The 57,671-nt window shown below is 28.6% G+C and carries 42 protein-coding genes, 2 tRNA genes, 2 rRNA genes and 1 riboswitch (1 of these 47 cut by a window edge); of the genes, 35 read left to right on the plus strand and 11 right to left on the minus strand.

Going from position 1 to position 57,671, the window contains the following annotated elements; all coding sequences use genetic code 11:
• Positions 1-138: 138 nt before the first annotated feature.
• The 4 genes from AC2A4K_RS01345 to AC2A4K_RS01360 all read left to right on the plus strand — a co-directional run bounded on the left by AC2A4K_RS01345 (position 139) and on the right by AC2A4K_RS01360 (position 4,353).
• Positions 139-3,043: ribosomal RNA gene (locus tag AC2A4K_RS01345) — 23S ribosomal RNA — on the plus strand.
• Positions 3,044-3,097: 54 nt separating this feature from the next.
• Positions 3,098-3,215, plus strand: a 5S ribosomal RNA gene (gene rrf / locus AC2A4K_RS01350).
• An 11-nt stretch (positions 3,216-3,226) separates the two neighbouring features.
• A tRNA-Phe gene (locus AC2A4K_RS01355) sits at positions 3,227-3,302 on the plus strand.
• A 421-nt stretch (positions 3,303-3,723) separates the two neighbouring features.
• A complete protein-coding gene (locus tag AC2A4K_RS01360) occupies positions 3,724-4,353 on the plus strand; it encodes an LbetaH domain-containing protein (protein ID WP_322505345.1) in 630 nt (209 codons plus the stop codon).
• 133 nt (positions 4,354-4,486) lie between these two features.
• Here the strand turns inward: AC2A4K_RS01360 and AC2A4K_RS01365 are convergent, their stop codons facing one another.
• Positions 4,487-5,065 (minus strand): hypothetical protein, encoded by a 579-nt coding sequence (locus AC2A4K_RS01365; RefSeq protein ID WP_322505344.1) that lies wholly within the window; start codon positions 5,063-5,065, stop codon positions 4,487-4,489.
• Positions 5,066-5,269: 204 nt separating this feature from the next.
• Between AC2A4K_RS01365 and AC2A4K_RS01370 the strand changes: the two genes are divergently transcribed.
• The 6 genes from AC2A4K_RS01370 (at position 5,270) to AC2A4K_RS01395 (ending at position 11,612) form a co-directional block, all read left to right on the plus strand.
• Positions 5,270-5,539 (plus strand): metal-sensing transcriptional repressor, encoded by a 270-nt coding sequence (locus tag AC2A4K_RS01370; protein ID WP_322505343.1) that lies wholly within the window; start codon positions 5,270-5,272, stop codon positions 5,537-5,539.
• An 803-nt stretch (positions 5,540-6,342) separates the two neighbouring features.
• Positions 6,343-9,000 (plus strand): heavy metal translocating P-type ATPase, encoded by a 2,658-nt coding sequence (locus AC2A4K_RS01375; protein ID WP_322505342.1) that lies wholly within the window; start codon positions 6,343-6,345, stop codon positions 8,998-9,000.
• 72 nt (positions 9,001-9,072) lie between these two features.
• Entirely contained in the window at positions 9,073-9,270 is a 198-nt protein-coding gene (locus AC2A4K_RS01380) for a heavy-metal-associated domain-containing protein (RefSeq protein WP_322505341.1), read from the plus strand.
• An 82-nt stretch (positions 9,271-9,352) separates the two neighbouring features.
• On the plus strand, positions 9,353-10,129 hold the full coding sequence (locus tag AC2A4K_RS01385; protein WP_322505340.1) for a sulfite exporter TauE/SafE family protein: 777 nt from the start codon (positions 9,353-9,355) through the stop codon (positions 10,127-10,129).
• 96 nt (positions 10,130-10,225) lie between these two features.
• Positions 10,226-10,786 carry a hypothetical protein gene (locus AC2A4K_RS01390; RefSeq protein ID WP_322505339.1) on the plus strand — a complete coding sequence of 187 codons (561 nt, stop codon included), beginning with the start codon at positions 10,226-10,228 and terminating at the stop codon, positions 10,784-10,786.
• Positions 10,787-11,030: 244 nt separating this feature from the next.
• Positions 11,031-11,612 carry a hypothetical protein gene (locus AC2A4K_RS01395; RefSeq protein WP_322505338.1) on the plus strand — a complete coding sequence of 194 codons (582 nt, stop codon included), beginning with the start codon at positions 11,031-11,033 and terminating at the stop codon, positions 11,610-11,612.
• A 111-nt stretch (positions 11,613-11,723) separates the two neighbouring features.
• On the opposite strand, the gene AC2A4K_RS01400 is transcribed toward AC2A4K_RS01395, so the two are convergent.
• Entirely contained in the window at positions 11,724-14,099 is a 2,376-nt protein-coding gene (locus AC2A4K_RS01400; protein ID WP_322505337.1) for a sensor histidine kinase, read from the minus strand.
• A 419-nt stretch (positions 14,100-14,518) separates the two neighbouring features.
• Positions 14,519-14,601, plus strand: a riboswitch (cyclic di-GMP riboswitch).
• A gap of 69 nt (positions 14,602-14,670) precedes the next feature.
• Between AC2A4K_RS01400 and AC2A4K_RS01405 the strand changes: the two genes are divergently transcribed.
• From AC2A4K_RS01405 to AC2A4K_RS01435, 7 genes are all read left to right on the plus strand, one after another.
• Entirely contained in the window at positions 14,671-20,187 is a 5,517-nt protein-coding gene (locus AC2A4K_RS01405; protein WP_322505336.1) for a SpaA isopeptide-forming pilin-related protein, read from the plus strand.
• A 270-nt stretch (positions 20,188-20,457) separates the two neighbouring features.
• Positions 20,458-21,513: an acyltransferase family protein gene (locus tag AC2A4K_RS01410; protein WP_322505335.1), complete on the plus strand. Its 1,056-nt coding sequence runs from the start codon at positions 20,458-20,460 to the stop codon at positions 21,511-21,513.
• 107 nt (positions 21,514-21,620) lie between these two features.
• Positions 21,621-21,848 carry a hypothetical protein gene (locus AC2A4K_RS01415; RefSeq protein ID WP_322505334.1) on the plus strand — a complete coding sequence of 76 codons (228 nt, stop codon included), beginning with the start codon at positions 21,621-21,623 and terminating at the stop codon, positions 21,846-21,848.
• A 139-nt stretch (positions 21,849-21,987) separates the two neighbouring features.
• Positions 21,988-22,869, plus strand: a complete 882-nt coding sequence (locus tag AC2A4K_RS01420) for a hypothetical protein (RefSeq protein ID WP_322505333.1) — start codon at positions 21,988-21,990, stop codon at positions 22,867-22,869.
• A gap of 31 nt (positions 22,870-22,900) precedes the next feature.
• Complete coding sequence (locus AC2A4K_RS01425; protein WP_322505332.1) at positions 22,901-25,108, plus strand: hypothetical protein; 2,208 nt, start codon at positions 22,901-22,903, stop codon at positions 25,106-25,108.
• 368 nt (positions 25,109-25,476) lie between these two features.
• Positions 25,477-26,286 (plus strand): YARHG domain-containing protein, encoded by an 810-nt coding sequence (locus AC2A4K_RS01430; protein WP_322505331.1) that lies wholly within the window; start codon positions 25,477-25,479, stop codon positions 26,284-26,286.
• Positions 26,287-26,319: 33 nt separating this feature from the next.
• Positions 26,320-27,096: a hypothetical protein gene (locus AC2A4K_RS01435; RefSeq protein ID WP_322505330.1), complete on the plus strand. Its 777-nt coding sequence runs from the start codon at positions 26,320-26,322 to the stop codon at positions 27,094-27,096.
• A 174-nt stretch (positions 27,097-27,270) separates the two neighbouring features.
• Here AC2A4K_RS01435 and AC2A4K_RS01440 read toward each other — a convergent pair whose 3' ends face one another.
• Both AC2A4K_RS01440 and AC2A4K_RS01445 read right to left on the minus strand, forming a co-directional pair.
• Positions 27,271-28,086: a mechanosensitive ion channel family protein gene (locus AC2A4K_RS01440; protein ID WP_322505348.1), complete on the minus strand. Its 816-nt coding sequence runs from the start codon at positions 28,084-28,086 to the stop codon at positions 27,271-27,273.
• A 414-nt stretch (positions 28,087-28,500) separates the two neighbouring features.
• Positions 28,501-29,154 (minus strand): biliverdin-producing heme oxygenase, encoded by a 654-nt coding sequence (locus AC2A4K_RS01445; RefSeq protein WP_322505329.1) that lies wholly within the window; start codon positions 29,152-29,154, stop codon positions 28,501-28,503.
• Between the two features lie 465 nt (positions 29,155-29,619).
• Here AC2A4K_RS01445 and AC2A4K_RS01450 point away from each other — a divergent pair, with 465 nt between their 5' ends.
• The 3 genes from AC2A4K_RS01450 (at position 29,620) to AC2A4K_RS01460 (ending at position 35,867) form a co-directional block, all read left to right on the plus strand.
• On the plus strand, positions 29,620-30,843 hold the full coding sequence (locus AC2A4K_RS01450; RefSeq protein ID WP_322505328.1) for an exonuclease SbcCD subunit D: 1,224 nt from the start codon (positions 29,620-29,622) through the stop codon (positions 30,841-30,843).
• The gene (locus AC2A4K_RS01455) at positions 30,830-34,348 is read left to right on the plus strand and encodes an AAA family ATPase (protein WP_322505327.1); all 3,519 of its coding nucleotides are present in this window, start codon (positions 30,830-30,832) and stop codon (positions 34,346-34,348) included. Before AC2A4K_RS01450 ends, AC2A4K_RS01455 begins: the two co-directional genes overlap by 14 nt.
• Positions 34,349-34,670: 322 nt before the next feature.
• Complete coding sequence (locus AC2A4K_RS01460) at positions 34,671-35,867, plus strand: acetate kinase (protein ID WP_322505326.1); 1,197 nt, start codon at positions 34,671-34,673, stop codon at positions 35,865-35,867.
• Between the two features lie 139 nt (positions 35,868-36,006).
• Here AC2A4K_RS01460 and AC2A4K_RS01465 read toward each other — a convergent pair whose 3' ends face one another.
• Entirely contained in the window at positions 36,007-36,765 is a 759-nt protein-coding gene (locus AC2A4K_RS01465; protein ID WP_322505325.1) for a helix-turn-helix domain-containing protein, read from the minus strand.
• Between the two features lie 146 nt (positions 36,766-36,911).
• On the opposite strand from AC2A4K_RS01465, the gene AC2A4K_RS01470 reads away from it, so the two are divergent.
• From AC2A4K_RS01470 to AC2A4K_RS01530, 13 genes are all read left to right on the plus strand, one after another.
• Complete coding sequence (locus AC2A4K_RS01470; protein WP_322505324.1) at positions 36,912-39,134, plus strand: NEAT domain-containing protein; 2,223 nt, start codon at positions 36,912-36,914, stop codon at positions 39,132-39,134.
• A 63-nt stretch (positions 39,135-39,197) separates the two neighbouring features.
• Positions 39,198-39,845 carry an NEAT domain-containing protein gene (locus AC2A4K_RS01475; RefSeq protein WP_322505323.1) on the plus strand — a complete coding sequence of 216 codons (648 nt, stop codon included), beginning with the start codon at positions 39,198-39,200 and terminating at the stop codon, positions 39,843-39,845.
• A gap of 1 nt (position 39,846) precedes the next feature.
• Positions 39,847-40,410, plus strand: coding sequence for a class D sortase (locus tag AC2A4K_RS01480; RefSeq protein ID WP_322505322.1), 564 nt, complete (start codon positions 39,847-39,849; stop codon positions 40,408-40,410).
• Positions 40,411-40,423: 13 nt separating this feature from the next.
• On the plus strand, positions 40,424-41,311 hold the full coding sequence (isdE, locus tag AC2A4K_RS01485) for a heme ABC transporter substrate-binding protein IsdE (RefSeq protein WP_322505321.1): 888 nt from the start codon (positions 40,424-40,426) through the stop codon (positions 41,309-41,311).
• A complete protein-coding gene (locus tag AC2A4K_RS01490) occupies positions 41,298-42,284 on the plus strand; it encodes a FecCD family ABC transporter permease (RefSeq protein ID WP_322505320.1) in 987 nt (328 codons plus the stop codon). Before isdE ends, AC2A4K_RS01490 begins: the two co-directional genes overlap by 14 nt.
• The gene (locus AC2A4K_RS01495) at positions 42,285-43,064 is read left to right on the plus strand and encodes an ABC transporter ATP-binding protein (protein WP_322505319.1); all 780 of its coding nucleotides are present in this window, start codon (positions 42,285-42,287) and stop codon (positions 43,062-43,064) included.
• Between the two features lie 40 nt (positions 43,065-43,104).
• Positions 43,105-44,832, plus strand: coding sequence for an ABC transporter ATP-binding protein/permease (locus AC2A4K_RS01500; RefSeq protein ID WP_322505347.1), 1,728 nt, complete (start codon positions 43,105-43,107; stop codon positions 44,830-44,832).
• Positions 44,833-46,521 carry an ABC transporter ATP-binding protein gene (locus AC2A4K_RS01505; protein WP_322505318.1) on the plus strand — a complete coding sequence of 563 codons (1,689 nt, stop codon included), beginning with the start codon at positions 44,833-44,835 and terminating at the stop codon, positions 46,519-46,521.
• Positions 46,508-46,903 (plus strand): YbaN family protein, encoded by a 396-nt coding sequence (locus AC2A4K_RS01510; protein ID WP_322505317.1) that lies wholly within the window; start codon positions 46,508-46,510, stop codon positions 46,901-46,903. The genes AC2A4K_RS01505 and AC2A4K_RS01510 overlap by 14 nt, the downstream gene beginning before the upstream one ends.
• Positions 46,887-47,183: a nitrous oxide-stimulated promoter family protein gene (locus AC2A4K_RS01515; RefSeq protein ID WP_322505316.1), complete on the plus strand. Its 297-nt coding sequence runs from the start codon at positions 46,887-46,889 to the stop codon at positions 47,181-47,183. Before AC2A4K_RS01510 ends, AC2A4K_RS01515 begins: the two co-directional genes overlap by 17 nt.
• A 215-nt stretch (positions 47,184-47,398) precedes the next feature.
• A complete protein-coding gene (locus AC2A4K_RS01520) occupies positions 47,399-47,584 on the plus strand; it encodes a (2Fe-2S)-binding protein (protein WP_322505315.1) in 186 nt (61 codons plus the stop codon).
• Positions 47,585-47,824: 240 nt separating this feature from the next.
• Positions 47,825-49,285 carry an arylsulfatase gene (locus AC2A4K_RS01525; protein ID WP_322505314.1) on the plus strand — a complete coding sequence of 487 codons (1,461 nt, stop codon included), beginning with the start codon at positions 47,825-47,827 and terminating at the stop codon, positions 49,283-49,285.
• Positions 49,286-49,351: 66 nt separating this feature from the next.
• Positions 49,352-49,765, plus strand: coding sequence for a hypothetical protein (locus AC2A4K_RS01530; RefSeq protein WP_322505313.1), 414 nt, complete (start codon positions 49,352-49,354; stop codon positions 49,763-49,765).
• Positions 49,766-49,857: 92 nt separating this feature from the next.
• On the opposite strand, the gene pgtP is transcribed toward AC2A4K_RS01530, so the two are convergent.
• From pgtP to AC2A4K_RS01555, 5 genes are all read right to left on the minus strand, one after another.
• Positions 49,858-51,195, minus strand: a complete 1,338-nt coding sequence (gene pgtP / locus AC2A4K_RS01535; RefSeq protein ID WP_322505312.1) for an MFS transporter — start codon at positions 51,193-51,195, stop codon at positions 49,858-49,860.
• 125 nt (positions 51,196-51,320) lie between these two features.
• Positions 51,321-52,340: an ABC transporter substrate-binding protein gene (locus AC2A4K_RS01540; protein WP_322505311.1), complete on the minus strand. Its 1,020-nt coding sequence runs from the start codon at positions 52,338-52,340 to the stop codon at positions 51,321-51,323.
• On the minus strand, positions 52,321-53,109 hold the full coding sequence (locus AC2A4K_RS01545) for a DUF3919 family protein (protein WP_322505310.1): 789 nt from the start codon (positions 53,107-53,109) through the stop codon (positions 52,321-52,323). The genes AC2A4K_RS01540 and AC2A4K_RS01545 overlap by 20 nt, the downstream gene beginning before the upstream one ends.
• Positions 53,102-54,535: a sensor histidine kinase gene (locus AC2A4K_RS01550; protein WP_322505309.1), complete on the minus strand. Its 1,434-nt coding sequence runs from the start codon at positions 54,533-54,535 to the stop codon at positions 53,102-53,104. The genes AC2A4K_RS01545 and AC2A4K_RS01550 overlap by 8 nt, the downstream gene beginning before the upstream one ends.
• Positions 54,522-55,196 (minus strand): response regulator transcription factor, encoded by a 675-nt coding sequence (locus AC2A4K_RS01555; RefSeq protein WP_322505308.1) that lies wholly within the window; start codon positions 55,194-55,196, stop codon positions 54,522-54,524. Before AC2A4K_RS01555 ends, AC2A4K_RS01550 begins: the two co-directional genes overlap by 14 nt.
• A 389-nt stretch (positions 55,197-55,585) precedes the next feature.
• Here AC2A4K_RS01555 and AC2A4K_RS01560 point away from each other — a divergent pair, with 389 nt between their 5' ends.
• Positions 55,586-56,773, plus strand: a complete 1,188-nt coding sequence (locus AC2A4K_RS01560) for a cation:proton antiporter (protein WP_322505307.1) — start codon at positions 55,586-55,588, stop codon at positions 56,771-56,773.
• 250 nt (positions 56,774-57,023) lie between these two features.
• Positions 57,024-57,551: a hypothetical protein gene (locus tag AC2A4K_RS01565; RefSeq protein ID WP_322505306.1), complete on the plus strand. Its 528-nt coding sequence runs from the start codon at positions 57,024-57,026 to the stop codon at positions 57,549-57,551.
• 108 nt (positions 57,552-57,659) lie between these two features.
• On the opposite strand, the gene AC2A4K_RS01570 is transcribed toward AC2A4K_RS01565, so the two are convergent.
• Positions 57,660-57,671 (minus strand) — tRNA-Met (locus AC2A4K_RS01570); it runs 64 nt beyond the window's last position.

Below are 57,671 nucleotides of genomic sequence, written 5' to 3' on the forward strand. Positions count from 1 at the left end.
TATCTCTGTTTAATTTTGAGAGACTATCTCTCAAAATTGTTCTTTGAAAATTGCACATAATTTAATTTATAGAAAACAACAAGCCAAATTGGCAAACCAATTTCTATTCTTTGTAAAATGAGAACTATAACTAATATAGGTCAAGCTACAAAGGGCGTATGGTGAATGCCTTGGCATCAGGAGCCGATGAAGGACGTGATAAGCTGCGATAAGCTTCGGGTAGGCGCACATAGCCTGAGATCCGAAGATCTCCGAATGAGGAAACTCACATGGGAAACCCCATGTATCGTTAAGTGAATACATAGCTTAATGAAGGTAACCCAGGGAACTGAAACATCTAAGTACCTGGAGGAAGAGAAAGAAAAATCGATTTTCTTAGTAGCGGCGAGCGAAAGGGAAAGAGCCCAAACCGGAAACTTGTTTCCGGGGTTGTGGACATAACATAAAAGTGGAGGCTATTGTAACTGAAGAGAGCTGGAAAGCTCCACCGTAGAAGGTAATAGTCCTGTAAGTGAAACGAGAAGACCACGAGTTATGATCCAGAGTACCACGAGACACGTGAAACCTTGTGGGAAGCAGGGAGGACCACCTCCCAAGGCTAAATACTACCTGATGACCGATAGTGAAGCAGTACCGTGAGGGAAAGGTGAAAAGAACCCCGGGAGGGGAGTGAAATAGAACCTGAAACCGTATGCCTACAACCGCTCAGAGCCCCTTATGAGGGTGATGAGGTGCTTTTTGTAGAACGAGCCAACGAGTTACGGTATGTAGCAAGGTTAAGTACTTAAGGTACGGAGCCGAAGGGAAACCGAGTCTGAATAGGGCGACTAGTTGCATGCCGTAGACCCGAAACCGGGTGACCTATCCATGGCCAGGTTGAAGCGAGGGTAAAACCTCGTGGAGGACCGAACCACGTTGCTGTTGAAAAAGCATGGGATGAGCTGTGGATAGCGGAGAAATTCCAATCGAACCCGGAGATAGCTGGTTCTCTCCGAAATAGCTTTAGGGCTAGCGTCGAGTATGAGTAGTGGAGGTAGAGCACTGAATGGGCTAGGGGGCATAGCGCTTACCGAACCTTATCAAACTCCGAATGCCACATACTTTGAGCTCGGCAGTCAGACTACGAATGATAAGATCCGTGGTCAAAAGGGAAACAGCCCAGATCGTCAGCTAAGGTCCCAAAGTGTAAGTTAAGTGGGAAAGGATGTGAGATTTCTAAGACAACTAGGATGTTGGCTTAGAAGCAGCCACTCATTAAAAGAGTGCGTAATAGCTCACTAGTCGAGAGATCTTGCGCCGAAAATGTAACGGGGCTAAACTTACCACCGAAGCTACGGGCTTGAACTTAGTTCAAGCGGTAGGAGAGCGTCGTAACCGGGCTGAAGTCGTACCGTAAGGAGCGGTGGACTGGTTACGAGTGAGAATGTTGGCATCAGTAGCGAGATGTGGGTGAGAATCCCACAGGCCGAAAACCTAAGGTTTCCTCAGGAAGGTTCGTCCGCTGAGGGTTAGTCGGGACCTAAGCCGAGGCCGAAAGGCGTAGGTGATGGACAACTGGTTGATATTCCAGTACCACTACCATCGTTATTATCGATGGCGTGACGCAGGAGGATAGTGTGTGCTAGCTATTGGATGCTAGTCTAAGCATTTAGGCAGTGAAAGTAGGCAAATCCGCTTTCATAATGCTGAGGTGTGATGGGGAAGGTTCTACGGAACCGAAGTACATGATTCCACGCTGCCAAGAAAAGCGTCTAGAGAGAGAAGTAGTGCCCGTACCGCAAACCGACACAGGTAGGTGAGGAGAGAATCCTAAGGCCGGCGGAAGAATTACAGTTAAGGAACTCGGCAAATTGACCCCGTAAGTTCGCGAGAAGGGGTGCCTACGAGAGTAGGCCGCAGAGAATAGGCCCAAGCAACTGTTTAGCAAAAACACAGGTCTCTGCTAAAGCGTAAGCTGATGTATAGGGGCTGACGCCTGCCCGGTGCTGGAAGGTTAAGGGGAACACTTAGCGCAAGCGAAGGTGTGAACTTAAGCCCCAGTAAACGGCGGCCGTAACTATAACGGTCCTAAGGTAGCGAAATTCCTTGTCAGGTAAGTTCTGACCCGCACGAATGGCGTAATGACTTGGGCACTGTCTCAACTGTAAATCCGGCGAAGTTGTAGTGCGAGTGAAGATGCTCGCTACCCGCGATTGGACGGAAAGACCCCGTAGAGCTTTACTGTAGCTTAGCATTGAGTTTTGGTATTGTCTGTACAGGATAGGTGGGAGACTAGGAAACCAGGGCGTCAGCCTTGGTGGAGTCATCCTTGGGATACCACCCTGACAGTACTGAAATTCTAACTGGCGGCCATGAATCTGGTCACAGGACATTGTTAGGTGGGCAGTTTGACTGGGGCGGTCGCCTCCTAAAAAGTAACGGAGGCGCCCAAAGGTTCCCTCAGAACGGTCGGAAATCGTTCGTAGAGTGCAAAGGCAGAAGGGAGCCTGACTGCGACACCCACAAGTGGAGCAGGGACGAAAGTCGGGCTTAGTGATCCGGTGGTACCTCGTGGGAGGGCCATCGCTCAACGGATAAAAGCTACCTCGGGGATAACAGGCTGATCTCCCCCAAGAGTCCACATCGACGGGGAGGTTTGGCACCTCGATGTCGGCTCGTCGCATCCTGGGGCTGAAGTAGGTCCCAAGGGTTGGGCTGTTCGCCCATTAAAGCGGCACGCGAGCTGGGTTCAGAACGTCGTGAGACAGTTCGGTCCCTATCCGTCGCGGGCGTAGGAAATTTGAGAGGAGCTGTCCTTAGTACGAGAGGACCGGGATGGACTGACCTCTGGTGTACCAGTTGTTCTGCCAAGAGCACAGCTGGGTAGCTAAGTCGGGAATGGATAAACGCTGAAAGCATCTAAGCGTGAAGCCAACCTCAAGATGAGATTTCCCATAGCGTAAGCTAGTAAGATCCCTTGAAGAACACAAGGTTGATAGGTCGGGGGTGTAAGCATGGTAACATGTTCAGCTGACCGATACTAATAGATCGAGGGCTTGACCAAATATAGTAAATTAAATATGTGCAATTTTGAAAGAACAAAAATCTTTCTAAAACATCTGGTGATGATGTTCTTTAGGGTAACACCCGTTCCCATTCCGAACACGACGGTTAAGCCTTTAGAAGCCAATGGTACTGCACGGGAGACTGTGTGGGAGAGTAGGTGGTCGCCAGGTTTTTATTTTATGGCTCGATAGCTCAGTCGGTAGAGCAGAGGACTGAAAATCCTCGTGTCGCTGGTTCGATTCCTGCTCGAGCCACCAAAAGCTTAGTGAATTTTCACTAAGCTTTTTTTATTTTGAAAATTATATATTATTGAACTATAAAAGGACTATTTAGAAAGTTTATTATGTAAATAAATCTTCTAAATAGTCCTTATTAATTAGAAAATCCACAATAAGTAGATTCTTAGTTTGTACAAACAAAAGGGGAAGTGATTAAAGATATTATGGGGGAAGTATCATTAATTACTACAAAACTAAGAAATTTTCTACTTATTAATCGTGGATATTTTAATTATGGACAAATATATAATTAATATACATAAATTGTAAAATAATTTTAGTTATGAATAAATAAATATTACTTTTAATACTCTTTAATAAATAAATTAATATTAAAAGTTGTTCAATAAAATAGTTTTAATATGATAGAAATATTCTAAATGATTGATGGGGTGTTTAAATGAAGGATATCGTTATAATTGGGACTGAAAATATAGGGACAGAAATTGTTAAAATAATTGAATGCATAAATTTAAATAGGGATACATGGAATATATTAGGCTTTATAAGTCTTAAAAATGATGAGGAAAAAGAAATTATTGATGGTTATAATGTTTTAGGTTCTTTAGATTCGATGTGTGATTATTTTGAAAATAGAAAAAGAGATAAATTTTATTTTTTAAAAAGATTAGAGAGTAAGAATGAGTTATTCACAATTATAGCAGTAGATAACTGTGAACTAAAAAAAGAGATTGAAAAGAAATTAAATAATAAGATAAAGTTTGCTACTATTATTCACCCTGATACTAAATATATTAATGAAAGCAATATAGGGGAAGGATCTGTTATATATCCAGGTTTGATTAGTATTGGAAATTTGAATATTGGAAAACATGTTATTTTAAAACAAAAGTGTTCTTTAGGAAATAATGTGAAAATAGGAGATTATTCTTTTATAGCTTTGAACAGTAATATTGATAGTAATGTTAATATTAATGAGTGTGCTTATATTGAAGCTAATACAACAGTTTTAGCAAATAACAATATAGAAAAGAACAGATATATAAAAACAGGAAGCTTAGTCTATTAATAATATTTAAAGAGTATAAAAATAGATGTTTTTTTGATTACGCATGTTTTTTAGATAGGAATGTAATAATATCTTAGTGATTATTTAAAAATCAATATTCAACTAGAATATAGCTTAAAAAAAGAAGATTCAATTAAAATGAATCTTCTTTTATTTTTATATTTTCTTGTTCTTTATTAAAATTATCTATACTTAAGGAATATTTTATTTTTAAATTATTAGTAAAGAAAACTTCTATTCTGTTTATACTAACAAAGCTTTTTAGATTACTACTCAAAGTCTTTATAAAATTAATACATTGCTCTTTATTATAATTAGTATCATCAAATAAAAGAGAAATAGTGTAGGAATTTGTACCATTTTCAATTAAATCTTTTGTATATTTAAAATTTTCTCCGAATTCTTTTTTTACGGTATCAGAAATTATTATTCTAATTTTATCGTTATCTCCAATATTTTTATTATTAAGGGAGTTATCTAAATTTCCCTTATTATCTAAAGGTAGATCTGAGTTTAAATTATTACTTGATTCTTCTCTTTTTAAAATGTTTGATTGAGAAAATGGGTGTTTTATAAGCACTATTGAGAGAGAAAAAATAATGATTATTCCAAATAAAAGTAGAAGATTTTTATATTTATAATTTTTATTAAAAGCAAATATTAATAAGAATAATATAATTAAAGTGAATGGAATTATTAACAATTTAGTCATAAGTTTAAATTATCTCCTTATTAGGTTATAAGACAATTTTAACATACTTTAGAGGTTATAATAGAAGTATGCATATTAATTAAATGTTAATATAGTTAACAAAATGTTCAAAAATATATTGACAGAAGAAAATGGGAGGAGTATTATATAATTACAGTCACCCAGAGGGGGTGTCATATGTGAAATATATAGGGAGTGATGCAAATGAATACAGAAAAGAAGAAAGCATTACAATGTTTAAAAACTGCAAAGGGACAGGTAGAAGGAATAATTAAAATGATTGAGGATGAGAGGTACTGTATTGATATTTCTAATCAAATAATGGCTTCTCAAGCATTATTAAAAAAAGCCAATAAACTAATATTACAGCAACATATGCATAACTGTGTTAAAGGTGCTTTTGAAAATAATGAATCTAAAGAAGAAAAGATAGAAGAAATATTAAGTGTATTAAATAAGCTAATAGATAAATAAATTTAATAATATTCTAATGATGTATTTAATTTTATATAAAATATAAAATTATTTGGATCTGTTGTTTTTGGAGGTTCAAAACATATGGTTTGAGCAGCTTAAAGCGAATTTGGAATAAACAGTAAATTGAAATAATTAATAAAGTAAGTACATAAATTCTAATGATTTATTTAATTCTATATAAAATATAAAATTATTTAAATCTGTTGTTTTTGGAGGTTCAAAATTTGTATTTTGAGCAGCTTAAAGTGAATCTAGAATAAATAATAAATTTAAATAGGTGATTTATTATTTAAGTAATAAAGTAATTGTATAAATTCTAATGATTTAAATAATTCTATAGAAATATAAAATTATTTAAATCTGTTGTTTTTGGAGGTTCAAAATTTGTATTTTGAGTAGCTTAAAGCGAATTTAGAATAAATTTAAATAGTTAATCTATTATTTAAGTAATAAATTAAGTACATAAATTCTAATGGTTTAAACAAGTTTATAGAAAATATAAAGTTATTTAAATCTATTGTTTTTGGAGGTTCAAAATATTATATTTTGAGCAGCTTAAAGCAAATTTAGAATAAGTTATGGATTAAACCTGTTATGTTAATAGAAAAATAAAATATAAACGGAATTCTAATGATGCATTTAATTTTATAGAAAATATAAAGTTATTTGGATCTGTTGTTTTGAGAGGTTCAAAATATTGTGTTTTGAGTAGCTTAAAGCAAACTTAGGATGGGATGAAGATTAACCTGCTATTTTATTAATTTTACAAAAAAATTAATAGTAACCAAGGAGGCAGAAGTATGGAACGAATACTCAAGGTAAAAGGAATGACCTGTGCATCCTGTGCAGCAGCTATTGAAAAAGCTGTAGGTAAAATGGATGGAGTCGAAAGTTCTAATGTTAATTATGCCACAGAGGAATTAAAAGTAATCTATGATAATAATAAGGTTAACTTAGAACAAATAAGACAAAAAGTCGAAAAATTAGGTTATTCTGTAGAAGATAATACTAAGAAAGAAATATTTAAAGTTGAAGGAATGACATGTGCATCCTGTGCAGCGGCCATCGAAAAAGGTGTAAGTAGACTTGATGGGGTTGAAAATGCAAATGTAAATTTTGCTACAGAAACTTTAAATGTTGAGTTTGACAAAGACAAGGTTTCTTTTGAGGATATCAATAATAAAGTTAATAAGCTGGGATATAAGCTTAAAGACGATGAAAAACAATTGACTTATAAAGTTGAAGGAATGACATGTGCATCCTGTGCAGCAGCCATTGAAAAGGCACTAAATAGAATGGATGGTGTAGAGAATGTAAGTGTAAATTTTGCAGCCGAAACAGTTACTTTTAATTATGATTCCGACAAGGTTGGAACAAGAGAAATTAAAGCAAAGGTTGAAAAGTTAGGATATAAACTTGTAGATCCAGAAACAAATGTTAATGACGAACATGAAAATGCAAAAAATACTGAATTAAGTTCTATGAAGCGTAAATTAATATGGTCAGCTATCTTTACAATACCAGTATTTATAATTGCAATGGGAAGTATGATGGGAATGAAGTTACCTTCATGGATGGATCCTAATATTAGCCCAATGAGCTATGCTCTTATTTTATTAGTTTTAACAACAGCAGTATTTATTTGTGGAAAGCAATTCTTTATTGTTGGATTTAGAAGTCTTTTTATAGGAAGTCCTAATATGGATACATTAATAGCCATTGGAGCTAGTGCGGCTTATTTATATGGAATATTTGCTATTTATAAGATAGAAATAGGACAAGTTCATTATGTCCATGAATTATATTTTGAGTCAGCAGCTACAATAATAACTTTGGTTATGCTTGGGAAATACTTGGAGGCTATAACTAAAGGAAAAACATCAGATGCAATAAAAAAACTTATGGGTTTAGCTCCTAAAACTGCAACAATAATAGTTAATGGAGAAGAAAAAGTTGTATCTATAGATGATGTTAGGGTTGGAGATTTAATAGTTGTAAAACCAGGTGAAAAACTTCCGGTTGATGGAGAGGTTGTAGAAGGATATACCTCAGTTGATGAAAGTATGTTAACTGGTGAAAGTATTCCAGTTGAGAAAAAAGCAGGGGATACAGTATATGGAGCTAGTATAAATAAGAACGGTAGAATAATTTATAAAGCTACTAAAGTTGGAAAAGACACAGTAATTTCTCAAATAGTTAAACTTGTTAAAGATGCTCAAGGATCAAAGGCGCCTATTGCGAGAACTGCCGATGTAATAGCAGGATACTTTGTTCCAGTAGTAATAGTTTTAGCAATTTTATCAGCTTTATCATGGCACTTTTTAGGTGGAGAAGGATTAGAATTTTCATTAACAATATTTATTTCTGTATTAGTAATAGCTTGTCCTTGTGCATTAGGACTAGCAACTCCAACTGCTATTATGGTTGGTACTGGAAAAGGTGCAGAAAATGGAGTATTAATAAAAAGTGGTGAAGCGTTAGAAGGCACTGCTAGTATAAATACAGTAATTTTTGATAAGACAGGGACTTTAACAGAGGGAAAACCTATAGTTACAGATGTTTTATCTAATCATTATTCAAAGGATGAAATTTTGGCTTTAGCTGCGTCAGCTGAAAAAGCCTCTGAACATCCTTTAGGTGAGGCAATAGTAAAAGCTGCAGAAGAAAAATGGTTAGAACTTTTCGAAGTTAAAGATTTCTTAGCTATTCCTGGTAAAGGAATTGAAGTTAAAGTAGGAGAAAAAGATATTTTATTAGGAAATAAAGCTCTTTTAGAAGATAAGAAAATAGCATTTGGAAATTTAGTAGAAAAAGCACAATCATTAGCAGAACAAGGTAAAACACCAATGTTTATAGTTATAGATGGAATTTTAGAGGGAATAGTAGCTGTTGCAGACACTGTAAAACCAACAAGCAAGAAGGCTATTAAAGAGCTTCATAAAATGGAAATAGAAGTTGTTATGGTTACTGGTGATAATGAAAAAACAGCAAAGGCTATAGCAAAAGATATTGGAATAGATAGAATTGTGGCAGATGTATTACCACATCAGAAAGCTGAAAAAGTAAAAGAACTTCAAAATGAAGGTAAAAAAGTATTAATGGTCGGAGATGGAATAAATGATGCTCCAGCTCTTGCTTGTGCTGATATAGGAATGGCAATAGGATCAGGTACTGATATAGCTATGGAATCAGCAGATATAGTACTTATGAGAAGTGATATATTAGATGTTGTTGGAGCTATTCAATTAAGTAAAAAAACAATGATTAATATTAAAGAAAATTTATTCTGGGCTTTAATTTATAATGGTATTGGTATTCCAATAGCAATGGGAGGATTACATTTATTTGGTGGTCCACTACTAAACCCAATGCTTGCAGCATTAGCAATGAGCTTTAGTTCTGTATCAGTATTATTAAATGCCCTAAGATTAAAAACTTTTAAACCTAAATATAATTAACTTAGAAATATTATCACACTATTAATTATTTATAGTGTGATAAAAATATATATTTTTAGGAGTGTGACGGTAATGAGTAAAATAATAACAATTGAAGGAATGTCATGTCAAAACTGTGTTAATCACGTTAAATCAGCACTTGAAGATGTAAAAGGGTTAACTAAAATTGATGTAGAGGTAGGTAAAGCGACTGTTGAAGGTGATGCTTCTGACCAAGAGATAAAAGATGCAATAGAAGATATGGGATACGATGTAACATCTATAAAATAATTGTAGTGGGGATTATATAAGACTCTAATTAAGTTAAGTTTTATATAATTCCCATAGTTTTTGTGAAGAGGAGAGGGTATTAATGGTCAATATAATAGTATTTATAATTGCAGGGATATTGGCAGGTATAGGTATCGGACTCGTTGGGCTATCAGCAGCATCTATAGTAACTCCTATTTTAGTAGTAATTTTAGGTGTTAACGCTTATAAAGCTATAGGAATTGCTTTAGCCGCTGATGTTATATCAGCTAGTGTTTCTGCTTATACTTATTATAAAAATAAAAATATAGATATAAAAAATGGTATAATAATGATGGCATCAACAATGTTATTCACCTATATTGCCAGCTATTTTGGTAAGTATATACCTAATGATATTTTAGGAGGTATATCAGTATATGCAACAATTTTATTAGGATTAAAATTGATATTTAAACCTATTAAGGCTAAGGATGATTCAAAGATTGAGCATAGAAGTAAGAAGAAGCAAATAGTTTTATCAATACTATGGGGAGGCCTTGTAGGTATAATATGTGGAGCCATAGGAGCAGGTGGAGGAGTAATGTTACTTCTTGTTCTAACAAGTATTTTGGGTTATGATTTAAAAACAGCAGTTGGTACAAGCGTCTTTATAATGGCATTTACTGCATTGACAGGAGCTGTCACACATATAGTTCATGGAGGAACTGATGTATCAGGACTTATTATTTGTGGAATATTTGCTCTGATATCTTCAAGATTAGCAGCTAAATTTGCTAATAAGGTTAATGATGCTAAATTAAATAAAGTATCAGGGGTTTTCTTAATATTCTTTGGAATAATTTTAATATTAATAAAACGTTTTGGTCATGTAATGTAGCTTTCACTTAATAATTAATGTAATATATATATTTATTTGTTTTAATAATTAAATAGATAAATAAGATAAAATATAAATCTGAAAGAAGGAGTTCTTATGAAAAATTTAGAATTATTTTTAAGTTATTTATGTGGTGAATTTAATAATGCTGAGCAAATAAACAAAGAATTAGAAGAGGGAAAGGTTACTCATCCTAAGGCAAAGCATATAACAGGAATTTGTAACGGTAAAATAAAGAATCTTCCAAAGGGATTCCATGGTTTCTTTGTTATTGAAGAAAGCTATTATGAGCAAGGTAATTTTAAAAATATATTGCCACACTTATTTTTATTTACAGAGGATAAAGAGGGAAATGTTGTTTTAACTTCTTATGATTTACCAAAAGGAATATCTAAAGAAGATTTTAGAAATGATAATGAGTCTTTAGTGATGGATTATAATGAACTACAGATTTCAGAGAAATTTACTCCTATGACATATACATTTAAAGATAATGGTTTTGAAGGTGAAAGCATAAGTCATTTCACACCTGAAACAACATTTAAATTAAAAGAAAGAACTGAAGATGGAACTCTTTATGTGAGTGAAATTTTCGAGAAAAATGGAAAAGTTACATTTGGATGTGTTAATCCAATAATATATAAAAAGATTAAATAAATAAAGGAGTTGCTAGTCTAGTAGGATTAGCAACTTTTTTGTTTGTTTTAATTGTAAAATATTTACAATTAAATTCAAAATTAAAGAAAATAAGATTTAAATCTTTCTAATTTGAATAAATGGGCTAAAATGCGATTTTCTTTTTATAAGGAAAACATATATACTAATTATATGGTAAATATTTACAAAAGTAATTAAAAATCTACATAGATATAGTTATGTTATTGAATTGGGGGAAGTTAAAATGGAGAAATTATTAGAAAATTATTCTAACGAAGAAATCTTTAAAGCACTTAAGATTATAACTGAACTAAAGCTAGAAAGAGAACGTGGTAATTTGCCTGAATTTATTAGAGGTAGAATTTCAGAAGTTTCTGAAGAAGATTTTGATTTAATACAAGCATACAACTATTACATGAGAGAGTTGAGAAGGGGATCAATTCTTTTAAGTGAAGAAGAAACAAAAAAATGTGGATTTGATAGTAGATTAGCTATAGATGTAGAATTAAAAGACTTAATAATATTCCTAAATACTCAGCCGAATATAAAAACTTTATACTCTTGTTCAGGTCATCAATTTGTTAGGGGACAAATAACTTTTAAAGGACTTTTAAAATTTCCTCAAGTAGAAGATTTTAAAGTAGAATATGCAGCGGAAAAAGAAGAAACAAAGATTAGTTTTGATATTCCAGAAAGAAGTTATGAATATTTAAATAAACTTAGAAAACTGTACAATTATTTTTATCTTATTAATTATAATAACCTAAAAACCTTAACTAGAGATGAGGTAAGTTCAATTAAAATAAAAGAGAGTTGTAATGCATAAAAGAGTTTGTATCATAACTCAATAATAAAACTTATAAATAGCATGAAGAGAATATCTAGTAATTCTCGAAATCTATTTATAAGTTTTTTGAGGTATTTTCATATACTTTCCTTAATGTACTTCATAAATATCAGAAAGTTCTAATTCGATATTTTTATCATCTGTTATATAATCAATTAGATTATTGCTTTCTTCAGTATAATCTAATTTTTTATTTGGAAGCCATACTATAATCTCTGTTCCAGATACTCCGTCACTGATAAGTTCAATCTTACCATCATGGAGTTCAGAAATTGATTTTACAATACTAAGACCTATTCCACTACCTTCATTTCTTCGTTTTAAAGATTTATCTGCTTGAACAAACCGATCAAATATAGATGCTTGCATTTCCTTTGGAATTCCCATTCCATTATCTTTAACACTTATTTTAACCCAATCTTCTGATACATTTAAATCCACGAATATTTCACCATTACTAGAAGTGAATTTTATTGAGTTTGAAAGTAGATTAAGAATCAATCTTTCTATTTTTACAGAATCACATTTAATTATATTTTCTTCAACATTAGTATCGAAAGTTATGTTTATATTTTTATTATCTGCATGAGGAATAACTGATGAAACTATATTTTCAACTAATAAAACAATATCTCTGTTAGTAAAGTCAGCTTTTAAAAAGCCAACTTCAATTTTGCTAACGTCAATAAGATTATTTATTAATCTAAGCATTCTATAGCAGTTCATCTTTAATCCTCTCTTATATTTTTCATAGAAATTATTAAAGCCATCAGGTTCTTTTTCGTGCTTTGAGTTTAATAATTGTACTGTAGAATAGATGATATTAAGTGGAGTTCTAAGTTCATGAGATATATTCGCGAAAAACTCATTTTTTACCTGCTCATAAGCTTTTGCTTCTTTAAATTTAACAGCTAAGTTTTCAAGTCTTCTTTTAGAAGTTAAGTTTTTTGCTACAATAACTTTTCCATAAGGAACACCGTCATTATCAATTAAATTACGAATTGTAGATTCAACGTAAACAAAGGAATGTTTACCTACAAGTTTACATTTAATACTATCGTCTTCTCCTAATTTTAATTGATTTAGTATTTCATCATTTTTGCCTAAAAGATTTCTAATTGAAACTCCAGAAATCTCTTCATATGTATAGTTTAATGTATTTAAAACTGAGTCATTGACATATGTAATTATTCCATTATTATCTATGCTTATTATTAAGTCTTGAATATTATTGTTTATGCAGCTTAATAACTGTTCATTTCTCTGAATATCTTGAGTTAATGTATATTCGTCAGTTATATCTTTTAGGTTAATGGCATAGTAATTTTTATTTTCAACATTAAGTATTTGTATATAAAGACTTACTATTTTGTTGTTTTTTAAAATAAGTTTGCCTTCCCAATCACCTTTATTAAAAAGAGAATCAATAGCTGTTTTTTCATTATCATTTCCTACAAATACAGCATCATCAAATAGTCTTTCTATTTCTTTAAGTTGAGATTTTAAGTTAGTTGATTTACAATATCGCTCACGTAATGCTTTATTAGTGTATATAACTTTTTTTGTATCATCATACAAAATTATTGAACTACTAGTATTAAACTCTACAAGGTGATAAAAAACTTGTAGTTCTTTTTGAAGTAAAGAACTTCTCCTATTTTTTGTGGTTATTTCATTAAATACTCCACTTATAGCTAATAAGAAAGATAAAATAGTCAATAGAAGAACTATATTATTTGACTTTGATGAAGCTATATTTGGAAATACAACCTCACAGATCCAATATATGCCTCTAAGAGAAATCAAAAGCATACTAGCAACTATAAATGAGTAAATCAATTCACCATCTTTTAAGCTTTTTATTGATATAAATATACATGCTATAAAATATAAAATAACTATTATTGTCATGAAAATAATATAGAAATATACATCTTTGATAAATGGATTGTTAGAAAAAATTTTATAGTTAACCATTGGTATTATAGTTGAAAATATAAACACAGAGATAGAAGTAATAATTTTATGTTTGGTAATAATCTTTGGAATACCATGTTTATTAAAAGCAACATAAAATAATATAAAAATTCTAAACAATGAATGTATAAAGATGAATTTATCAAATATTATTAAATTGTGTCCTTTAGTAATTAAAAGTTCTACAGATAAATTCATATATATTAGAGAAATTATAAAAAAATCATCTTTTTTCGTACTTGAATAATATATAAGTGAACTTATGTAAGCCATAGCACCTAAAATTAGAGTTAAATGCAAAGAAAAAGTTGGCATAGTAGCAGTAGGAGTTACTGTAGTAATAGGTTCATTAAAAATTTTATATATTAAATCAAGTAAAAATATAAAGAACATAGAAAAAACTATAAGAATAGAAAATTTTATTGTTTTTCTTGTTTCAAACTTGTTTTTATCATCATTAAAAATATGAAAAAATATTTTGTTATCCATGTTTTGCTCTCCTTAATATAAGAGTTTCGAACTTATATTTTATCGTATATTTTAGATTTTATCATACCTAGATACAAATTTTTACACTAAGTTAAAAAAGTATTATATTTAACCAATACAATTTTTTTTCTGGAGCACTCTTTTTTTATTTGAAATTATTGATAATTTTATGAAATAAAACATTAAAATTAATAAAAAATCTTTTTTTATTAATAGCATAGAAATTGATAGGTTATACTATATAATACCTATTATTTGTTACTGTTGAAAATTAATAATTTAAAATAAATGTTAAAATTTAAATTGACAAAACAAAATGCATGATATATTATACAATAGGTTTATAGATAAGTTTTAATTTGAAACTTAATTTTAATAAGTTCTAAAAGTTAAAGGGAATTAAAAATAACTGAATTAACGTATAGATAGTAATGATGACATATATCCTGTATTTGGGCATCTGGGATATATTGAGTTAGTGATGCAACCGACTATTCTTTATAAATTTTTTTATAAAGTTAGTCGGTTTTTTTATTTTAATCTAAAAAAATTACAAAGGAGTCGATTTAGGGTGAGAGAAAGGAAAAGGAAAATATTTATAACGGCTATGACTGTGTTCATAACAATGTTTATGAATATTTTATCTCCTGCCATGGCTGCATTAGCTGCCACGCCAGGGGTAGATATGAATATTACATCCAACAAAAGCACTGTAAAGGATGGAGAACAGGTGGAATTCAAGTTAGAGTATAAGGTGGTTAATGGAGGGAAAATTAACCCTGGTGACAAAATTATATTTACTTTGCCAGAGTGTTTTACCAATATAATACCTGAATATCCACCAGAGCATTTTTCAAGTGTAGAAACAAAAAAAGTAAATGGACAAACTCAGGTTATATTAACATTTAGTGAAGGGTCAAGTACTGGTATAGGTGGTTATTTAGATATTCTTGCAACTCCTAAAAATATAGAAAAACCTACAAATGAAAGAGTTACAGTTGAATTTAATGGAACTACTAAGTATGTAGATGTAGAAGTTACTCCAGGAGATAATCCATCAAAACCGGATCCAGCTGGGCAAGAGGATTTATTAAAGCGTGTAACTAATGCTAGTGGCTATGATGGTTATGAGAATGGTATTTTAGTTAATAATATAAATAAGCCAGTAGTCAATAAAATAGTAAACTATAGTATTTATTTTAATGGGAAATATAAAGTAATGAATAATGCTGTATTAAGAGATAATATGCCTGATGGAATGGTATTGAAAACTGATTCAGTAAAAATATATGAAACACCATATGGCCAAGCTGAAAGAGAGGTAACAAGCAAATTTCAAGGTAAAATATGGGCTTATCAAAATTCGCTTGTAATAGATTTTGGAAATACATATTCAGCATATAGAGTTGAGTATTCTACGCAAATAACTAAAGATATGCCTTCTTACAAGAATACAGTAACAGTTGGTTCTTTAGAAAGTAGTACAATAGTTAAACCAAAAGAAGATTCAACAATGTTAACAAAACGTAGTCTTGATCCTACTACACAAACAGATATAGAGTATACTAGCATGGGTAGAGAAGTTAGATATGCTTTAGATATTAACCCTAATAACAAACAACTTAATAATGCAGTGTTTATAGATAAATTTCCAGAAGGTATGACACTAGTTGACGGTAGTATATCTGTAGGTGAAAAGTCTGCTGATGGAACTTTTAAATGGTTAAACCAAGAGGGATTAGTATCAGTAAAAGACAATACTATGACAATAAATTTTGGGAATACAGATAAGTATTATTATTTGTATTATACATTAAAGGTTGTTGAGCCTAATAAAACTTATGATAATAGTGCTAAATTAACTTACAATAATACATCAGCTTCAATAGACAAGACTGTTCAATATAAAACAAATGCAGGTGCAATAAATGCACAAAAGACAGTAGATAAAGAAACCATTAAAAAGGGAGATAACAACATAGTTAACTATACTATTAACTTTGATTGTTATGGTTTCTTTGATAAGGGATATTTAAATGTAGTAGATAGTTTAGATCCAAGGGTTAAAATTATAGGAGTAGAGGCACCAGAACATTTTAGTTATAAGATAGAAAATAACAAAGTAACTGTTACTAATGATATAAAAGATGTAGAGTACGGAGAAAATCTTAAAGTAAACATAAAAGCAGACTTTAGTAATGTTCCTGATGGAAATACAGTGAAAAATGTGGCAACTATAAATGGAACTCCTAGTAATGAAGTAGAAACTAAAAAAGGATTTGCTTTTGAAGCTAAAAAAATAGATGAGAATACTGGAAAAGCATTAGAAGGTGCTAAATTTAAACTTTTAGATAGCAATAAAAAGGAATTAACTAATGAAGATGGAAGTCCTATTATTTTAACAAGTGATTCAGAGGGGAAAATTACTCATGATATTGATGATGTTGGTACATATTATTTAAAAGAGATTGTTGCTCCAAAGGGATATAACTTAAATCCAAATGAAATAAAATTTGAAGTTTTAGATACTGATATAGGAACTATTTTAGATTTAGGTAATATAAATAACTCTATGATTAAAGGTGGAATTAAAATAACAAAGGTTGATTCACAAAACAACAATCCACTAGAAGGAGCAGAATTTACTGTTAAGAATTCAGAGGAAAAAGTAGTTTCAACAGGAACAACAAATAAAGATGGTATAGTAGAGTTTAATGATTTACCATATGGAAGCTACACTTATAAAGAAACAAAAGCTCCAGAAGGATATATATTAGATTCAACACCAGTGAAGTTTGATATAGTTGAGAATAATAAAATATTAGAATTTACTGCTAAGAATAATATGATACACGGTGGAGTTAAAATAACAAAAGTTGATTCTCAAAATAATAATCTATTAGAGGGAGCAGAGTTTATTGTTAAGAACTCAGATGGAAAAGTAGTTCAAACTGAGTCAACTAATAAAGATGGAATAGTAGAGTTTAATAACTTACCATATGGAAGTTATACTTACGAAGAACTTAAAGCACCAGAAGGATATGTGTTAGATTCAACATCGGTGAAATTTGATATAAATGAAAATAATAAAATATTAGAGTTTATGGCTAAAAATGATCCGATACAAGGAAACTTACAAATAACAAAAGTAGATTCAGAGACAGGAAATACTTTACCAGGAGCTAAGTTTGAAATAAAAGATTCGAATGGCAAAGTAGTACAAACTGTAGTTACTGATGAGCAAGGGGTTGCGACAATTTCAGGATTAGGATATGGACAATATACGTTCCAAGAAATTGAGGCTCCAAAGGGATATATACTTAATTCAAATCCAGTGCAATTTAATGTAACAGAGCATGGAAAAACTTTAGAGTTTACAGCTAAGAATAACATTATAAAAGGTGGAGTTAAGATAACAAAGGTTGACTCACAAAATAATAAACTACTAGAGGGCGCAGAGTTTACTGTTAAGGACTCAGATGGAAAAGTGGTTCAAACAGGAACAACAAATAAAGATGGTATAGTAGAATTTAATAAATTACCATATGGAAGTTATACTTATGAAGAAACAAAAGCGCCAGAAGGATACGTATTAGATTCAACAGCAGTAAAGTTTAATATAAATGAAAATAACAAGGTATTAGAATTCACAGCTAATAACAAAATAGTACAAGGTGGAATTAAGATAACAAAGATTGATTCACAAAATAACAATCTATTAGAAGGAGCAGAGTTTGTTGTTAAAAACTCAGATGGAGAAGTAGTTCAAACTGGGACAACAAATAAGGATGGTATAGTAGAGTTTAATAACCTACCATATGGAAGTTATACTTACGAGGAAACAAAAGCACCAGAAGGATATGTGTTAGATTCAACAGCTGTGAAATTTGATATAAATGAAAATAATAAAGTATTAGAATTTACAGCTAAGAATAATATAATTAAAACTCATGTTGCTATAAAAAAGTCTGACTTAGATGATAAGCTTAAGTTACTAAAAGGAGCAACTTTCAATATAGTTGATTTAAGTAACAATAAGATAGTTGATACGGTTACTACAGATGATAGTGGAAGAGCATGGCTTGATCTTGCACCAGGAAAATATAAAGCAGTTGAGATAAAAGCACCAACAGGATATTTACTTTCTGGGGAAGAACAAGAATTTGAAATTAAACTAGGACAGACTACCCAAATAGATTTAACTTTCTATAATAAAAAAGATCAATGTGAAGTTAATATAACAAAGATTGATTTAGCTAATATTAATATAAAGTTAAGTGGAGCTAAATTTAAAATAGTAAATATTTTAAATAACAATGTTGAAGGTATTTTAGTCACAAATGAAAATGGAGTGGCTTCATTAAAATTACCACCAGGAACATATAAATTAATAGAAATAGAGGCTCCAACAGGATATGTAAACTCTAATATTGAAAAAGAGTTTACGGTTAAGTCAGGTTATAGTACTCCAATAAATATACAAGTAACAAACAAAAAAATAAGTGGTGGAATTAAGATAACAAAGATTGACTCACAAAATAATAATCCACTAGAGGGAGCAGAGTTTGTTGTTAAAAACTCAGATGGAGAAGTAGTTCAAACTGGGACAACAAATAAAGATGGTATAGTAGAGTTTAATAATTTACAATACGGAATTTATACTTACGAAGAAGTAAAAGCTCCAGAAGGACATGTGTTAGATTCAACATCAGTGAAATTTGATATAAGTGAAAATAACAAAGTATTAGAATTCTCAGCTAAAAATGACCCAATAGAAGGAAACTTACAAATAACAAAAGTAGATTCAGAGACAGGAAACACTTTACCAGGAGCTAAGTTTGAAATAAAAGATTCAAATGGCAAAGTAGTACAAACTGTAGTTACTGATGAACAAGGTGTTGCGACAGTTTTAGGATTAGGATATGGACAATATACATTCCAAGAAGTTGAAGCACCAAAGGGATATGTACTTAATTCAGAGCCAGTACAATTTAATGTAGAAGAGCATGGTAAGACTCTAGAGTTTATAGCTAAGAACGACATGATACAAGGCGGAGTTAAGATAACTAAGATCGACTCACAAAATAACAATCCATTAGAAGGAGCGGAGTTCGTTGTTAAGAGCTCAGATGGAAAAGTAGTTCAAACAGGAACAACAAATAAAGATGGTATAGTAGAGTTCAATAACTTACCATATGGAAATTATACTTACGAAGAAACAAAAGCACCAGAAGGATATGTATTAGATTCAACAGCAATGAAATTTGATATAAGTGAAAATAACAAAGTATTAGAATTCACAGCTAAGAACAACATGATACACGGTGGAGTTAAGATAACAAAGGTTGATTCACAAAATAACAATCCACTAGAGGGAGCAGAGTTTGTTGTTAAGAACTCTGATGGAAAAGTAGTTCAAACAGGAACAACAAATAAAGAGGGTATAGTAGAGTTTAATAACTTACCATACGGAAGTTATACTTACGAAGAAGTAAAGGCTCCAGAAGGATATGTATTAGATTCAACATCAGTGAAATTTGATATAAGTGAAAATAACAAAGTATTAGAATTCACAGCTAAGAACAATCTGATACAAGGTGGAGTTAAGATAACAAAGATTGATTCACAAAATAATAATCCACTAGAAGGAGCAGAGTTTGTTGTTAAGAATTTAGATGGAAAAGTAGTTCAGACAGGAACAACAAACAAAGAAGGTATAGTAGAGTTTAATAACTTACCATATGGAAATTATACTTACGAAGAAGTAAAAGCTCCAGAAGGATATGTATTAGATTCAACACCAGTTAAATTTGATATAGCTGAGAATAATAAGTTATTAGAGTTTGTTGCTAAAAATACTAAGGAAAATAAATCAGAAGATAAAACAGAAATTAGTAATGGCAATAACAATAATAGTAATAACAATAACAATCCAAAAGGTAATAATGATAATAAACAAGAAAATATAAAAGAGATTCCTAAGACAGGTTCATTCCTATCTGAAAGAAGTATATTTATATTAGGACTTGGGTTAATAATAATTAGTTTAGTAGCAGCTGTGTTAGTAAATAGAAAGAAAGTAAGATAGTATAAAGCAAATTCTGTTATAAATGAATTTTAAACTCATTTTAATAGAATTTGCTTTTTTTAACGTTAAAATTTATATATATTTAATTTCGAATTCATATAAAGTTCAAACTAAAGTTTCATTATAAAAGTATCATATTAGGAGTAACTAGATTTGAAAAATCTAACTAATTAAAAATAAGTTATTGATATATATTCATATTTAGATAATTTATGGGGAAAATAAATAGGGAGTAATATCAATATTATATTAATGAGTAGGAGAAATGATATGAATACTGTATTACCAAAGAAAAGATTAGATTACTTAGATATTGCCAAGGGGATTTTAATAATAAGTGTTGTACTATGTCATGCTCCCTTTGAAAAAGCTCCGTATCTTTATTGGTTCCATATGCCTGCATTCTTTATAATAAGTGGAATGCTTTATAAAAAAGGAATATCTATAAAGGAACAGGCGATAAAATTTTTTATTCCATATGCAATGTTCTCATTAGTTGATATAAGTTTCAATTATATGATGTATTATCATGGAAATTTTGGTTTTGGTGATTTACTACATGAAATACTTAAATATGTATATGGTGGGAAGGCAACATGGGGTGTGTTTTGGTTTATTCCTGTAATGTTTGTTACTAAAGTAATATTTGATCAGCTAAATAAATTATTAAAACCTAGAAGATTATTTATAGTGTGTGCTTTAAGTTATGTTTTAGCTCATATATATTCAATGAGTTTTATACCATCAAGTATAACAGAAATAACTAGTAAGCAGTTTGTTTTCTGGAACTTAGATACTGTTTTAATAACATTACCATATTACGCTCTAGGATACTATATAAGCAAAAAAAACATTCAAAAAATATTTGAATCAGTAAATACATTAATAGCATCTGGAATAGCTATTGTTATACTATTCAGAATGAATACTAGTATGGGGATTTATTATTATTTAAATATAAAATACTCATTCTACCAAAGTCCAATATTTGATTTGATAATGCCAGTAACTATAACAGTATTTATTTTATCTTTAAGTTATCAAATCAGTAAGTTAAAATATAAAAAGTTATTTACTATAATGGGAGTAAATTCTCTTGTAATAATGTATCTACATAAGCAAGTTGCTACTTTATTTATGGATATATTCCATTTTGACTATATAATGTTCACTATAATTGGAGTAAGTGTGCCATTGCTTATAACGGTTTTAATAGATAAGAGCTTAGTTAGTAGGTTCTTATTTAAAGGAGATCTAACTTTATATAGACGTTTTAGGGAAAGTCATGTGATAAAACCTAAGGATATAATAGTTGAAAATAGATAAGATAATTCAAGCATCTAGTTTTTTAAAACTAGATGCTTTTTATGTAATATTTAATATTTATTAATAATATAATCTTAAAACAAGAAATATATAATGGAGGGGTATATATGCTAAGGAGACAAGAAACATGCATTAAAGAGTTTTATCTAAACAATAGAAGAGGTTTAGTAGGTACTGATGGATGTATATATTTAGACGGAAGATATGCAGGAATATTAAAACCCGGTGGAATTATATATATAGAAGGTAAGAGAGGATTTATTAAAAGAAATGGAGAAATTTATTTAGATGGTATATTAATTGGAACTTTAAGGAATTATAATATAGCATATTAGTATTTTAAAAGTTATGAAGTATGTAATTATTTCATAACTTTTTTGTGTTTAAGATATTTTAACATAAAAATTAAAGGTATATAATAAAAGATAGAGTTTACAGAATGTTTATAAAATAGATATGGATGGAGGTGTTGCTATGATAGATGAAAGAAAAAACTTTAATAACTATAAAGAAGTATCTATATTAATAATGTTAATACCTATGTTATTTATTTTAATAGATACCTTAGGAAGAATGAATTCAAAGATAAATAATAAAAATTTATTTGAATTTATATTTAATAAAGTCTTTGTATATAGAGAATTAATTGTTAAATTTATATTAGTAATAGCGGTAATATTTATTGTATCTAAGATAAAAGTAATAAAAGAGAAATTTATCTTAGGAGATTTTAAAGTTATAATAGGTTATACAATTTTAGGAATAATAAGCTATAAATTTTTTGGCAGTGAATATGGACTTAATAAATCATTAGATGTATATATTATGTGTATAATTGCTATGGTTTTAATTTTATCAGGAATAAGTGATATTATATCATCAGTAGATAATATTAATATTAATGTTGAGGAAAAAAGTAACCTTGAAAAGTTAGCATATACAAGAGTTAAATATTTAGGAATAACATATTTTATAATTTTTGTAATATTAATAGCTATAGAAAATATAAATAGTATAATGTCCAGTAGTGTAGTTGTTGATATGGTTAATAATTATAATCAACATTATAATATTATAGCTAGAATAATTTCAGTATTAGGTGTATTTATAGCAATAACATTGATATTTATGATAAGAAAATCATTTTATAATTTAAACTTATGTTATGAAGAATATATTTACATAATAAAACATAAAACTTTTATTGAAGATGTTAAAAAAGATATAGATTTTGTTAATCTTAAAGTTGAATCTAACAAAAAATACTTTAATAATAAGTTTAAAAAGCTTGAGGATAAAAAAACTCAAGTATTCTTAAAAGGTGTTTACGAACTATTCAAAGGTAACAAGCATTAACATAAAAAATATATGCTTTAGAGGGGAAAGTATGGAGAGTAAAAGAAGTACAAATTTTGATTTTATATTGAAAACAAGCATTGAAGGATATTACGATTTATTAAAAAATGCTGAAAAGGCATGGGAAACTCATGCAGTTTTAACGTATATAGCTTCAAGAATGGTTGTTGAAGACCTGTTAGTTAAGCTTGAAGAAAAATATGGGGTAAGAAGTGAAGAAAATAAAGAAGTTAATTTTAGAAAGACTTTAAATAATCTAAAAGAATATATTCCTAGCTGGGTTATAGAATCAGGAGAATACCTAAGAATTAAGGGAGATAAAAGTGCAAATAAAGAAATAGATAGTAATCTGGAAGATGAAAGCAGTACATTATTAGCACTAAAAAAAGTACATGAGATTTTAATATGGTACTTAAAAAACATAACAAAAGAGATTAGTATAGATGAAGACTATAATTTTATTACTCCAGAAAGCTTAAAAGAGAGTGAATGTGATTTAGCTATAGATAAAAAAGTACTTGAGAATAAGAAAAAATTTATTATAAGTCTGGAAAAACAAATAAAAACAAACAGTGATGATGAACAAAAACAAGAGGAACTTGAGGCTTTGTTGAAAAGTGTGAAGGAAGAGAAGAAAGATCTTACAGAAAAATTAGAAAAAAAAGAGGTAGAATTACAAGAGGTACTAAATAACTTTAAAGAGCTTCAAGTTAAGCTTATGAATTATGTTGAAAAAGATGAATCTATTGAAGGAAGTAATAGTAAATATCCTGATTTTTATAAAGGGTTCTTATCTTTACAAGGATATGAACTTAGAGTTGTTTATGCCTTTTTAAAGAGTTTAAGCTTAGGAAGTATTTTTCTAAACAAATCTAGAGGTATATTTTTAAAATCTCAAAGAAAAGAATTTATAAAGTTTATTGAGAAAGAAGTTGAAGAACTAAAAAAATATCCTGATAATATTTTAAAATTAAAGTTATATTATATTTTATTAAAGCTTACTAACACACCTTCAGCTTCAGTGGCAGATAAACCTACTTTTGATAAATCTTTAGATAGTATAGTTGAAAAAGCTTATTTTATAATTGAAAAGCGTGATGCTTTTAATGGAAAAGTAGATAAGTTAGAAGCTATAGTTAATTATTATTTAATTGTTATAATAAATAGCCTTTCAGCGGAGATAAACAAGGATGAACAGAATAAGGATAAGATTTCAGACATAATCTACGAAGTCTTAAGAACTATACCTTTAGATGAGAGAAAGATAATCTTAAACAAGATGAATTTCACTGATATATCTGAGAATACAATTAAAGAAAACATAAGATTAAATCAGGTTAAATTCTTAAATGCTGCTTTAGATTGTGGAATAAGTGAGAGCTCTGAATTCGTTATAAGATCAATATTTTCAATTTATGTAGCTTTTCAAAAAGATTTTGATTTTTATGAATTTAGAACTAGGCATGACATGTTAAGAGCATATATAGGACCTTTATTATTAGTAATTTTGTTAAAGGAATTTAAAATTTCTAGAGAAATTCTAGTTCCTATATTTGTAATGGAAATAAGCATATCAAATAAGATATTAAGAAAAGAAAGAAGAGAAAAAATATATTATAACCAATTAGTTGAGGCTTGGTTAGAAGAAAAAGAAAAGTATGATAAAATACTTTCTGAAAAAAATAACTTAGAAAAAAACCTTAAAGAAGTCCAAGATGAGAGAGAGTTATTAATTACGAACGAAAGAAAGTTTGTAGCAGAAAAAGATAATACTGAAAATGCTATAAAGGCTCAATGGAATATGTTTAGAGAAAAAGTTTTTGAATCTGAAGAAATAAAAAACTTTGATTCTTATGAAGAATACAGTAGAGCTGTTAACCAAAAAAATCTTATAGAGCTATCAGAAGAACATAGCCTTAAAGATAGAGGATTTGTTAAGAATTTATTTTCCCTTGATACATGGAAATATAAATTGAATAAGCTTGAGATAAATAAAAATATAAGATTGTTAGAAGATAAACTTATTGAGCAAGCCAAAGAATCTGGAGTCTTTGAAAATGAACTTCTAACTATTAGAGAGCTTGAGGAAATATTAGCTGACAAAGAAAGTGGATTGGAAGACATACGAATCGATCTTAAAGAAAATACTTTAAAGAGTGAGAAATTAGATAAATTAATAAAGAATAATTATAAACTTATGGAGAGCTTTAAAGAAGATAATTTCGATTTTGCTAAATAAAAAAGCTGGTATATTCATACCAGCTTTAAATTTATAAATAATGCTAACTTATATATGTATTTATTATTTCAGACAAATAAATTTTTTGTTTTTGTTACAATTCTCATAAGGGTGAAAAAGAACAAATTATATTAATAATGTTGTAGTAATTAGCATTATCTATAAATTTTACTTAATTATAACATAAAATTAGTTATAAAAAATATAACTTTTTTACATATAACAAAAATTATTAATATAAGCTTTGTTTTAGGTGAATATTGATTTTTAGTTAGTCCTTAAGACTTATTTAAAAATAAATTCTGCTTTAAAACATAGCCTTAAAATAAAGTATTTGTAGCTAATGATAAAGTAAATGGAGGAAAACTATGAATAACAAGAAAACTCTTAAGAGAAAAAGAAGGAGATTAATTATAGTATTAATTATAATAATATTAATTGCCACTTCTTTAGCTTTCTGGAAGGATATAATGTATAGTTATTATGTAATGAGAGCAAATAATTCTAACATTGAAAGTGAACAATTAGAGTATTATAATAAAGCCTTAAGTTTTAAATATACAAATGCTGTATTAGATGACATATATGATAGTTTAGAAGGTAATGATAAAGTAAGTGATGAAATTTCAAAAGTAAGTAACCTTAAAGAGAAAGATAAAAATAATATAATAATCAAGGTATATCAGGATAAAGCCGAAGAGGCCTTTTCAATGGAAAAATACAATGAATGTGCTTATTATTTGAGACAAGCAGAGAATAATGGGTATAATATAAAAGAGTACAAAAATTATAATGAGTTAAAACAAGCTTTAGAAGAAAGTGGACAAGACACTTTAGCTAGTGAATATAGAAGCGGAAATTCTAAAGATGCTTGTTTTAAAGATGATTCAAAATATAATCAATTAGTTGGTTATATAATCCCAGATAGTTATAGTAGAAAACTTACTAAAGATGAATTAGAAAAATATGATTATGATACATTGGGATTAATTAAAGCGGAAATTCTAGCAAGACATGGTTTTGTTTTTACTGATGATAAGTATAAAAATTATTTTGAGAATAAGGATTGGTATTCAAAGGATGTAACATTTAAGGGGACAAATGCTGAAATCAATGAATATGAGAGATATAACATAGGATTAATAAAAGAAATACAGGATGAAAAATCAAAAAACTAAAAGATATACAATTTAGATAAGCGAGGGATAAAGATGAAAAGATTCCTTATATTGGGGATGATAGGTGTTTTAGTTACAGGTGTAGCTATAGTAGGGATAGAAGAGTTTGAACATAAGAAAGTAAAAAAATTAGAATCTAAAGTTTTTGAAGCTAAAACATATATTAATCGTGATGATTTAGGTAATGCTGAAATTATGGTTAATATAATAAAAGAAGAGAATGATAAGTTAAAAAATAAAAATATTGAAGCAGAAGTAATAAATATAGAAAATAGTATTGAAATGAGTAAGGGATTTAACACTTATAGTTCTAAACCTAAGAAAAACTTAGAAAATTTAAGTGAAGAAGAAAAAAATGTAGAACTGCTTAATCTTTATTTAGAGAATAATGAAGTTGATCCAGATGTGCGTAGTATTGGGAGTGCAGGAAAAGAGTATTATATACAATTTAAAAAGGCCAAAAATCTTCCATATGATAAAGAGAGAGAATTCAATAATCAAAAAGGATATATTTTAAAACCAATAAAGTTAACAAAAAGATTTTTCGAAGATACATGTTTAATATTTGATGCTGAAAGACCTTATTATATAAATAATAATATTTATTATAAGTTTACTGAAATACCTGTAAGTAGTTATTTTGGCGATGGAAATGAATCAACGTGGTATTTTGCAGACTTAAACTTTAATATAATAAGTAAAGAAAATCTAAAGTTCTATATGGATAATAGAGAGGTTTTAGATAGCAATAAGCTGATCTTAGAAGATTATGATTTGACTAACTATATAGAAGATGAGTTTTTATATTAATAAAAATAGGTTAAATATACCAATTGTCAATATTTTGAAAAAAGATATTGACAAAATTCTTTGAAAACGTTATTATATAGATAAGATAATCATTTAAGATTTAGTGTGGTAGGATTGATAAAAGCCTAAATTAAATGCATGGCTCGATGCATTTAGTTTAGGCTTTTTGTTATTTTATTTATTTAAGTGTACATCCATTTGAGGATATGGAATGCTTATCTTTTCTTCATCAAATCTTAACTTAACTTGTTCTAATAAATCAAAATAGATTGTCCAATAATCTTCTTGCTTGGCCCAAACTCTAACTGTGAAATTAATAGAGCTTGCAGCATGTTGACTTATACCGACAAAGGCTTCAGGTGTTTTTAGTATTAAATCATTTTTATTTATAATATCCCAAAGAACATTTTTCACTTTAATGATATCATCATCATAGCCGACGCCAAATACTAAATCAACTCTTCTAGTATCCTTAGCTGAATAGTTAATAAGACTTCCATTAGCCAGTGTACCATTAGGAATTAATATTTCTTTATTATCTGGGGTTGCTAAATGTGTATAGAAAACAGTTATTTTTTCAACTGTTCCTGAGTAACCAACAGCTTCTATAAAATCACCAACCCTAAATGGTCTTAATAAAAGGATTATTACTCCACCAGCAAAGTTAGATAAACTTCCTTGTAGGGCAAGTCCAACTGCTAAACCAGCAGAAGCTATAAGAGCTGCTAAACCAGCTATATCAAATCCAACATAACTCATTAAAGTTATAACTAAAAGAATTTTTAGAGATATATCAGTAAAAGCCTCCATAAATGATGTTAATGTAGCATCTACATTTCTTTGTCTAAGTATGTTAGCTAAAATTTTAATTACCTTATTAATAAGTTTCCAACCAGTGTAAAGTAAGATTAAACTAATTAATAATTTAAATCCATTAGTTGTAATCCAAGTCAAAAGTTTTTCATACATTTGAGTAGCATTAAAACTCATCATTAAACCTCCTATTTATCATTACTTTTTATCAAAGCAAATATATTATAAATATTCTTTGAATAAATAGCAACTAAAAACAATAATTGTTCATAAAAAGTGAATAGCATTTATGGAAAAATCTGAATAGAAATTTTAATATTGATATATATATGAATTAGGTAGAGAGTAAATGATAAACTTATAAAATATAAAGAAAATATGATTATAAATTTAAAAAATAGGGAAGTATACAAAGTGAAAAGACCTCATAAAGACCGATATTTTACGGGCAAAATTATCGGTGAAATGGCATTACTAGGGGAAGAGCTATGGTTTAACCATAGCTCTTATTGTTTATAAAAAAATAAGCTAGATAAATCTAGCTTATTTTAAAGGATTTGTTTTGTTGAATATAATTGATTATATAAATGTTTAGTTTTTTAAATTACCAAATTTTATAAAATCTATTTCGTTAGAAATTGCTATGTTATATATATAAGAATTAGCAACTTCATTTATGAATTTTTCTTTCATTTGATCATCTAATTCAATATTGTTAAGTGTATTATGATAATTCATAACAAAATTTTTCATTTCTGGGCCATCATTAAGCTTATCATATTTATAATAATTTAATCTTGCTTCATCTACGTTATATAGAGTTTTCATGATTCCATACATTGTTCTTCCACCAAATAAATCAGCAAGATATCTAGTGTAAGCATGAGCAACTAAAAGTTCAGGAGAAGTTTCACCTAATTCATTTATTTTATCTACATAAGCTTTTGTAGAAGCTATAGGTTTAATAGTATTTAATCTTTCTCCTAAGAAGTATGATATGTCTTTATGTATTGCGCTAGCACGATAAATTTCAGGAATTACAAAGTTTTTAACAACTTTATTTTCTTTGTTTTTTTCTAAATTAGCTTCAAGTGCTTTATATACCTCGTAAAGATTATAAAGATATTCACCATAGCTTTCTGTAGAAGCCTTACCTTCTAATAATCTTTTTAAGAAACCTGTTTTTTCAGCTACAGTATGTAAATCGTTACTATTAGTTTTTATATCCATCATGAATGAATTCATAAATATCACCTCGTAAATTTTATTAAAGGCTCCTATAAGATATTAGGTAAAACTTAATAGGTTATAGCAACCTTCTTTATGCTTTTAATATACTCTTTAGGGGTAGTGGTATCAAATATATTGTTTTGCGAATTATGTTCATAAGATAATAATTTTTATAAAATTTAATAATAAAATATATATTTCTTTGAAATTTATACTAACAATTATTTAAAAATAATTGTTATTAACAAAAATGATATGATTTTAATAAAAAATATAAAGATTAAAATGATAATACTAAATTATTAAAGTATAAGTTTTTATAAAAAGTTTATTAAATGTAAATTAGGTTTAGTATAATATTTATAATAAATAAAATAGTAACAAATTTTTAAGTTTAGACTTTGTTTTAGGTAAATACTGATTTAAAACATAGTCAAGATTAAATAATATAAAAATTAAGAGTGTTAGGAGAGAGTCGGTATGAGAATACTTCACACTGCTGATTGGCATTTAGGAAAGAACTTAGAAGGATTAAGTCGTATGGATGAACAAGAACAATTTCTAGAGGACTTTGTCCATATAGTAAAAGATAATAATATAGATTTAGTTATTATAGCGGGAGATGTATATGATTCTAGTAATCCACCTGCTAGAGCAGAAAAAATGTTTTATGATACTTTAAAGAAAATTTCAGCTAATGGAGAAAGAATGACCTTAGTTATATCAGGAAATCATGATAATCCAGAGAGATTAGTTGCTGCAGGACCATTAGCTAGAGAACATGGAATTATAATGGTTGGTACTCCTAAAAGTGTAGTTGAAGTTGGTGAATACGGAAATAATAAAATTTTAAGTTCTGGGGAAGGTTTTATTGAATTTGATATAGCTGGAGAGAAAGCTGTAGTATTAACTGTTCCATATCCAAGCGAAAAAAGATTAAATGAAGTTTTATATGGAGCAATGGATGAAACTGAGGAAAGAGTAAAGAGCTATAGTGATAGAATAAGAACTTTATTTGACTCTCTTAAGGGAAATTTTAAGGAGGATACAATAAATTTAGTAGTATCCCACCTTTTTGCAACAGGAGCGGAAAATACTGGTTCAGAGAGGAATATAGAGCTTGGTGGAAGTTTCATAGTTGATAAGGAATGTTTTCCAAAGGAAGCTCAGTATGTGGCTTTAGGACATATACACAAGCCTATGGTTTTACCAGGAACTGATAAAAAAATAAGATATGCAGGCTCTCCACTTCAGTATAACAAGAAAGAAATAAGCTTTGAAAAAAAGTGTTTTGTTGTGGATGTTAAAGCTGGCGAAGATGCTAAAATAGATGAAATAAAGTTTAAAGTGTATAAGCCTATAGAGGTTTGGAAATGTAATAGTATTGATGAAGCTATTGAAAAATGTGAGGAGAATAAAGAGAGAGAATGTTGGGTTTACTTAGAAATAAAGACAGATAGATATATACGAGAAGACGAAATAAAAATTATGAAGAAGCTTAAGTCTGACATTATTGAGATAATTCCTAAAATAACATTAGATGAAGAGGAAGTAGATGAAATAAACTTCTCAGAAAAGTCTTTTGAGGAACTATTTACTGATTTTTATGAAAAAGAAAGAGGGGTCAAGCCTCAGAATGATTTATTAGAACTATTACTTAATATAGTTAAAGAGGAAGGGGATGAAGAGAGTGAAACCAATTAAGCTTCAGGTTAAGGGATTAAACAGTTTTATAGATAAGCAGGTTGTTGATTTTCAAAAGCTAACAGAGAGAGGGCTTTTTGGTATTTTTGGACCAACTGGAAGTGGTAAATCTACTATTTTAGATGGTATAACCCTTGCTTTATATGGCGATATTTCTAGAAAAAGTTCAAATTATATAAACACTAACTGTGATAGTGTTTATGTAAGTTATGAATTTCAAATAACAGGTAAAGAAATAAAAAGATATAGGGTAGATAGAGAGTTTAAAAGAGATAATAAAAGTGGAGGAATAAGAAATAAAAGTTCCAAAATAATAGATATAACAGGTGAAGAGGAAGAAGTCTTAGAGGACAAGGCAAAAGCTGTTACTTCTAAATGTGAGGAAATCATAGGATTAAAGCTAGATGACTTTATGAGAACTGTAGTTTTACCTCAAGGAAAGTTTAGTGAATTCCTTAAATTAGAGGGAAAAGAAAGAAGAAATATGCTTGAGAGATTATTTAATCTTAGAAAATATGGAGATGATCTTTCTAGCAAGCTTAGTTTAGAAATAAGAAAAGAAAAGGATAAGATGAATGTCTTAGAAGGACAACTAAAAGGATATGAAGGAATTAGTGAAGAAGCTTTAAAGGAAAAAGAAGAAGAAATAAATGAGATTAACTTAAGTATTAAAAGTAAAGAAGAATTACTAAATAAGATAAAAAAAGAATTTGAGGAGTTAGAAAAAGTTTGGAATACTCAAAAAGAACTTTATGATAAGAAAATTGAGGAAGAAAATTTAGTAAGTAGAAGTGATGAAATAAAAATTTCCAAAGAAAAAGTTGAGGTTGCAAATAAAGCTGAGAAGGTAATAGTATTTATAGATAATTTTGAAGAGATTCTAAAGGAAATAAGTAAAGGTGAATTAAAATTTAGTGAGTTAAATAAGAAATTAGAGGAACTTGCAAAATTAAGAGAAGAAAACAATTTGAAATTTGAAGAGGTATCTAAAAGGAAGGAAGAGAAGTTACCTAATTTAAGATTAAAAAAAGAAAAGTTATTAGAGAGTGAAAGAGAAAGAGGTATTCTTTTTCAAATAAAATCTGATGGAGTTAAGTTAAAAGAAGCTTGTAAGAAAATTTTTGATGAGAGAAATAAGTGTGATCTTAAATTAAATGATATAGAAGAAAATGAAAAGAGATTAAATCAAGAATTAAAAGCAAAAGAAGAAAGAAAAGAAGAGCTTTTTGTTGATGAAGAAGTTAAAAATAAAATAAATGGTGGACTATTTATTTTAAATTCTTATGAAAACTTATCTAAACAATTTAGAGAAGTAAAAAATGAAGAGAATGAATTAAAGAAATATATAAAAGAACTTACAGAAGAGAAAAAAAAGGCAGAGTATGATTTAAAGGAGAAACTAGAGGTTTTAAATAAGACAAGTGATGATTTAGATAAACTTTTAAAGGAATCTCCAGGAGATAGTAATTATATTTTGGAAAAACAAATAAGGCTTGGAGAATATAGAGAAAAACTTAATAAATATAGAGAAATGAAAAAGTCTCTAGAAGAGTCCTTAAAGATAAAAAATAATTTTGAAGATAAACTTAAAGAATTTGAAAATCAAAAATCATTATTAGAAAAGGAAGTAAAAGAACTTAGAGATTATATAAATAAGGTTGAGATTGAAGAATTAGCTCATAAACTTAGAGAAAGTTTAGTAGATGGAGAATGTTGTCCAGTGTGTGGATCAACACATCATGAACTTAATAATGTTGAAAAAATCAATCTAGGGTTATCAAATGAAAAAAGAACCTTATTAGAAAGTAAGGAAGAAGTACTAAAAGAACTTACTTTGGAATTCTCTAAAATAGAAGCTACTTTAGAATATGAAAATAAGAAAATTAATGAATTAAATAACACCATTAAAGAAATAGGAGAACTTAAAGAAGAAACCTTAAAAGAGTTAGAAGAAGAGTTTAATACTTTAAAAATAGAAGTAGATGATTTTAAGGTTAAGAAAGAAAGCTTAGAAAAAGATTTAGAAAAATTAAAAGAAGAAAAAAATAATTTAGAAAATATCTTTAATAAAGCAGAAGTTCTTTTATGTGAAAAAATAGTTAGAGAGAAGGAATTAGCTTCAAAGGTAAAAGAATTAGATAAGGAATTAAAGCTAAAAATTTCTGAATTAGATGTTATAAAAGATGAACTTAAAATTGAAGATATTAAGCTAGAAAATGAGTTAATATCTAAAAAAGATAAAGAAAAAAGTTTATTAGAGAAAGAGATTAAGAATATAAGAACTCAATTAGATGAATCAAATAAGCTAAAGGATGAATTAAGAGAAAAAAGAGATAAATTAAAAGATGATTATTTAGAGCAAAAATCCTTGTTAGATGGTAAGGTACAAGTTTATAGAGAAAAAGAAAGAATGATTAAAGAAGCTTTAAATGATTTAATTGATGACTCCATGTCTATTGAAAAAATAGATATTAAAGGCTTATTAAAGGGTGTACAGTTAGAAATTGAGGATATAGAAAAATCTTATTTAAGATTAAGTGAAGAAAAAGAAAAGTTAGAGAAATCATTTATTGATATGAGCCAAGAGGTAGCCGTTATCAAAGAAGGGTTGAACTCATTAAATCTAAGAAAAGAAAGTGAAGAGAAAAAAGTAAATAAATCTTTAGAAGAAGAAGGATTCAAAACAATATTAGAGGTTAAAGAAAGTATTTTATCTAAGGATGAAAAAGAAAAGTTAAAAGTGCTTATTGAAGACTACGATAAGAACTTAATTAAAGTAAGAGCAAATATAGAATTATTAATAAAAAAATTAGATGGAAAGAGTTTAACTGAAGAAGAGTGGATAAAAGTTCTTGAGGAAAAAAATAAGAATGAAAAAGAATTGAAAGAAGTACAAGAATTAAAAGTTAGACTTACTACTGAAATGGAATCCATAAAGAAAAAACTTGAGGAGCAGAAGGATATACTTGAAATTAAAGCTAAGCAAGAACATAAGCTAGCACTTTTAAGTGATTTAGAAAAATTATTTAAAGGAAAGAAATTTGTAGAGTTTATCGCAGCAAATCAGCTAAAGTATATATCAATAGAGGCATCTAAAAAGCTTAAGGATATAACTAATGGCGTTTATGGATTAGAGGTTGATGAAAATGGAAAATTCATAATAAGAGATTATAAAAATGGAGGAGCAGAAAGAGATTCCTCAACTCTATCAGGGGGAGAAACTTTCTTAGCTTCCTTAGCATTAGCATTATCACTTTCATCACAAATACAGTTAAAAGGAACAGCACCTTTAGAATTATTCTTCTTAGATGAGGGCTTTGGAACATTAGATGATAATCTTTTAGATGTGGTTATGAGTTCACTAGAAAGACTGCATAATGAAAGATTATCTGTAGGTATAATAAGCCACGTTGAATCCATAAAAAATAGAGTCCCAGTTAAGTTAATACTAACACCAGCAGAAGCAGGAATAGGTGGAAGTAAAGTTAAAATAGAAAGAAGTTAAAAGATAAAATTTATTGTTAATAATAAATATATAATTTTATATTATTTACTAATACACAGTTTAATATTGTTGGAAATTTATAATTTCTAACAATATTTTAATGTTAATGGAAACCACTTATTATAAAAGTATTTTCAAGTTAGTTTTAGTGGTTAAGTAAAAAATATTTTGGTAAGTTGGTAACAAAAAGATTTTTTAAAATATTTTTGTAAATTTTTTTTGTTTACGGTTGAAATCAATTTAATTAGAATATAAAATTTATTGTAAGATTGGTATTTAAACGTTTTAGATTAATTAAATTGAGGTTAGGAGAATGATATAAATGAAAATACTTATAATAAATTGCGGAAGTTCATCATTAAAATATAAATTAATTGATATGGTCAATGAAAAGGATATCATAAGCGGTATAGTTGAAAGAATAGGACTTGACCAAGCTAGGTTAGTTCAAAAAAATGAAATGGGCGAAAAATATATAGTAGAAAAAGAAATAAAAGATCATAAAGATGCTATAGATATAGTACTAAGTACTTTAACAGATTCAAAGGTCGGAGTTATTAAGTCTGTTGATGAAATTATGGCAGTAGGTCATAGAGTGGTTCATGGTGGAGAAAAATATTCTTCTTCAGTAATTGTAGATGAAGATGTTATAGAGTATTTAAATGAATGTAGCAAACTAGCACCACTACATAATCCAGCAAATATAATTGGAATAAGAGCATGTCAAAGTCTTATGCCAAATAAAAAAATGGTAGTTGTATTTGATACAGCCTTTCATGGAACATTACCAGAAAAAGCATATATCTATGCTATAGATTACAATTTATATAAAAAACATAAAATTAGAAAATATGGATTCCATGGAACTTCACATAAATATGTAGCTAATAAAGTTTCAGAAGCAATGGGAAAAGATATAAAAGATTTAAAAATAATCAGCTGTCACCTAGGAAATGGAGCTAGTATATCAGCAATTAAAGGTGGACAATGTATAGATACAACTATGGGATTTACTCCACTTGCAGGGATTCCAATGGGTACTAGATCAGGGAACATAGATCCATCAATAATCCCATTTTTAATCGAAGAGTGTGGATATATAATAGAAGAAGTTTCTGAATCTCTAAATAAAAAATCAGGAGTTCTAGGAATTTCAGGCGTTAGTTCAGATTTTAGAGATATAGAAAATGCAGCTTTAGAAGGAGATAAGAGAGCACAATTAGCACTAGATATATTCCACTATAGAATAAGAGCTGAAATAGGTTCATTTATAGTAAATATGGGTGGAGTAGATGTAATAGTATTTACTGCTGGTGTAGGTGAAAATTCTCCAGAAACTAGAGAAGAATGTTTGAAAAACTTAGAATTTTTAGGACTAGCTGTAGATAGAGAAAAAAATAAAGTTAGAGGAAAGCTTGCAGAAATATCAACTATTGATTCAAAAATTAAAGCCTATGTTGTTCCAACTAATGAGGAATTAATGATAGCTAAGGAAACTGTGGAGCTAATAAAGGAATAACTTCTATTGGTGAAAATAAAAAATTAATACAGAAGTTATGACTAATAAATTATTGCATATTAATTTAAAAGTGCATTATATATAAATATTTTAAAATGTCATATTGAGATTAAAAAGGTTTGTAAACTTGGGTAAGAGTTTACAAACCTTTTTTATATAATGAATCTCTATATTTTAAAGGGGTTTGATTAGTAAATTTTTTAAATACGGTACAATAGTAGCTTTGGTTACTGAATCCTACCTTATGTGCAATATCTAAAAGTGATAAATCAAAGTTTTTAAGTAATTCTTTACTTTTTTCAATTCTATAATTATTTAAAAAATTTATAAATGTTTGACCAGTTTCATTTTTAAATATACTACAGAAGTATCCCTTATTTATTTTGAATTCTGAGCAAAGAGAATCTATATTAAAATCTTTTGAATAGTTTTTTTCTATAAAATCTATAGCTCTACACACATAAGGAGAATATGAAACTGAGGAGTTAGCCTTAAGTTTTTCCTCTAAGATTATTTTTAACAAGGAATTATAGTACTTAAGACAATTTTTAGTCTTCAAAGGTATTTTATAGAGTTCTAAATCGTCATTAGAATTTTTTAAGTCTTCTTTTAGATATAAAGGTCCTATTATAAAGATTAAGTTTTTATCGATTAATTTATGATTAAATAATGAGTAAAAAGATATATTATTCTCAAATGTAATAAGTAAGGAGTCATTATGATTATGTTTTAAATAGGAACGATCAAATTTACTATTTAAATTTAGATCATTAAATATATAATCATAAAAAGATGAGTAGCCCACTTCAGAAATAATATTCATATTATTATCTACCACTCTTATTGGCACTTCACAGCAATTATAAAAATCTACAAGAGCTGATTTTATAAAAATCACAAAAAATCCTCCTTTTTAAAATTAATATATTAAAAAAAATCCTAATATAGAGAAAAACAATTATAAAAATCTATGATAATATAAGTATATTAACATTAATGATAATCATTTTCAATAGAAAAAGAAGATCAAAAGGGGGATTAACTTTGGGTAGAAAGAAAATTAACAAAATTTTAGGATATGCACTTGTAACATCTATGTTAGTTGGTGCAGGAGCGGATACAGTGTATGCAGCTACAAATATGAATGATAGAAATAATACTGCAATTGTTCAGTCAGAAGGACTTAGAGATGGAATATACGAAGCTAATAACATAACTTCATATGTTGAAGAAGGAAATTCAACTGGTGAAAATATGGCAAGAAATGCTGTGAAAGATAAAACAAAATTTAAAATTGAAAATGGGAAAACACTAATGACTGTGTATTTCAATAGCAATTTATATGGTTTTATGAATAACATTGAAGTTAGTGCTGGGGGAGAAAATTTAAAATTAGAAGAAAATAAAGATGATAAATCAATAACATTTGAAGTACCATCACCTGATACTAAGGTAAAAATAGGGGTGTTTATAACAATAATGGGGAGAAAGGTTGAACTGTTCCTAGTTAATGATATGAATACTGTTAGCTTATTAGATGAGGCACCTACTATAAATAATGCTAAGGATATTAATGTTACTCAAGGAGATGCTATTGATTTATTATCTGGAGTTATTGGAATAGATAAGGAAGATTCAAATCTAAAAGTTGAAATAAGTGGAGATACATCATTTATAAAAGATGGAAAAGCAGAAATTCCAGGGGTATATCCTATAACATATAGAGTTACAGATTCAGCTGGTCAATTTGATGAAAAAACAGTGAAAGTTACAGTAAATAAAAAAGCAATCTTAGAAGATGGTAGTTATACTCTTAAAAATACAGTTCAATATGTTGGACAAGGAAATGTAGATACAGGAAATTCTATGGCTAGAAAAGTGCTATCAGAAGATTCAAGAATTGATATATCAAAGGGAAAAAATACAGTTACATTAACTTTTAATAGCAATTTATATGATTTTCTAAAAAACTTTAATGTAACTGTTAATGGAGAAAAAGTAGAGACAGAGACAAATAAAGAAGATAGAACAATAAAATTTAATATACCTGATTTAAATTCAGATATTATTGTATCTACATTAGTCAGCATGATGGAAAAAGAAGTTAGTTTCAAAACTATTTTAAATTATGATACAGCTAAGAAGTTAGATGATAATTCAGAAGAAAATAACAAACCTGGTGCTGGAGAAAATGAAAATATTCCTGGTGGAAATGAGAATAGTGAAAATCAGGGTGGCTCAGGAAACAATGGAAATGTAAATGAAGATAAAGAAAATGGAAGTGAAGAAAATACAGGTGGCATAGTAGATGCAAATCAATTAAAGAATGGTATCTACAATATAAAAAATGATGTTTCATATATTGGAGATGGAAATCAAGAGATAGGAAATGATATGGCAAGAAAGGCCCTATCTAAGAATAGTAAATTAGAGGTGAAAGACGATAAAAAGATTCTTACATTAAAGTTTAATGAAGAACAGTTTGGATTCTTTAAGGATTTTAGAATAACTGTGAATGGTAAAGATGTGGTAGCAACACCAAATGAGGGTGATAGAACAATGACTTTTGAAATACCAAATCTTGATGCAGACATAATTGTTACAGCCTTTGTAAGCATAATGGGTAGAGATGTAAGTTTTAAAACAATACTTAATAAAGGAACTTTAGAGTTAGTTAGTGGGGAAGATAAACCTGCTATAGAAGAAGAGAATAAATTGGAAAATGATAGCACAAGCTCTTCTAACAATGCAAACTCAACTAACAAAGAAAATAGTATTACAGTTACAGAAAATAAAGTTAAGAAGGGTAAATTATACACAATAGAAAATAAAGTTGTTCATGAAAGTCAAACTGGAGTTGATATGGCAAGAAAATATTTAAATAAGATATCTGACTTAGAAGAAATTGATGGAAAGAACTACTTAACATTAACATTCACAGGCCAAGAGTTTATGAAAGATCATAAGATAACTGTTAATGGTAAAGATGCCAATTATAAAGTTGTATCTAAAAATGGAGATTCAATTAAGTTAAGATTTGAAATACCTAATTTAGATGCAGATATTAGAGTGAGTTTATATGTAATACCAATGGGTAGAAACGTTGATTTTAAAGTTGAACTTTTAAAAGATACTAAGAAGTTTGTAAAAGACTTTACTGTATCAACATTACCACAAACTGGTTCAGTAGTAGGGGGAAACTCAGTTGCATTATTAGGAATGGCAATGATGGGAGCTTCTATGTTTATTAAAAAAAGAGAAGAATAAGGGAAGTTTAGTTTGAGAGGATCTCCTCTCAAACTATTTTTAAGCGAATGGAGGAGAAATTAGATGAGGCTTTTAAAATCTGTTTTATTAGGAATGCTAACAGTGATTATTTCTTTAACAGGAGGTTGGGGAAATAGTAATGTTTTAGCAAATGGAGAATTAGAAAATGGAATTTATGAGGTTAAAAATGATGTTTACCATGATTCAGGTATAGGAATGTCAATGGCCAGAAGTTATTTGAATGAGAGTATGCAACTTAAAATTTTAGGGGATGAAACGGAATATACCATAGGTTTTTCAGGAACAGAATATATGGAAAACTTCAGAGTTTTAGTAGATGGTAATGAGGGGAATGCTGAAGTTGTTGAGGAAAACAAAGAGAATGGAACTATAAAGCTTAAAGTTAAGGTGCCTAATAAAGATTCAGAGCTAGAAGCAAAAATATATGTAGGACCTATGGAAAGAGATGTTCAGTTTAAGGTGATTCCAAAGTTTGATACCTTAACTCTTGTTGAAAAATTAGAAGCGCCTAAAGTAGAAAACAATGAAAGTAGTAATGAAAATGCTTCTGATAAGACCAATAAAGATGAAAAAACTATAAGTACAGCAACAAGTGTAGAAAAAAATAAAAATATTGGGATTTATATTGGAGGCGGAATAGTAGTAGTCGCTGTAGTAGCTGGCTTAGTCATAGCTAAAAGGAAGAAGTAATATGAGAAATAAACTAGCTAAAGGGTTATTTGTTTTAGGACTAGTTCTAGTTTCTACTGTTCTTATAGGAAAATTTTATAGAAGCAATGTTGAGAAAAAAACTTTAAAAGACTTTGAGGTAAAGTTTAATTATTCAGAAGAAGAGAAAAAAAATGCTTTAGAAGAAATAAAAAATGGAGAGGGAATGGCCTTAATAGATATAGAAAAAATAGATGTGCATACAGTTATTGCTGAAGGTAGTACTTTAGATGTTTTAGAAAACAACATAGGTCATTTTGAAAACACTGCTATGCCAGGGGAAGAAGGAAACTTCAGCATTGCAGGACACAGAAATACAATAAACAATGAGGTTTTTAGAAATATAGACAAGCTTAAAAATGGAGACAAAATAAAGATTACAACTTTAACTAATGTATTTCAGTATGAGGTTAATGATATTTTTATTACTTCTCCTAGTGATATTGATGTTTTAAATCAGGATCTAAATGAAAAAGTGATAACTATAGTTACATGTACAAATAGAGGAAAAGATAGATACATAGTTAAGGGAAAATTAATAGATTAGTGGAGGGAAAATAGTGTTTTTAAAAAAGGGGATAGCTTTAGGGTTAGTATGTTTTTTAGGATTTGGAATTATTGGGTGTTCAAATAATTCTGAAGAATTAAAAACAAGTTTAAATAAAGAAAATGGAGAAGAGGTTGTTGTAGCCACTTCCGTTGCGGTAACAGAAATATTAGATGAATTAGGAGTAAAGATTAGTGGAGTTCCAACTAGTTCCTATGAGTTACCTGAAAATACTAAGGGAGCTGTGCAAGTTGGTAATCCAATGAATCCAGATTTAGAAATAATAAAATCTTTAAATCCAGATGTTGTAGTATCTGTAGATACCTTAGGAGAAGATTATAAAAAACTATTTACTGATAACAATATACCTAGTGAATTTATAGATTTAACTACATTAGAAGGATTAAAAACAAGTATATCAACTTTAGGTGAAAGATTCAATAAAACAGAAAAAGCAAATGAAATATTAAATGAGCTTAAAGTTAAGGAAGATGAGTTTTCAAATTTATCTAAAGAAGAAAAAAAGGATGTTTTATTAGTATTTGCAGCACCAGGAAGTATGATGATTGCTACTCCTTCATCGTATATAGGAAACTTAGTTGAGAAGGTTGGCGGAAATAATATAGTTAAAGATGATAAAGGGCCATTTGTTTCATATAGCAATGAGGAAATAGTAAAGTTAAATCCAGATATGGTATTGGTTATGACTCATGGAATGCCTGAACAAGCTAAGAAAATGGCTGAGGAAAAATTTGCTTCAGATCCAGCATGGAGCAGAATTGAAGCTGTTAAAGAAGGAAAGGTCTATTACTTAGAAAATGGATACTTTGGTATGAGTGCAAACCTAAAGGTAATAGAAGCTTTAGATAAGTTAGGTGAAATAATATATGGTGAAAAATAATAAGTTAAAAAGCTTATATATAGGATTAGCAATAATAATAGTTTTCGGGTTAATGCTTATTTCTTTAAAGTTGGGAAGTATTGATATAAGTTTTAGTGAATTAATAACAGGTCTTTTAAGTGGAGAAACTCAAGGAAATATAGGAATAATAAAAGATTTAAGGATGCCTAGAGTAATTATAGCAGCTTTAGTTGGAGGAAATCTTGCCTTAGCAGGGGTATTGCTTCAAGCAGTAATAAGAAATCCGTTAGCAGATCCTCAAGTAACAGGAATATCTTCTGGAGCATGCTTAGTATCTTTAGTATTTATAATATTTATGCCAACTTCAGGAGCAATAAGACCAATAGTAGGTTTCTTTGGAGGACTTGTTTCATGCATAGTTGTGTATTTAATGGCTTATAAAAAAGAGTTAGATACTATGAGAATTGTACTTGCAGGGGCTGCTATAAATGCCCTTTTAGTAGGATTATCACAAATATTAACCATAGGGAGTGGGCCTAGTGCAGGAAATATACAATCTTGGATAAGTGGAAGTTTAGCTGCCACTTCATGGGATGAGGTTAAAATTTTATTTGTTTATTCAATAATAGGAATGGGATTTGCATTGGTTTTAGCTAAGTCATGTAATGTTATAGTTTTAGGAAATAAAAATGCAAAAAGTTTAGGGTTTAATTCAGATTTACAAATGATTTTAATAACAGTGGTAGCTGTATTTTTAGGAAGTGTGTCAACAGCCATTGTTGGTATTATTTCCTTTGTTGGATTAGTTGTACCACATATTTGTAGAATATTAATTGGCTCTGATCATAGATACTTGATTCCTTTTTCAATATTTGTTGGAGGAGCATTAGTCTTACTTGCAGATACAATAGGAAGAATGTTAGTAAAACCATATGAAATACCTGCAGGAATAATTATGGCAGTTATTGGAGCACCATTCTTCTTATACCTACTAAGAAGGAGTGATATGTAGATGATTAGAGGAGAGAAATTATCATTCAATTACAGGGGAGAAAAAAATATCATTAATGATTTAAATATATATATAAAAGAGGGAGAGATAACCACTATTATTGGGCCGAATGGAAGTGGAAAGTCAACTTTGTTAAGTTTATTATGTGCTTTAAATAAAAGTAAAACAGGGTATGTTTATTTAGACAATTTAAATATGAACAATCTTAAATATAAGGATATAGCAAAGGTATTAGCCACTGTTCATCAACAAAATAGTGTGCCTAAAGATATAAAGGTTGAGGAGCTTGTTGCTTATGGCAGATATCCTCACAAAGGATATTTTAAGAGTAGTAATAATGAAGATAAAAATATAATTCAATGGGCTTTAGAGTGTACAGGACTTAATGAATTAAAACATAAGGGAGTTATGAATTTATCAGGAGGAGAAAGGCAAAGAGCATTTATATCAATGGCTTTGGCTCAAAAACCTAAAATTTTATTTTTAGATGAGCCAACAACTTATTTAGATATTTTTCATCAAATAGAGATATTAGAGATTGTAAAAAAATTAAATAAGGAGAATGGTTTAACTGTGATTATGGTTTTACATGATATAAATCAAGCAATTAAATATAGTCATAATATTGTTGTCATGAAAGATGGAGAAATTGTAAAAGAGGGAAAAGCAGAGAATGTAATAGATGAAAATTTATTAAAAGAAGTTTATAAGGTTCATGGTGTTATTAACAAATGTAATGAAACTGGAGAGGTTTATTTTATACCAAAAACTATTTGTTAGGTGAATTTATAAACTTTAGAAAGATGGTGTAAGAATTATGATGATAGACAAGAGACTTTTAAACTTGTGTAAGGAATCTAAGAAATACATAGGTTTAACTGTTTTAATGAATTGGATTTCTGTAATTTGTAATCTGATGACAATAATAGTTATTGGATTTAGTATTCAGGAATTTTTTAGCTTAGGAAATATTGAAAATTTAAATAAAAAAATATTAATTTTAATTGGACTTTTAGGAATAAGATTTTGTGTGAACTTATTAAGTGGACACTTCTCATATAAATCTTCGGAGATGGTTAAGGTTACTCTTAGAGATAAGATATATGAGAAGCTTTTAAAGCTTGGAATGAGATATGATAAGGTAGATTCTACATCATCAATTGTTCAAATGGCTGTTGAAGGGGTAGAGGCTCTAGAGGTTTATTTTAGTAAATACTTACCTCAGTTAATATATTCTATTTTAGCTCCTTTGACTTTATTTTGTGCTTTAGCATTTATTTCATTTAAGGCAGCTTTAGTATTTATACTTTGCTTACCGTTAATACCAATCTCAATAATATTAATAATGAAAATAGCAAAGAAAATATTAAAGGATTATTGGGGACAGTATTCAGATTTAGGAAATACATTTTTAGAAAATCTTCAAGGGCTTACAACATTAAAGGTTTTTGATGTTGATAATGAAAGACATGAACTTATGAATGAAGAAGCTGAAAGCTTTAGAAAAATAACAATGAAAGTTTTAAGTATGCAGTTAAACTCAATTAATGTTATGGATTTAATAGCTTTTGGGGGAGCCGCTCTTGGAAGTATAGTAGCTTTATTACAATTTAGAGCTGGAACAGTAAGCCTTGGAGGAATGATAGTAATTTTATTAATATCAGCAGAGTTTTTCATACCTCTTAGATTATTAGGATCATATTTCCATATTGCTATGAATGGAATAGCGGCTGCAGATAGAATTTTTAGGGTTTTAGAAGCTGATGAAAGCAAGATTTCATCAAATAATAACCTTAATGAAATATCAAATATATCTCTTGAGAGTGTAAGTTTTTCTTATGATGGCAAAAGAGAGGTTTTAAAGGATATATCCTTATCAATAAGCAAAGGGGAATATGTAGCAATAATTGGTGAAAGTGGAAGTGGAAAAAGTACTATAGCTTCACTAATCTTAAATAACTATAAGGCATCAAAAGGAAAAATAACTTTAAATGGAGCTGATATAAATAATATAGATTTTGCTGGTCTTTATAATAGAGTATCAATAATATCAACTAATAGTTATATATTTAATGGAACAATAAAGGATAACTTATTAATAGCTAAGAATGATGCAACTTTAGAGGAAATAAATTATGCCTTAGAAAAAGCCAATCTTTTAGACTTTGTAAATTCTAAAAAGGAAAAATTAGATTTAGAAGTTGGTGAAGGTGGATCAAAGCTTTCAGGAGGACAAAAGCAAAGACTTGCTTTAGCTAGAACTATATTAGCTAATAGAGAAGTAATAATATTTGATGAAGCAACTTCAAATATTGATGTTGAAAGTGAAAATATGATTTGGAAATCTATAAATGAAATAGCAAAAGAGAAAACAGTAATAGTTATATCTCATAGATTAGCTAACGTTAAAAATGCAGATAGAATCTATATGTTAGATAAGGGAAGTTTAGTTGAAGAAGGAAGCCATAAAGATCTTATGGAAAGAAGAAATAAATATTATGGCATGGTAAATTATCAAAATGAATTAGAAATAGGAGGTGTTATATAAATGAGAAAATCAGGTTTTTCAATAATGAAAAGGCTTATAGTAGAGCTTAAACCTCTTGCTCCTGTAATGTTCATAACAGTATTTATGGGAGTTTTAGGATTTTTAGCAGCTATAGGAATAACTGTCTTTGGGAGTGTAGCAATATCAAGCTTAATAGATAGTACTATAAGTTTTTCATTTAAAACAGCTCTTATTTTAATGATAGTACTTGGAATATTAAGAGGACCTTTAAGATATGGAGAACAGCTAAGTGGTCATTATATAGCCTTTAAAATATTGGTTATATTAAGAGATAAAGTATTTTCTGCCCTTAGAAAACTGGCACCAGCTAAGCTGGAAAGTATGGAGAAGGGAAATCTAATCTCAATGATAACTTCTGACATTGAACTTTTAGAAGTATTTTATGCACATACTATAGCGCCAATAAGTATAGCAATTATAACTAACTCTATAATGGGATTAATATTATTAAGTATAAACGTAAAGGTAGGGATAGTTGGAATAATTGGTTATATATTAATAGGTTTTGGCGTTCCTTATATTAGTAGTAGCTTTGGAAAAGAAGCTGGTGTTCAATATAGAGAAGCATTTGGAAAAACAAATTCTTATATTCTAGATTCTCTTAGAGGTATTAAAGAAGTTTTAATTTTTAATAATGGTACTGAAAGAAGAGATAACATAAAAAAATTATCTGAAGGATTAAATGAAAAGCAAAAGGTTATAAAAAAGCATGAAGGAATAATAAGAGCTTTTAGTGATTTAATCATAATGTTAACGATACTTATAGCTTTATATGTTTCTTACTTAGAGGTTTTAAAAGGAACTATGACAATAGGTCAATTAATAATTATGGTTACCTTAATAGCATCTTCCTTTGGTCCTGTGGTTGCTTTAAGTAATTTATCTAACAATCTTCTTTTAACTTTTGCATCAGCTCAAAGAATTTTTAACATATTAGACGAAAAGCCTTCTGTAGAAGAAGTTTTAGGTGAAGGTATGAAAGTTAAAAACAAAATATGCTATAAGAATGTTTCTTTTGCATACATGGGAAAAGAAAATGTATTAAAAGATATAAATATAGATATAAACTTAGGAGACAAAATTGCTGTAATTGGAGAAAGTGGAACTGGAAAGAGTACCTTTGTAAAATTACTTATGAGATTTTGGGATGTTACAAAAGGAGAAATTAACCTAGGAAGCAAAAATGTAAAAGATATTCAGACAAAAGAGTTAAGAAAGAAAATGTCCTTAATGGGTCAAGAAACAAGCCTATTTAATATGAGTATTGAGGACAATATCAAAATAGGAAAGCTAAATGCAACTTTAGATGAGGTAAAAGAAGCAGCTAAGAAAGCAGGAATACATGAGTTTATAGAGACTTTAGAGGATGGATATAAAACAAAGGTAGGAGAATTAGGTGGCAACTTATCTTCAGGAGAAAAACAAAGAATTGGACTAGCTAGAGTTTTCCTAAGAGAAAGTGAAATTGTAATTTTAGATGAGCCTACAAGTAATTTAGATACTTTAAATGAGGGAATAATCCTTAAGTCTATAAGAACACACTTAAAAAATAAAACTCTTATCCTTATAACTCACAGAAAGTCTACAACTAGGGTATGTGAAAAAGTATTTAGAATTAACAAGGGTAATTTAATTCAATGTGAAGAGGTGAAACATGAGCTTGCTTAGAATATTTTATGTGGTTTTAGGGTTTCTTTCATTAGGATTAGGGATAGTAGGAATAATACTACCAATATTACCTACTACACCATTTTTATTATTAACAGCCTTTTGTTTTGTTAAAGGGTCAGATAAATTTGATAGATGGTTTAAGGGAACAAGTATATACAAAAAGCACTTAGAAAGCTTTGAAAAAAATAGAGCTATGACTTTAAAAACAAAGGTAAGTATATTACTTATGGCTGACATAATGCTTTTATTTCCACTAATATTATCAAATAGTATTCATTTAAAAATATTTATAGTAGTACTAATGATCTTTAAATTCTATTATTTTATATTTAGAATTAAAACAGTAAAAGTGGGTGAAGTTTTTGAACAGAATAGATAAAGAAAAAGAGATAATAACATTGATGATAAAACTTTATTGTAAGAAAAAACATGGTAGTCAAAATGGAGAACTGTGTGCTGAATGTAGAGAGTTAGAGGAATATGCTCATAAAAGGTTAAGTTATTGTAAGTTTGGAAATGAAAAAAGTTCTTGTAAAAAGTGTCCTATTCATTGTTACAAGAAAGATATGAGAGAAAAGGTTAAAGAGGTAATGAAGTTTTCAGGACCTAGAATACTCTTATATAACCCCAAGGAATATATAAGACACATATTTAAATAAATTTATAAAAAGCTATGCAAAGGTTAAAATATTTGCATAGCTTTTTTGTTAGGCTTTGTTTAAGGTGAATATTGATTATTAGCTAGCCTTTAAGAACTAGCTGATAATCAACACTATTTTAAAACACAGCCTTTTAGTATTACTAATTTATTTTAATAAGGGAAATTTATGTGGTAAGCTAAAAATAGATTTTTAAAGTCAAGGAGATGTTTAATTTGAGTAATATAGATAATGATAAAATTGTATGTAGATGTAAAAAAGTATCTGAGAGAACAATAATAGAAGCCATAAAAAATGGAGCAGACACTTATGAAAAAGTTAAAAAGGAGACAGGGGCTAATGTCTATGGTTGTTTTGCCTGTAGGTTAGAAATAAAAAGATTAATAGAAGAAAACAAATAATAACAGAGTCATTATTCTAAAAATAAGAGGTTGTATCAAAACTAAAATGTAAGGCTTATAAAGTTTATACTATTTAAAAGTCTTATTGGAGAATTATTTTGGCACAGCCTTTTTTTCGTTTGAGTAAAAGAGTTAAAAATATTTAATAAAACTGTAAAAATAGCCAATCTACATAAGTTAATGAAAAGGTTATAATATATTTAAATAGGTATAATGAAAAGGGAAATGGGGGAATTGAAGATGAGACCAAATGTTGTTTTAATGATGGTTGATCAGATGAGAGGAGATTGCCTTGGGGTTAATGGTAATGAGTTTATAGAAACTCCTAATCTAGATATGATGGCTACTCAAGGATATAACTTTGAAAATGCATACACAGCGGTTCCAAGTTGTATTGCAGCCAGAGCTGCTGTGCTAACAGGTATGAGCCAGAAATCACATGGAAGAGTAGGATATCAAGATGGAGTTGCATGGAATTATGAAAATACCATAGCTTCAGAATTTTCAAAGGCTGGTTATCATACTCAATGTATTGGAAAGATGCATGTTTATCCAGAAAGAAATCTTTGTGGATTTCATAATATTATGTTACATGATGGCTATTTACACTTTGCTAGAAATAAGGAGGGAAAGGCAGCTACTCAAATAGAGCAATGTGATGATTATTTAAAATGGTTTAGAGAAAGACAAGGACATAATGCAGATTTAATAGATATAGGTCTTGATTGTAATTCATGGGTAGCTAGACCATGGGGATATGAGGAAAATTTACATCCAACTAATTGGGTAGTTAATGAATCCATAGACTTCTTGAGAAGAAGGGACCCAAGTAAACCATTCTTTTTAAAAATGTCATTTGTTAGACCGCATTCACCATTAGATCCACCAAAGGTCTATTTCGATATGTATAAGGATGAAAATTTACCCGAACCTTTAATGGGAGATTGGGCAATTGGAACTGATGAGGATAATAGAGGAAAAGATATAAATTGTATAAAAGGAATAGTAAATAAAAAAGCATTAAAAAGAGCTAAAGCTGCTTATTATGGATCAATAACTCATATTGATCATCAAATAGGAAGATTTTTAATAGCTTTATCAGAATACAGGGAGTTAAATAATACGATATTCTTATTTGTTTCAGATCATGGTGATATGATGGGAGATCATAATTGGTTTAGAAAGGCTATTCCTTATGAGGGAAGCGCTAGAGTTCCATTTTTCATCTATGATCCAGGAAACTTATTAAAGGGAGAAAAGGGAAAAGTATTTGACGAAGTTCTAGAGTTAAGAGACATTATGCCAACTCTATTAGATTTTGCGGATATTGAGATACCAGACTCAGTAGAAGGTTTAAGTCTAAAAGATTTAGTTCAGGGGGAAGGCAAGACATGGAGAGAATATATTCATGGAGAGCATTCCTTTGGTGATGACTCTAACCATTATATTGTAACAAAGAAAGATAAATTTTTATGGTTTTCTCAAAGAGGTGAGGAACAGTATTTTGATTTAGAGAATGATCCTAATGAGCTTACTAATCTTATAAATTACAAGGAATATAAGGAGAGGATAGATTACTTAAGAAAAATATTAATTAAGGAATTAGAGGGAAGAGAAGAAGGATATAGTGATGGAGCTAAACTACTAGTTGGAAATCCAGTAAGTACTTTAAGCTATTTGTATAAAAGCAATCAGTTATAGAGATTACATTATAACTAATTTGAATTTTTTGAATTTAAAATGAGTTATAAATAAGGGGGAATGGTTGTGCTTAAAAAAATTATTGCTTCGTTTATTTTAATTTTAGTTTTAGTTTTAGTTATTGGGTTAGTTGGAATCAAATATTCTAAATATAATAAATCCTATGGATGGACTTATTTAAAATATAATGATACTTTATATGTTTTAAATCTTGACTCACCAGAGGATAATGAAGAAAAAATAAATAATTTGGAGTTTGTTGGTGTTGTTAAGAAAAAGATACCTAAATTATTTGAACCTATTGCCAATAATAGTTCAAATGGAATACCAAAAGGCGTTAAATTTTTCAAAGATAAAAATTCTGTAGATAATAATATTTATATATTAGTTAAAGGCAAATACTATCCACTGTCTAATATTGAAACTGCTGAGGGATGGGGAAATGGTATAAAAGCTAATTTTAAAGAATTAAGAGTATAGATTCACTTAAAAAGGAAACTGGAAGGGGGGAGCCTTCTAGTTTCCTTTATTTGATTTATATATGTATATATTTATTTATATCTAATTAATTATTAAGCTACTTTTTTTTCTTCTTTTACATTTGTTTTTATTTTTAAAGTTAAAGATAAAAGAATTAATGCTATGAATGCACCTATTATGATAAATATGAATGCACCGTTCCATCCAAAGTTATCAGCTATCATACCTAAAACGAAGTCAGCCATGAACTCACCAAGAAGGTATCCGCAAAGCCCTGAGAAACCAGTAGCAGATCCAACAGCGAAGTTAGGTACAACATCGATTAAGTTCATTCCTATTAATAATTGAGGTCCATATATGAAGCAACCTATGAATGCAACAGCAATCATTGTTACTAAAGTACTACTTGTTTGCCAATAAGCTACTGTAGCAAATATAACACCTATCATACATAGAATACTAAGTGGAGCACGTCTTCCTTTAAAAATAACGTCTGAAAGCCATCCAAGTAATATTGATGCTGGTATTGCAGCATATTCAAATAAGAACATTGCCCAGTTAGCATTAGCTGCTGAGAATCCTTTTGATTCTTGTAAGTATATAGGAATCCAGTTGACAACACCTTGTCTTATTAAATAAACAAAGATATTAGCCATTGCTAAGTACCAAACATATTTATTTTTAAGAACATATTTAACCATTATTTCTTTTGAAGATAAATTTGTTGGGTTAACATCGTCTTTAACTTCTGAATAATCATTTCTATATTCATCAATTGGAGGTAAACCAACAGATGCTGGAGTATCAGCTCCAATTACGTAACAGAATAAAGCTATTACTGTACATATTATTGCTGGAACAAAAAATATTGATTGGAAATGATTTTGTCCAAATACTAATAAACATAAAGTTGCAATAGGTGCTATTAAGCCCCCACCTATATTATGGGAAGTATTCCATATTCCCATTTTAAGTCCTCTTTCTTTTTGAGAGAACCATTTACCTAATACTATTGAACATGGTGGAGCTCCCATACCTTGGAATAATCCGTTAAGTATCATAAGTATTAAGAATATTGGAACTGTACGAGCGAATCCCATTAAAACACTCATTACAGATGATGCAATAAGTCCGAAACATATAAATTTTTTGACATTTGATTTGTCTGATAAATTACCTAAAACGAACTTGCTTAAACCATAAGATACAGCAAGTCCCATACTTATAAGTCCTATTTGTGTTTTTGAAAATCCATAGTTATTAATTAAATATGGTGATGCTACAGCAAAGTTTTTTCTAACTAAGTAGTAACCTGTATATCCAATAAATATCATAAGAAACATACGAATACGATAAGCTTTGTATGCTGATGGTATTTTATCTTTTGGAAGTCTAGGTATTGCTGGAGCTGGGCTAAAAAATCCAAACATTCTATAATCCTCCTACTATTTGTGTTAATGTTTTCAAGAAACAGTTTACTTATTAATAATAAGATAAGAATTAAACAAGAAAATCTCTTAAATGTTTCACAAATGTAACATTTAAGAGATTTTAATTAATTTTTATTGGTATAAAGTATTTTCATAATTTCATTTCTATCTTCAGCCGCTAGGTAGAAGTTATATTTATCATATATTTTAAATTGATTTGTGTCAAAGTTTTTAGTTGAAATAGCCTTAGAAAATTTAGAAAGATTTTTTGAGGTTTCATTTGATAATACAAAATCTATAAATTTTTTTGCTATTTTTTTATGTTTAGAATTCTTTATTAAGGCTATAGAATCCACATTCCATCCCGCATTTTCTGGAACTATGCTAATAATATTATCTGAAGATTTATCCGCTATAAGTTGATCGCTTAGAAAATTAACAGTTAATAAGTACTCTCCAGAGGCAACTCTTTGAATTGAATTAAATCCACTTATAGTTGAAGAGGCAACATTATTATTAAGTTTTTTTATGAAATCTTCAAATTTCTCTTTCCCCAGTTCTTGATAAAGTGATGCCATTAAGGTGTATCCGGTACCAGAAGTTTGAGGGTTAGGAAGTATTATTTTATTTTTAAATTCTGGATTCAGTAAGTCCTCAATTTTATTAGGATAAGGAACAGAATCTCCAAAAGTTTTTTTCCATAGTGATTCATTTATACCTATTGCAAGAGGAGTTATTTGAAAGCCAGTCCAATATCCATTTAAATCTTTATATTTCGTAGGAATATTATTAGCTGATGGTGAGTTATAATCTCCTAAGGCATTATTTTTCTTAAGAATTTCATAAGCATCACAGCTTCCACCTATAAAAATATCTCCTTGAGGATTATCCTTTGTATCTAATATTCTTTGTACTGCTTCTTCTGTTGGAAGCTTTATATATTCATAAGTACAATCATACTCACTTTTAAATTTCTCAAGAAGGTATTTTCCTTCCTCTTCTCTTAAAGAACCATAAACAACTATGTGGTTCATATTTGAAGTGCTTAGGGCTTTTTCCTTTTTTAAAATATGTAAATGTGCTAGTAAAATAATAATAATAATTATGAATAGTAAGGTAATTTTTTTATTTAAAAATTTCTTCATTTAAATTCCCCTTTAAATAAATAGTTTTACCATTTTCATCACCTAGATATTGTATAATTACGTAGTCTTTATAAACATCTATATAAAAAGTATTATTAGATACATCTCCTTCTTTAGCATATCTATATAGAGTTAAATGGTACTTTGGAAGTTCGCTTAAATCAGTTTTTAAGAAATCCTTATTATCATTCATAATTCTTAAAGTTTTAAAATCTTCTAACAAAAATTCCTTAGAATCATTTGAAAGATTTTTAACAACACCATCTTCTTTGTAGGTGATTAAGTTATCAGGACTTGATAATATAGACTCAAAGTTGCTAACTGTATAGAATGCATCTTTCAAATCATTTCTTAGCATATTTATTAAATAAGAGTTGTTTGAGAAACTTTCTCCATTTAATTTTAATGCGTTTGATATTTCAAAAGGTGTTGAATCACCATTTAAATAAAAAATTTCACCTGAGATAAATAATGTATTTTTTAAAGGAAGCGTATTTTCATTATTTGAATTAGTTACGCATATCTTATTGAAATAATGTAGTAATTCATTAAGTTCAGATTTATTTGAAATTACGGCAGTACCTAAATATGGGTTTGAAATTGTTATTTTATCAGGTATCTTAATATTTAAATCAACCTTATTTTCTTTAGAACTTTTAACTACAGTTAAAGAATCGTATATATCATTAGAATAATAAATGTATGTAGCAAGTATTATTATTATAAAAAATAAGTAAATGAAAAGAGTATTTTTAAAGTTCTTACTCATTATTTTCTGAAACCTCCTTATTCTCACTTTTTTTATGAATAAAGAAGGAGAGTGTAGCTTTAGTTCCAACATCTAATTCACTTTCTATATTGAAACCATAATTTTGGCTTTGCATTATATCTTTACAAATCTTTATTCCAAGTCCATTACCCTTAGGATTTGTGTACTCATCCTTAATTAAGAAACCTGTTCCATCATCTTCTATAATGACATCTATTTTATTAGTAGATTTCGTAGTAAAAATTTTGAGAGTTTCACATCCACTATATTTTATTGCATTATCTATTATATTTATAAAGACTTGCTTCGTTTTATCATGGTCTCCATATATAAAAAATGATTCATAATTTCTTTCAACTTTAATATCATAATTATCAAGTTTTATTTTTAGGATTTTTAAACAATCATCTATTAGAGACTTAACATCTATATACGTATATTCAATCTGAAAATTATCTTTATTACTTTTAGCAATCAAAAGTATTTCCTCAACTAAGTTTAAAAGTCTTTTACCTTCTTTTTCTATAAGAGAGGAGCTTTGAATAATTTTTTCTTTATCATTTAATTTTGGAATGATTTCTGAAAATCCAATTATTGCAGTTAATGGTGTTTTAAATTCATGAGATACATTATCAAAAAATTTCTTTTGATGAAGTTTAGAAGATTTTATTTCATTTATGTATTTATCAAGGTTTTCACTCATTATGTTAAAGGTATTTGCTAAATCTTCAACTTCATCACCACTTGTTATGTGGAGCTCTTCTTTAAAGTTACCTTCAGAAATATTTTTAGATTTTTGTTTTAAAACAACTAAAGGACTAACCAATTCCTTGGCAAAGGTGTTTATTAAAAATATTGCAATTACTATTGCAATTAATCCGCTAATAATAAATATTGTTAATGTATTTTTTAATATCTCATAAGCTTCTGTGTTTATTAAAATCAATCTTATGGCACCATATTCTTTCCCTTCATAAAATATTGGACTAGAAAGAAATATAGTAGGAGTATTATCTATTTTCTCTACTATATAGGCTGTTTGACCTTTTAAAGCTTCATTTATATCAGAACCAAATAAAGATACCTCATCTGATGATGAATCATATATTATTTGAGCTGAATTACTTATTATTTGAATTCTCACATTATATTTTTCACTAAGTGTTGAAGCTATAAATGGTGCATTATCTCTAATAATATCTTCCTTATTTTCAGAATCATTTGATGAAAGTAAATTAAGTATGTAAGATTCCGTTGTCCTACTTTTATCAAGTAGATATTCTATGGAGTTATTTATTAAGTTTTTATTCAAAGCATTATAAGTTATTATGAATATAAAAATTATTATAGGCGTTAATATCAATAAGTTCGTTAAAATAATTTTTTGCTTTAAATTTAATTTAAGTTTCATTTTATTGTTCTTCATCTAACTTATAACCAGCCTTATATAAGGTTTTTATGTAGTTTTGACATGGACCTAACTTCTTTCTAAGTCTTTGAATTAGGATGTCTACAGCTCTAGTTGTTCCTTCAAAATCATATCCCCAAACTTTATTTAGTAGTTCTTCTCTTGAAAAAACTCTATTTTTATTTTGACAAAGGCATCTTAAAACTTCAAATTCTTTAAAGGTTAGATTTATGTACTCAGAATTAATAAGAGCCTTTCTTTCATCTAATAATAGAATAAGCTCTCCAACTATTAAATCCTTTACTTTTTTTTCGCAAGAATTTGAAATATGTCTGCTAACTATGTTTATTCTTAACATTAATTCAGTACTATTAAAGGGTTTAGTTATATAATCTTCAGCACCTAATTGAAGACCTAAAAGTTTATCATTTATATCATTTTTAGCTGTTAACATAATTATAGGTATATCATCTATATTTTTTATTTTTGGTATTAGATTAAAGCCACTTATATCTGGTAACATAGCATCTAGAATTATTATGTCTGGCTTTTCTTTTATTACTAATTCTAATGCATCCAAGGCATTCTCAGCTGTTATAGGAATGTGACCTTCTATTTCTAAGTTCATTTTGATAAGTTGTAATATGCTCACTTCATCATCTACAACTAAAATTTTCATAAATATGGATCCCCCTTTATTAGAATATAGCGGCAACTTTAATTTTAGCATAAAATTTACTTCTTAATTGGACTATTTTAACTTTCATTCACAAAAGAAAGTTAATTATTTTTTTTAAAAATAGATTTTAGAAGAAATTAATATTTGATTTTATTTTAAATAGAAAATCATTAAAAAATTTTTAAACTATTAAATTAAATTTAATAAGAATATATATTGTTGTACACATTTTACAGTTAAAAACTAAAGTAGTTAATAAGTGAATAGTATAGATAAATAGACTGTTATTTAAATAAATTATTTCAATATGATGACATATATTGAAATAATTAGAAATAGAAATTATAATTGGTAGTAATGCATATTTTTAAATTAGGGAGGGGTTTATAGTGTTATCTTATGAATTTTTATTTGACTTGGCACTTATTCTTATTAGTACTAAGATCTTTGGGCTAATAACTAAAAGAGTTAAAATGCCTCAAGTTGTTGGGGCTTTGCTTGCAGGGATTATCTTAGGACCAGCAGTCTTAAATGTTTTATCAGAAACAGAATTTATACAGCAACTTGCAGAGCTTGGAGTAATAGTTTTAATGTTTACTGCAGGATTGGAAACAGATATTAATCAATTGAAGAAAACAGGTAAAGCATCATTTATAATAGCTGTACTTGGAGTAATAATCCCACTTATAGGTGGATTTTTTATTGCAAGTATATTTAATAAGGGAGTAGATTCTAATGCTGTTCTACAAAATGTCTTTATTGGAATAATATTAACAGCCACTTCAGTTAGTATTACAGTAGAAACATTAAAAGAGATGGGAAAATTAAGCACAAGAGCAGGGAATGCGATACTAGGAGCTGCTATAATTGATGATATTTTAGGTATTGTGGCTTTAACCATAACAACAAGTTTAGCAGATCCATCAGTTAATGTAGTATTAGTTTTAGGTAAAATAGTAATGTTCTTTATTTTCGCAGGATTAGCAGGATACTTATTCCACTGGGCATTCATAAAATTAGATGAAAGATATCAAAGGGATTTAAGAAGATTTGTAATTATAGCCTTTGTATTTTGTTTATTATTATCTTTCGTGGCGGAGGAGTTCTTTGGAGTAGCAGATATAACTGGAGCATTTATAGCAGGATTAGTAATATCTGATTCTAATAGAACAAAATATTTAAACTCCAGATTCGAAACATTATCATATATGTTATTATCACCTATATTCTTTGCTAGTATAGGAATAAAGGTAGAGTTGACAACTATGACTAAACCAATTTTTATATTTGCTATATTATTACTTTTAATAGCTATAATTAGTAAGATAGTAGGATGTGGTCTAGGAGCTAAGTTGTGTCATTATAGTAATAGTGAAGCCATTCAGATTGGAACAGGGATGATATCAAGGGGAGAGGTAGCACTTATAGTAGCTAATAAAGGAATTGCAATGGGGTTAATGTTACCAGAATTTTTAGCTCCAATAATAATCGTTGTTGTTGTTACAACAATAGTAACACCTATTTTATTAAAAATAGCCTTTAACACTAAATCTAAAAATGTAAGTGTTAATATGTAGAGTTTAAAAATGATTTAAAAAAATTGATTATTATTAAAATATTTTAAGCTTAGCTATTAAAAAATAGAAAAAATGATTTTTTTTTATAATTATAGTAAAAATATTAGCAACTAGTGATTGGAATCCTTTGAAAGGATAGAGCTTAGTATTAATATAATTAATAAATAATTATATAAATACTAAGGCTTGAGTGTAGATGAATTCTACATTGAAACTATAGTATTTGTATTTATCTTAGGAGGTAATACAAATGAATAAAGAAACAATAGATATTGAAGTAGAAGAACTTCTACCATTTAATGATGAAGCTGATGTGGAAGAATTTAAAAAATTTCTTAGACAATATGGAATAGAAGATGCTTTAGAAGATACTACATTAGAGTACACTAGAAAAAAATTAGAAAATCTAGTTGTTCTAGCTGAAGAAGGAGAAGATCCAGAACTTGCTGAACATAAGCATATTTTAAAAAAATTAGTAAATAATTTAAAAGGTAGAAAAGATAAAAGAGAAGCTATGAAAGCCTTTTTCGAAGTTTATAGAGATTATGAAGATTTATTAAGCGAACAGTGTGGAGAACTACTAAACACTAAAGAATTAGATAAAAAGATTAAAGACGCTTTAAGAGAATATAAAAAATACGAACACTTTAAAGCTCATGAAGAACAAATAGCTCAAAAATGGATTAGAGAATTAAATAAAGAAGCTATAGAATATAAAAAAGAATGTAAAGAGCTAAAAAGAGATATTAGAAGAGACGAAAAAAGATTAGAAAAATAGAAATATACAAGCTATATCAAGACAACTTGTTTTGATATAGCTATTTTTATTTTAAAATAAATATTGGATTCAAATAAAAAAAGGTTCTGTTTTACAGAACCTTTTTTGTGGTTGCGGGAG

It is taken from the genome of Clostridium sp. LIBA-8841, from assembly GCF_057782475.1.

Excerpts from the sequence above, each read along its gene's own strand:
- AC2A4K_RS01385 (WP_322505340.1), top strand. The coding sequence starts at position 9,353 with ATGGTCAATATAATAGTATTTATAATTGCAGGGATATTGGCAGGTATA.
- pgtP (WP_322505312.1), bottom strand. The coding sequence starts at position 51,195 with ATGTTTGGATTTTTTAGCCCAGCTCCAGCAATACCTAGACTTCCAAAA.
- AC2A4K_RS01360 (WP_322505345.1), top strand. The coding sequence starts at position 3,724 with ATGAAGGATATCGTTATAATTGGGACTGAAAATATAGGGACAGAAATT.
- AC2A4K_RS01475 (WP_322505323.1), top strand. The coding sequence starts at position 39,198 with ATGAGGCTTTTAAAATCTGTTTTATTAGGAATGCTAACAGTGATTATT.
- AC2A4K_RS01565 (WP_322505306.1), top strand. The coding sequence starts at position 57,024 with ATGAATAAAGAAACAATAGATATTGAAGTAGAAGAACTTCTACCATTT.
- AC2A4K_RS01500 (WP_322505347.1), top strand. The coding sequence starts at position 43,105 with ATGATAGACAAGAGACTTTTAAACTTGTGTAAGGAATCTAAGAAATAC.
- AC2A4K_RS01480 (WP_322505322.1), top strand. The coding sequence starts at position 39,847 with ATGAGAAATAAACTAGCTAAAGGGTTATTTGTTTTAGGACTAGTTCTA.
- AC2A4K_RS01410 (WP_322505335.1), top strand. The coding sequence starts at position 20,458 with ATGAATACTGTATTACCAAAGAAAAGATTAGATTACTTAGATATTGCC.
- AC2A4K_RS01370 (WP_322505343.1), top strand. The coding sequence starts at position 5,270 with ATGAATACAGAAAAGAAGAAAGCATTACAATGTTTAAAAACTGCAAAG.
- AC2A4K_RS01495 (WP_322505319.1), top strand. The coding sequence starts at position 42,285 with ATGATTAGAGGAGAGAAATTATCATTCAATTACAGGGGAGAAAAAAAT.
- AC2A4K_RS01435 (WP_322505330.1), top strand. The coding sequence starts at position 26,320 with ATGAAAAGATTCCTTATATTGGGGATGATAGGTGTTTTAGTTACAGGT.
- AC2A4K_RS01440 (WP_322505348.1), bottom strand. The coding sequence starts at position 28,086 with ATGAGTTTTAATGCTACTCAAATGTATGAAAAACTTTTGACTTGGATT.
- AC2A4K_RS01545 (WP_322505310.1), bottom strand. The coding sequence starts at position 53,109 with ATGAGTAAGAACTTTAAAAATACTCTTTTCATTTACTTATTTTTTATA.
- AC2A4K_RS01460 (WP_322505326.1), top strand. The coding sequence starts at position 34,671 with ATGAAAATACTTATAATAAATTGCGGAAGTTCATCATTAAAATATAAA.
- AC2A4K_RS01510 (WP_322505317.1), top strand. The coding sequence starts at position 46,508 with ATGAGCTTGCTTAGAATATTTTATGTGGTTTTAGGGTTTCTTTCATTA.
- AC2A4K_RS01380 (WP_322505341.1), top strand. The coding sequence starts at position 9,073 with ATGAGTAAAATAATAACAATTGAAGGAATGTCATGTCAAAACTGTGTT.
- AC2A4K_RS01420 (WP_322505333.1), top strand. The coding sequence starts at position 21,988 with ATGATAGATGAAAGAAAAAACTTTAATAACTATAAAGAAGTATCTATA.
- AC2A4K_RS01555 (WP_322505308.1), bottom strand. The coding sequence starts at position 55,196 with ATGAAAATTTTAGTTGTAGATGATGAAGTGAGCATATTACAACTTATC.
- AC2A4K_RS01525 (WP_322505314.1), top strand. The coding sequence starts at position 47,825 with ATGAGACCAAATGTTGTTTTAATGATGGTTGATCAGATGAGAGGAGAT.
- AC2A4K_RS01550 (WP_322505309.1), bottom strand. The coding sequence starts at position 54,535 with ATGAAGAACAATAAAATGAAACTTAAATTAAATTTAAAGCAAAAAATT.
- AC2A4K_RS01505 (WP_322505318.1), top strand. The coding sequence starts at position 44,833 with ATGAGAAAATCAGGTTTTTCAATAATGAAAAGGCTTATAGTAGAGCTT.
- AC2A4K_RS01400 (WP_322505337.1), bottom strand. The coding sequence starts at position 14,099 with ATGGATAACAAAATATTTTTTCATATTTTTAATGATGATAAAAACAAG.
- AC2A4K_RS01490 (WP_322505320.1), top strand. The coding sequence starts at position 41,298 with ATGGTGAAAAATAATAAGTTAAAAAGCTTATATATAGGATTAGCAATA.
- AC2A4K_RS01365 (WP_322505344.1), bottom strand. The coding sequence starts at position 5,065 with ATGACTAAATTGTTAATAATTCCATTCACTTTAATTATATTATTCTTA.
- AC2A4K_RS01540 (WP_322505311.1), bottom strand. The coding sequence starts at position 52,340 with ATGAAGAAATTTTTAAATAAAAAAATTACCTTACTATTCATAATTATT.
- AC2A4K_RS01390 (WP_322505339.1), top strand. The coding sequence starts at position 10,226 with ATGAAAAATTTAGAATTATTTTTAAGTTATTTATGTGGTGAATTTAAT.
- AC2A4K_RS01425 (WP_322505332.1), top strand. The coding sequence starts at position 22,901 with ATGGAGAGTAAAAGAAGTACAAATTTTGATTTTATATTGAAAACAAGC.
- AC2A4K_RS01450 (WP_322505328.1), top strand. The coding sequence starts at position 29,620 with ATGAGAATACTTCACACTGCTGATTGGCATTTAGGAAAGAACTTAGAA.
- AC2A4K_RS01415 (WP_322505334.1), top strand. The coding sequence starts at position 21,621 with ATGCTAAGGAGACAAGAAACATGCATTAAAGAGTTTTATCTAAACAAT.
- AC2A4K_RS01375 (WP_322505342.1), top strand. The coding sequence starts at position 6,343 with ATGGAACGAATACTCAAGGTAAAAGGAATGACCTGTGCATCCTGTGCA.
- AC2A4K_RS01430 (WP_322505331.1), top strand. The coding sequence starts at position 25,477 with ATGAATAACAAGAAAACTCTTAAGAGAAAAAGAAGGAGATTAATTATA.
- AC2A4K_RS01395 (WP_322505338.1), top strand. The coding sequence starts at position 11,031 with ATGGAGAAATTATTAGAAAATTATTCTAACGAAGAAATCTTTAAAGCA.
- AC2A4K_RS01445 (WP_322505329.1), bottom strand. The coding sequence starts at position 29,154 with ATGAATTCATTCATGATGGATATAAAAACTAATAGTAACGATTTACAT.